The following is a 57,069-nucleotide window of genomic DNA, read 5'->3' as shown; positions in this document are numbered from 1 at the left end:
GATGAAGCCTTGCATAAGCTGACCTATGCCAGCGATTTTGCGTCCACTCTGCCCCCCGTGCGGATGGGCACGGGCTATGATGTCCATCGCCTTGAAGATGGCGAGGAATTGTGGCTCTGCGGGGTCAAGATCGACCATCATCAGGGCCTTAGCGGACATAGCGACGCCGATGTAGCGATCCATGCGCTGGTCGATGCGATCCTTGGCGCCTGCGCGCGCGGCGATATTGGCCAACATTTTCCGCCCAGCGATCCCCAGTGGAAGGGCGCGGCCTCGGACCGCTTCCTTGCCCATGCGGTCAAGCTGGCTGGCGAAGTGGGCTATGTCATCGGCCATGTCGATGTGACCATCATCTGCGAAGCGCCCAAGATCGGCCCTCACCGCGAGGCGATGCGCGCGCGTCTGGCCGCGATCATGGGCGTCGATGTGGGATTGGTCAGCGTCAAGGCCACGACCACGGAAAAGCTGGGTTTTACCGGGCGCGGCGAAGGCATTGCGGCGCAGGCGGCGGCAACGCTGTTGCTGGCCTGATGGCGCGGATTTTCGCCCTTGCGGCTTCGGCCCTTTTGGTGATCGCGCCGGGCATGGCGCGCGCGGCTGAGCCCTGTCTGTCGCCCGCCGAATTTTCCTCGCTGGTGGGCTTCGCCCTGCCCGGCACGATTGCGGGCGTGGCCCAGCGTTGCGGCCCCACCCTGCCCGATGGCGCGTTTTTGCGCGGCCCGGCGCGGGGCATGATTGATCGCTATGCCAGCGTCAAACCCACACTCTGGCCCGGCGCCAAGGCCGCCATCGGCAAGATGAGCGCAGGCGCCCCTACCGATATTTCCGCCCTTTTGGGCCAATTGCCCGATCCGCAGCAACAGCAGATCGTGGAAACCATGGTGACCGGCATGGTCGCCGAAAAGCTCCCCATCGCCCGCTGTCCGGAATTGGACCGGCTGCTGGCGATCCTCTCCCCCCTGCCGCCTGAAAGCACGGCTGAGGCCATCGGCCTTGCCATCGGCCTCGGGTCGCGCGCCGGACAGGCGCGGTTTGGCAAAATCGTGATTTGCACACAATGACTCAAGCTTCCTTCTTCGCTCCCGACATTATGGAAATGGCCGCACAGGTGATCGCGGAAAACCGCGCGCTGGGCCGCAAGGTCGTGCTGGCCGAAAGCTGCACCGGGGGCCTCGTCTCGGCGGCGCTGACCGAAATCGCCGGTTCCTCGGCGGTGGTGGAAAGCGGTTTCGTTACCTATTCCAATGCGGCCAAGCAAAAGTTGCTTTGCGTTTCGCCCGATATTATCGACACGTTCGGGGCAGTTTCCTGCGCCTGTGCGTGGGCGATGGCCCAGGGCGCGCTGAAAAATTCGGACGCCGATGTGGCCGTGGCGATCAGCGGCATTGCCGGGCCCGATGGCGGCACCGCGCAAAAGCCGGTCGGTCTGGTGGTCTTTGCCAAGGCCGAGCGCAACAGCGAGGAAGTACTGGCCGAGGAGCGTTTCTTTGCCCCCACCAGCCGCAGCGAAATCCGCGCAGAGGCGGTCAAGGTCGCGCTTGAACTGCTTTTGCCGAAAATGGAGGTCCCGGCCGAGGAGGAGTGATCCTCAGGCCGGTTCACCACCATAGAGTTTGGCCGCGCGCTCTTCAAAAGCGGCCACCATCTTGCGGAACGCCTTGTCGAAATATTGCCCCGCCAGGCTTTCGAACAAGGGGTTGCGGAAGGTGAAGCTGACGTCGAATTCCAGCTCGCAGCCGCCATCGACGTCCCGGAATTGCCAGTGATTGTCCAGATCGCGCATCGGCCCGTCGAGGTAATGCACGGTCAATTCGCGCGGGGCGTCGAACACCACGCGGCTGGTGAATTTTTCGCGCAGCATTTTGAAGCCCACCAGCATGTCAGCCACCATTTCGCGCCCGTCATTGCTTTTCACGCGGGTGGCCACGACCCAAGGCAGGAATTCGCCATACCGGCCCACATCGGCCACCAGATCGAACATCTGCTTGGCCGAATAGGGCAGGCGGCGCGTCTCATGAATACTCGGCATTGACGTATCAGCCCTTGGCCGCCGCCTTGGCGAGCTTGGCCTCGCGGGCCGCGCGCATTTCGGCAAAATCCTTGCCCGCGTGATAGGACGAGCGGGTCAACGGGCTGGCCGCGACCTGAAGGAAGCCCTTGGCTCGCGCAATCGCGCCATAGGCGTTGAAGGCGGCGGGCGTAACGAATTCCTTGACCTCGGCATGCTTGGGCGTCGGGCGCAGATATTGGCCCATGGTCAGGAAGTCGATCTGCGCGCTGCGCATGTCATCCATCACCTGATGAACCTCCAGCCGCTGCTCGCCAAGGCCCAGCATGATGCCGCTCTTGGTAAAGATCAGCGGGTTGTGGGCCTTCACCTCTTCCAGCAAACGCAACGAAGAATAATAACGCGCGCCGGGACGGATGGTGGGATAGTTGCGGGGCACGGTTTCCAGATTGTGGTTATACACGTCCGGCCCCGCCGCCACGATGGCCTCGATCGCCGGGCGCATCTTGTTGCGGAAGTCGGGCGTCAGGATCTCGATCGTCGTATGGGGCGTGGTACGGCGCAATTCGTTGATGACCTTTACGAACTGGCTGGCGCCGCCGTCGGGCAGATCGTCGCGGTCAACCGAGGTGATCACGATATGCTCCAGCCCCAGCTTGGCGGCGGCCTCGGCCACATGGGCGGGCTCGTTCAGGTCCACCTTGCGGGGCATGCCGGTCTTGACGTTGCAAAACGCACAGGCGCGGGTGCAGACATCGCCAAGGATCATCACCGTGGCGTGCTTCTTGGTCCAGCATTCACCGATATTGGGGCAAGCCGCCTCTTCACACACCGTATTGAGGCCCAGCCCGCGCATCAGGTCGCGCGTGGCGCCATATTCGCGGCTGACCGGCGCCTTGACGCGGATCCAGTCGGGCTTGCGCTGTGTGACGGGTACGGAATCGGGCGAAGGAGGCGTGGAGAGGTCGTTCATGGCCTGCCAGATAGGCGCATGAGGCGGCTCTTTCCAGAGTTAAGTTTGAGTTTATGCTGGCCTTCGGACCGGCTTCGGGGCAATCGGCAGCCACGGGCATGGCAGGCCGAATCCCGCCCTGCCCTCCATCGTCAGGAGAACGAGATGTCAGATACGGGTAACGCCCCCGCCACCCCGCCCCTTGACCGTCTTATCGCAGGCTATCACCGCTTTCGCGAAACCGGCTGGAATCCGCACCGTGAACGCTGGAGCCAGTTGGGCGAGCGCCAGCAGCCCGAGGTGATGGTAATCGCCTGTTCCGACAGCCGGGTCGATCCTTCGCAGATCTTTGATGTCGATCCGGGCGAGATCTTTGTCGTGCGCAATGTGGCCGCGCTGGTTCCGCCGTTTGAAACCACGCCGGGCCATCATGGCGTTTCGGCAGCGCTGGAATTTGCGGTCCAGGTTTTGAAGGTTCGCGAGATCATCGTGATGGGCCATGGCATGTGCGGTGGCTGCAAGGCAGCGCTAACACAGGAACTGCATGGCGCCGAACCGGGCCAGGGCGGCTTTGTCGCCAACTGGATCTCGCTGCTGGACGAAGCGCGCGATTCGGTGGCCCATCAGCATGGCACCACTGGCCGCCCCGCCGAACGCGCGATGGAACAGGCAGGCGTCAAGGTCAGCCTTGAAAACCTGCGCAGCTTCCCTTGCGTTCAGCAGAAGGAAGCCAAGGGCAGCCTCAAGCTGCGCGGCGCCTTCTTCGCCATTTCGGACGGGGTGCTGCATCTGCTGGATGAAGCCAGCGGCGAATTTGCCCCGGTCGAATAAAGGCGGCCAAATACGAAAAGGGGGCGGCGGTTTCCCGTCGCCCCCTTCCCTTTTTTCGTAAAGGCTCAGGCCTTACTTGCCCGCGGCCTTCTGCGCCGCATAGAGCGACCAGAGTTCAGCCATTGGCTTACGCGGCCCTTCGACCTGCGCGAAAGTGGCCTGCGCACCGGCATAATCGCCCGCATCCACCTGTGCGATGCCCAGACGGGTCAGCACGACCGGCTTGTCCACGCCCGGCTTGCCCAGAGCGATCTTGTACAGCTCAGCGGCCTTGGCCGATTCGTGATAGGACAGCAGCGCATCAGCCGCGCCCGACACGGTGCCCACGGTCGCATTGGCGGCGCGCGCATCCTTTTCAAAACCGGGCAGCGAGGCCTTGTCCGGGCCGATACGGCCATTCGCGGTCTTGAGCGCTTCGGCATAGAAGGTCTTGGACGCGTCGAGCTTGCCGGCGGCAACACCGGCCTCGATCACGGCCTTCACTTCGCCCGGATTACGGCGAGCGTCAGCGGCCTGAACGAATTCGCCATAGTCGCGTTCTTCGGCCCAGCTGTTGGTGCGCGCCATAAGGCGCATCAGGTCAATCGTGTCCTGCGATGGAAGCTGACCCAGATCGCGCAGCACGGCAATCGCGGCCGACCAGCTCTTGGTCACGGGATAGGCCTTGACCAGCCCGGTCGAGAAATTCACTGCCTGAGCATAATCACGGTTTTCATAGGCAAAGCCCAGACCGCGACGATACCAGTTTTCCGGCGCCGCCGTCCCGGCAATCGCAATCGCCTTGTTCAATTCGTCAAAGCCGGCCTTGGGCTGCTTTTCCTCGAAATTGATTTCGGCCAGCCACACATGCGGCTCGGCTTCCTTGTTGCCTGCGGCGATCGAGGCATCAAGGTTCTTGCGGGCGCCCGCATTGTCCTTGGCCTGAAGCGCCATCTGGGCCAGTGCAAAATGCAGCTTGGGCAGCAGGTCGGGCGGGGTCTTTCCGCTGTCGACCATCAGCTGAATGCCCTTGCCCTGAAGCGCATCGTCCTTGGCCAGGCTGCCAAGCTGAATGCCCCAGTTGCCCGCAGTGAACTTGTCGTCGGGCTTGGTCGCGGCGGCCAGAACCTTTTCATACTGTGCGCGCAGATCGGCGATGCCTTCGGGGCTGGGCGCCTTCTTCACCTTTTCCAGAGCGGTCTGGAAAGGCACGCCGACAGCCAGAAACGGCTTGGAAAGATCGGGACCAGCAGGCGCCGCCATGGCGGGGGCCGCCACCATCACGCCAGCGCCCGCCACGGGCAAAGCCAGCGCCACGGCCAAAGCAAAGCGCGAAAGGGAAAGCTTCATTGCAATCTATCTCCTCTTTGGCATGGCAACCGATGTGCCGCCCCAAACTGAACGTTGCGCTTGTTAAGGCAAATCCGCGTCAATGCAACTATCGCCTTACTGCCCTGTCGCGTGTGAACCACGATTGAACTACGACTTTGTGCGCATGGCAGCGATTGCGCGCCGGAAGATATGCCCCGGTTGTGGAAAACGCATTCGATCCGGCCCACTAGGCGATGCAATCGCTGGCCATAGGCGACGCCATGGCCTAGAGACATGCAATCCGGGCCAGTCCCACAACAATCGAAGAATGAAAACACGCGCGTGAGCGACGAAACCACCCTGACCGCCAGCCCCATGGGCGAATTCACCCGCGTCGATATCGTCGACGAGATGAAGACCAGCTACCTCGATTATGCGATGAGCGTGATCGTGGCGCGTGCGCTGCCCGATGTGCGCGACGGGTTGAAGCCGGTGCATCGCCGCATCCTGTGGACCTGTCACGAGAACGGCTTCAATCATTCGAAGGCCTATCGCAAATCGGCGCGTATCGTCGGCGACGCGATGGGCAAGTATCACCCGCATGGCGACGCGGCGATCTATGACGCGCTGGCGCGCATGACGCAGGACTGGTCGATGCGCCTGCCGCTGATCGATGGTCAGGGCAACTTCGGCTCTATGGACCCCGATCCGCCGGCCTCGATGCGCTATACCGAAGCGCGTCTGGCCAAGGTGGCCGACAGCCTGCTGGCCGATATCGACAAGAACACCGTCGATTTCGTCGACAACTATGACGGGTCGGAGAGCGAGCCGCAGGCCCTGCCCGCGCGCTTCCCCAATCTGCTGGTCAATGGCGCGGGCGGCATCGCGGTCGGCATGGCCACCAACATTCCGCCGCACAACCTTGGCGAAGTGATCGATGGCGCCTTGGCCACCATCGACAATCCCGCGATCACCACCGACGAATTGATGAAGATCATTCCGGGGCCGGACTTTCCGACCGCCCCGCTGATCCTTGGTCAAGGCGGCGCGCGCAATGCCTATAACACCGGGCGCGGCAGCATCATCATGCGCGCGCGCCATGTCATCGAGACGGGCCGCAATGACCGCCGCTCGATCGTCCTCACCTCGATCCCTTATCAGGTGGGCAAATCGGGCCTTGTCGAAAAGATCGCTGAGGCGGCCAAGGACAAGCGCATCGAGGGCATTTCCGACATCCGCGACGAATCGAACCGCGAAGGCGTGCGCGTCGTCGTGGACCTCAAGCGCGATGCGACGCCCGAAGTGGTGCTCAACCAGATCTGGCGCAACACGCCTGCGCAGTCCTCTTTCCCGGCGAACATGCTGGCCATCCGTGGCGGCCGCCCGGAAGTGCTGGGGCTGAAGGATATTCTCACCTCCTTCATCGCCTTCCGCGAAGAGGTCATCACCCGCCGCACCAAGTTCGAGCTGAACAAGGCGCGCGACCGGGCGCATATCTTGCTGGGTCTGGTGATCGCCGTCACCAATCTGGACGAGGTGGTGCGCATCATCCGTGGTTCGCCCAATCCGGGCGCGGCGCGTGCGGCCTTGTCGGCGCGTGAATGGCCGATGGGTGAAATCGCCTCCTATATCCGTCTGGTCGAGGCCATCGAGGAAGGCAGCGACGAGCTTTCGGCGCCCACCTATCGCCTGTCCGAAACGCAGGTGAAGGCCATCCTCGATCTGCGCCTGCACCGCCTGACGGCGCTGGGCCGCGACGAAATCGGCGATGAGCTGGAAGGCCTGGCCAAGGCGATTGCCGAATATCTCTCGATTCTGGGCGACCGGGCCAAGCTGTATGGCGTGATCCGTCAGGAGCTGATCGAGGTGCGCGCCGCTTTCGCCACGCCGCGCGTGTCGGAAATCACGGCTGCTGCCGATGGCATTGATGACGAAGACCTGATCGAGCGCGACGACATGGTCGTGACCGTGACGATGGACGGCTATATCAAGCGCACGCCTTTGAGCACCTTCCGCGCGCAGGCGCGTGGCGGCAAGGGCCGTGCGGGCATGGCCACCAAGGAAGAGGATGCCGTGGGGACGATGTTCGTCACCACCACCCATAATCCGGTGCTGTTCTTCTCGACCGCGGGCAAGGTCTATCGCCTCAAGGTCTATAAGCTGCCCGAAGGCGGCCCGGCCACGCGCGGTCGTCCGATCGTCAACATGCTGCCCGCGCTGGACAAGGATGAGACGATCGCCACCGTGCTGCCGCTGCCTGAGGATGAGGCCGATTGGGGCGCATTGTCGGTGGTGTTCGCCACTGCCAAGGGCAACATCCGCCGCAACAGCATGGATGCTTTTGCCAACATCCCGTCCAACGGCAAATTCGCCATGCGCTTTGACGAAGGCGACGATGATCGCCTGATCGGCGTGGCGCTTTTGTCGGAAGATGACGACGTGTTGCTGGCATCCAAGCAGGGCAAGGCGATCCGCTTTGCCGGTGACGATGTGCGCGAATTCACCAGCCGCACCTCGACCGGCGTGCGGGGCATGCTGCTTAAGGGCGATGATGAAGTGATCTCGCTCTCGATCCTGCACCGCGTGGGCACCAGCAGCGAGGAACGCGAGGATTACCTGAAATTCGCGCCGTGGAAGGGCGAGAAGGAAGGCGAACCTTCGATCTCGGCCGAACGCATGGCCGAACTGGCTGCGCGTGAAGAGTTCATCCTCACCGTCTGCACCAATGGCTATGGCAAGCTGTCCTCGGCCTATGAATATCGCCGGACGGGTCGCGGTGGTCAGGGCATCACCAACATCGACAACATCGCCCGCAATGGCGAAGTCGTGGCCAGCTTTCCCGCTGTTCAGGCCGACCAGTTGATGCTGGTGACCGATCAGGCCAAGATGATCCGCCTGCCGCTCTCGTCGCTGCGCGTGATCGGGCGCGGGTCGGCGGGTGTGCGCCTGTTCAACGTGGCCGACAATGAGCATGTCGTCTCGGCTGTGCGTCTGGCCGATGAAGGCGGCGAGGATGAAGGTGGAGAAGAATCAGCGCCGGAAGGAACTGCGGGCGAATGAACGTCGCGCATAAAGTGCTGACTGCGCCGCAAATGGCGCAGTTCCTTGCCGATGGCGTGTTCAAGGGCGCGCCGGTGGATCTGGCCGATGGCTATATCCACCTTTCGGCCGAGCCGCAGTTGGCCGAGACCATCGACAAGCATTTCGCCGGAATGGGCGATCTGTTTATCGCCACGGTCGATCTGGCGGCGCTGGGTGATGGGGTGAAGTGGGAAGTCTCACGCGGCGGGGCGCTGTTTCCGCATGTTTATGGGGATTTGCCTTTGACCGCTGTGGTGGCGCATGGGGCTTTGGTGCGCGGGCCGGATGGTTCGGTGATTTTGCCTGCGGCATGAGGGTTTAGATGCGAGGGTCTAGACCCTCGCGCTCCCGTTACTGTCTGCGTTGCGCCATGGGTTCGGCGTTATGTGTCGGACGTGAAATTGGAAAGCCTGCGGCGCGGATAAGCCAGCGCCGCAGGCTTTCATCATTCCACCCACAACATAGCAAACCATCATCCACCCCAAAATGGGATTGCAAAGGGACGAGTCCCTTTGCCCGCCGGAGGGGGTATAGTCATATGTGCCCGGAAATATATTTCTGACTACACCCTCGGAGTGAGGGCGCCCAACGCGAGCGGCCTCACATTTGATCCTGTTAGGCAGCGGCCTGCAAACGGCTATCCAGCGCTTCAAGTTCGGCGTGGTGGAGCAATTGCACCCGCAGGCCAGTCGCTTCTCTCTTTGCTTGGGCGGTGAAACCAGCAGGAGCAACAACGCAGGCGATGGAGCCATCATACAGGTGCAAGGCAGAATATGCCTCTTGCACACCCTTGTTTCCAACGGGTTGAGCATACCGCTTGCATTGCAGCACGAGTCGATGCCCATATTTCTCTGCAATCACGTCGGCACCGTGATCCCGGCTGGCTTGCGTAACGCGCACGCTCCAGCCAAGATAGCTCAAAATATCAGCGCAGTGTTGCTCATATTGGGCTGGGGTCAGGTCGCGTGGATCAGCCACAAGTGAGGGCCTGTCGTTACGTTGTTCACGGTCCTGTTTGACGGTGAACTCGTCGACCAATTGCGCAGCCTTTTTTCCCCGCTCGCTGACCCTCCATTGTTCATAGTTCCGGACTTCGGGGACTACCCGTGTTCGCAGAAAATTATCGATGTGAGCGACCCACTTGTCTCTATATGGATTACCAAATGGATCATGGTGAATTGATGTTCTGTAGAGAGAAACAAGGGTAGATTTATTCTCGTTCATCTCGGATTGAATTTTATTATCAAAATCATCTGAAATATTTGATTGATATATATGGAATACGATTCCTAGCGATACAATAATCAAGGTAAAAACTATAGGATGATCCAAAAATTGCCTGATAATTAACGCAAAAATGAAGGCAATGCCCATGACTATTATGATTACTAAACTGAGCGCGCCGGACAAAAATCCGCTTTTCCTGCGACGCACGGGGAAAACCGTATCCCATATAAAATTGCGTGCCCACTGAAAGCCGTCGCTGCGCCGCCGTACCATCGCCATCCCTTTGCCGTATCGGTCAGGATACCATCATCCCAATTATGATGGATATAGACCGTGGTTTAATCTACGGTAAAAGTCACTTGTGCCGCCATGCACGGGCGAAAACTTATTGCGATAAATGTTCGCCGAATTCGGGTAGCGCTCGGCGTATCGCAGGAGCGGCTTGCATTTGATGCAGGCGTGGATCGCTCTTATCTTGGCGGCATGGAGAGGGGGGAAGCGAACCCCACCGTTGATGTGCTGGACAAAATCGCCAGTACCCTCGGTGTTCCGTTGGCTGAACTTTTTGCAGAAATGGAAGATGGAGCGCAGCCACCTCAAGGCCTGCCACGGGGGCGCAAACCTGCTTGAACGTCATCGCACAATCACGAGTGAAATTTACCGTTCCGGAGACAGCCTTAAAGCTCCTACCTGTTTGGCCTCTGCCTACCAGCTTGAGCATACTGCACACCATTGGGAATGCCAAACCTCACCGCAATCAATCATTCAAACGCTCCGCAACGACTAAGCAGTTACGCGCCCTTAACGATCAAAGATACTTCGAGCGGATTGTCGGAACGAGAGAAAGTCAAGAAATCAGCGCATCGAAGCGCCCTTGAAGCAGCGGTAGCTTACGATATGTGTTTTCGTCCTCAACCTTGCGCGCCTCAACAAGTACGGCCAGATCATCGTCGTCCAGAGCGATCACATATCCGCGACCGTCCAATGCCGTATCGCGGCAGCGCTGCTGAAAAAGAGCTTTATTTTTGAACTTGCGGCAAATGATAATTCCAAACTCACCGCGACTGCGGCCAAACCGACTAGAAATTTGATCCAGTTCCGGGTTCGCTATCTCGTTTCCATAGTTTTTGCATTCGATGAAAACGTGCGGCGCAGTATAGTGCTTAGCGAGCCATGCAAAGAATCCTGCGCCCGCCATGTTGGTGTATCGAATGTCGATCCGCTTACGGCCTTGGTGAAGTTCGGACTGGTAAACAGGGCTGACGAGATCGGGGTATAAAAGCGCGGTCAAAAGAGCTTCGATAGCTTTTTCGTATTTCGAAGCGTCGTCCTTGCCCGTGGGCAGAGATGTAACGTCCTTTAATAATTTATCCCAATCAACCGGCGGCATGCCTTCGACATTGTCGAAATCTTCGTGACTAAGAGGAAGAAAGGGTCTCTTGCCGACATCCCTCCTGTACTCGTCCAAAATTTGAGGATATTTTACCGTCTGCTCTATAGCCGCCTTCTTGTCTCCGCCATATTTTTCTATCAAATCAGTCTTGTATACCTTTGGTTGTTTTTTTACAATTTTAATGAGGGCAGATCCAGCCTTCAATTCTTCCCGTTGCATATGCTCTAAAAGGTAATGCCGATAATATTCCTGCATGTTGAACAGTGGCGTTCGACGAACGATCGCCTTTGGAACGAGCAAAAGCTTGCCCACCTTCGTCACTGGCAGTTCGACAAACTGCGTGATCCATTCGCGACGGCCAGCGTGCCACATCGGACCCGACGGTACCCCCTCCTCCAGTGGGATACTAAGCTGCCTGCATTGTTCCTGTGTATATTCGATCAAAGGGCCGCGAATGATATTCGTCGATATGTCCGAGACAATATCCACGCCAATGCCGGGAATAAGTAGCACGGTATCTTCAAGATCTTGCACGAGGCCAGATTTGGCGGCAGCGCTTTGACTTAGTGCACCCCAAACATCGTGTGCAGAGCCTTCACCAAGCGCTCGCCCTCGCGACTTACCGCGCGACATACCCAGATGCGTTTCATTAGGTTCGCGGAGTTCTCTCAAAAGTGCTTCGGCGGCACCGTGATTCCCTGCCTTGATATGTTGAAGCACCGTTTCGAAAAAATTTTGAACGAGCGATACACAGCCATCGCCCCAATCTGTTTGCATCAACGACAATGCGCGCGGACTGATGAAAACCTTTGTGTCTAGTTCAACATCAACGTCGACGAAGTCCAGCGTCGCTTGCGACCGCTTCAATTTGAAGATGGTAGATACTCGCTGATCCGGCTTACGTCTGGCCAAAGGCTTTCCCCCTCAAATCGTCGGCTGGCGGATCAAGTCCAATTTGCCGTTCATTGCGGCGGTCGGTTGCCAGCATCCCACGGCAGAAATATTCACTGAACCGGTGGTTTGCAACACGATGCGGTAATTATTTAGAATCGCGACTAATCGAGGGCAAAATTCGCCATGCCGTTTCTGCCACTGTCTATAATGTCTTGATCGCTTCCCCCGGACTTGCCGAATGGGCGATTGGCAAGTGTAAAGGCGTTACATGACTGGAACTCGCTGAACGCACAAAAAGAAGGGATGATGTAGCAGCCGGTGATGTGGGAGACGCGCAGCGCACCGACTATCTTCCGCCATCATGGAAAGGGTTGTGGCAACTGCTGACGTTCACCCTTGACAGATAACAGTCGCCACAATGCGAGCCAATTGCGGCGACAAGCGGCAAGCGCCGTCTTTACGGATGATAAAATCTGCTCCGGAGAATGACCGATTGCGGGCAAAGGTCAGAATCCCATTATCGACCTTGGGGCGTTCCGGTTCGATCAGGTCATAGACGTAAGCGGGGAAATCATCGCGATAGTGGTGCATGATCCCGGCGTTAGGATCGAAGCCGTCAGCCACCGCCTGAATTTGAAGCTGCGCCGCCCGCACCGCATAGGCGTAATTCAACATGGCGTTTATGGGGTGCGAGGCCTTCCGGTTCTTGCTTTTGTGCCCCGTCAGGATTGAACTGCGCGAGCGGTAGCTAAGCCATTCGGCAGGCACTGGATACCGAGTTTGGGCCGTCCAGTGTAATTCAATCCCAGCCCATGCCGCCCAATAAGCGTTCGCCGCCACGCCTTCGATGGCGCGGATCATGTTCATATCCGTTATATCGTCTGCTTTGAGGCGGTCGATGGTGGCTCGCGCCTTGGTGATTGCCGAAGTCCCGGCGCTGGTGCCGGGAAACTGCGCTTGTAGCGTGGCGATGCTGTTGACCAATTTCCGAGTAATTAAATCACGAGCGAATTCAATACGCTTGGCGTTGTCGCGTTGCATATCAAATTGCCAGCGCAGATTTTGGGAATTGGCCGCAAAGCCCGCGCCCGATGCCATCACGGCAAGCCCGCCATCAGCCGTAATTCGGGCCAAGGCGATGCTCTGCTCGCCAAGCCAGTTCAGCACGTCAAAGGACAGGGAGCCGGAACCGTCTAACAGGATGATAATCGGCGGCAGGGAAAGTTCGCCCCGGAAAAAGCGGTATACCTCTTGCGCTTGCGGATAATGGGTAAAGCCCTGCCGGATTACCAGCGACCCGGCTTCAATCCGCAAACTGGTGCCATGCCCTGTCAGGATCAGCGGGGTTGTGTTCCGATCCCTGATGCGTCGTTTTCGCTGCAATTTCCCGCATTCGGCCAGCCAAAATTCAGAGCGGCTGGCCCATTCATCGGTGGTTGCGTCGGGGCTGAAATTGGTGTTTTCAAGCATATCGAAGCATAGCAAAAATGGCCGATTTCTGCCAGTGCTTTGGCAGTTAATTGCCTGATTTTCAGAATTTAATGCGAAGGCTACATGATGTCACGCGAAGAGAAATCGATCCTTTTCGACAACTCTGTGCCCATGGTCGATGCATGGGAGGCTTTTGCATCACCCGAAAACCGCAAAGCCCTTGCTAACGCAAAAGGAGGCCTCGCCGCATTTTCGGAATTCGTAAAAAATGCCGATTATACGGAGGTGACTTCCGCAATCACTGGCGTATTCAATGTCACAATTTCTGAACTTCAGAAGCGTAATAGCATTATACGTCAAATGAAAGAAGATATTTTAGACCAATTATATAATGAAGATTTGATCGCGTTAGCGATTAGGGTGCGACCTTCAAAAAGTTATTACCCCGTAAAAATTGATGCTGATTTTTTTGAAGATGCACAAGCTGATTGGGTTCGATCAACCCTAGAAGGATTGGGCCGATTGTATGCGAATGTTCGCATTTATGACCCACGCGCCGCCGCCGCCATGATACCCGCCAAACCGCGCAAAGGGTCCGTGGACCTAATTGAGGGCGCCATCGCAGACTTAAAATCGAGCGTGCCTGATTTTTGCAATTTGCCGCGCAAATCGGCTTGCCAAATGATCCGCGAAAAATTGGGTAACTCTGAAATTTCGGGAAATGGTTTAAGCGATAAAAATCTTTCCAAACGAATTATCGCAATTTGTGGACCGCGCGGAATAACCAAATAGCGCAAATGATAAGTGCGCGGGTGGTGAGCATAAGAGGATTCGCCCAATCGTTCTAATTTTCAGACCTTTGAACCGTTCCCGGCATGGAGTCGGGTAGGTTCGAAGGTAACGCCATGTCTCGGCAACGCGATTACAAAGCAGAGTATCAGCGGCGGATAGCCAGCGCCGCGAAGCGGGGATTGAGCAAATCCCAAGGGCGTGGCCATGCCCGCGCGGGTGAAGCATCGGCTCGCCCTAAGCCGGTCAAGAGCGATGACCGACTGGAAGCGGCCCTGAAACTCTTGCGCCAATCCGGCAATCAAAGTCGCGCGGCCAAAGAGGCGGGTGTTTCAGCCGAACGCTTTCGCCGCTTTCTGAAAGATAATGCGCTGGCCGAATGGCGTGGGCGCTTCTGGCAAATCACCGATCAGCGGCATCGCGAAATGCTGGTGGTGTCGCGCGGCGAAGTGCAGCGGCGCGATTTGCGCGACTTCGATCAGTCGTCCCTCAACGGCGAGCATCTGAACGCGGTCAAGCGGTTCCTGAACTCGAACGACGCCGGGTTACTCGCCCCCTTCGAAGGAAAGTCGGTCATCGACGCCAAGGGCGAGGCGCACCCGCTCGAAACCGATCCCAATACGCTGCACCGCCTCGCCAATGCCGGGAGCGAAGTGTTCGAACAAGTTTACCGCCTCAAGAATTGAAAGGAAATTCCAATGCACGACGATCCCTACAAGCGGGAGCGCCGCAAACAGGCGCGTCTCGACAAGCTGGGCACCAACGATCCCCATTGCGGGATGTGCGGGGAAAGCGATTGGCGCACCATCGAACAGCACCATGTTGCCGATCATGGTCGCGATGAAACTGTGGTATTGCTGTGCCGCAATTGTCACCGCAAGGTAAGCGACGATCAGAAGGATCATCCGGCCCCCTTTGCCAGCAGCGAACCGATGCTGGAAACCATTGGGCATTTCCTTTTGGGCCTTGCCGATATGCTGCGAACCCTTGCGCCCCGGCTCTATGAATTTGGGCGCTGGCTGATTGACTATGCCCGCAAGGTGGAGGTGATGCCATGAACACCGCCCCTCCGATCAGCGACGAACTGGCGATTGCCATCCGCGCTTACAGTGAGCGTAAATCTAACGGCACCGATGAACCCAAGCCATTCCGCAAGCCCAATGACAGCGCAACACCTGCCTCCCCATGGGTACTGGTGTTCGACACCGAAACCACCACCGATGCAGGGCAAGCCTTGCGCTTTGGCACGTATCAGCTTCGCCGTGCTGACAAATTGGTGGAGGCGGGTCTGTTCTATGATCCAGATGGCGTAACCCCCGATGAATTACGGGTGCTTACCGATTATGCCCGCGCCCATGACCTTATGCTTTGCGACCGCGACGCCTTCGTGGATGGCGTGTTTTTTGCTAAGGCCTATCGTTTCCGGGCCACCATTGTCGGTTTTAACCTGCCCTTCGACATATCCCGATTGGCCATCGCCCACGGCACCGCACGGGCGCCGCTAGGAGATGAGGCTAACGCCATGCGCGATGGTTTCACCTTCAGATTGTCGCGGCAGAAGTTCAACCCGAATATCCGCGTCAAACATATGTCTGCCAAGGCGGCGCTGATTTCCTTCGCCAAGCCGATGGGGCAGGATGCCACACGCGGGCAGCGCAAACGCGGGTTTACCGGCAAGGCGCGACGCGGGCATTTCATTGACCTGAAAACGCTGGCCAGTGCCCTGTTTGCCCGTAGTTTTGGCTTGGGTAGTCTTAGTCGCTTTTTGGAGGTGAAAAACCCCAAAGCGGATTTCGATGATTTCGAGGGGCCAATCACATCGGATATGGCGGCCTATGCCGTGCGCGACGTTCAGGCCACATGGGAATGCTATCAGGAGTTGATGGCGCGGTTCGGGGCGCTGGAACTGCACCGTAGCATCCCGGAAAAAATCTACAGCGAGGCCGGTATCGGCAAAGCCTATATCAAGGAAATGGGCATTGCCCCATGGCGCAAAATGCAGCCTGATTTCCCGCCAGACCTGACGGCCAAAATCATGGCCAGCTATTTCGGCGGACGTTCCGAAGTGAGGATACGCCGCGAGGTGCGGCAGGTGATGCTGTGCGATTTCCTCTCCATGTATCCCACCGTCTGCACGCTGATGGGCTTGTGGGACTTCGTGATTGCGCAGGGGATGGCATGGTGCGACAGCAGCACCGCAACGCGGGCGTTATTGGCGACGGTGGATTTGCCCGCCTTGCAATCTCAAACGCTATGGCGCGATTTGACGACGCTTGTTTGCGTACGGCCCGATGGCGATATTTTCCCGGTTCGCGCCGCCTATGATGGCGAGGCGCAATCGACCATCGGCCTGAACTATCTCACCTCGGACCAAGGCGTATGGTTCACGCTGGCCGATTGCTTGGCGTCTCGTTTGCTAACCGGCAACGCGCCAGAAGTCTTGGAGGCCATCACCTTTACGCCGGGGCCGAAGCAGGAAGGTTTGCGTCCCGTGGCTCTGGCCGGAAATCAAAGCTATATTGTCGATCCGCGTGAAACAGATTGCTTTCGCCGCATGATCGAAATGCGGCAGGAGGTGAAGGGGAAGGCGAAGGCAGCACGCGGCGCGGAAAAAGATCGCTTCGACACTGAACAGCAAGCGCTCAAGATTTGCGCCAATTCCACCAGCTATGGGATTTGGGTGGAGATGAATGTCGCCCGCACACCTGCCCCCGTTGCTGTCACAGTTTACAGCACCGCCCGTGATGCTTTTGACCGCACCATCAACAAGCGCGAGATACCGGGCGCATTCTTTCATCCGCTGCTGGCGACACTGATAACGGGTGCGGCGCGGCTGATGCTTGCGATTGCCGAAAGACAGGCGACCGACCGGGGCTTGGATTGGTCGTTTTGCGACACCGACAGCATGGCCTTTGCCAAGCCCGACGCGATGGCCAGTGATGATTTTATCCAAGCCGTGCAAGGCATTGTCGATTGGTTCACGCCGTTGAACCCGTATGAATTTGGCGGTCCTATCCTCAAAGTGGAGGACGTGAATTTCGCGTGCGGGGGTGACGCCCCGGTGCAGCTCTATTGCTTTGCCATATCGTCAAAGCGCTATGCCCTGTTCAATCTTGCCGCCGATGGCACGCCCATCATGCGCAAGGTATCGGCGCATGGTTTGGGCCATTTGCTTCCACCCTATCGGGGTAATGAGGCGCCATCGGACTTTCCGAACCCGGATCAGTCTGTTTTGAAGGATGGCACCGACCGATGGCATTGCGACCTGTGGTTTCAAATCGTCAGCGCAGCGCTGGCAGGCAAGCCGGATATTGTAAGCCGCGATTATCACCCCGCCTTGAGCTTTCCCGCGATCAGCCGGTATGGCGCAACGTCGCCCGACCTGTTGCGATGGTTCAAAACCTATAATCGCCACCGCTCCTATCGCGAGCAGGTGAAACCGTTCAATTTTTTACTCGCTCTTTCAATGGGTTTTCTGTCCGGTGAGCGGGAAGCCATTGTTGGCCCGCGCAGGCGAGGACGCCCGGTGCGGAAGAAACCGCCCAAGCCGGTTGCCCCCTACAGCCGCGATCATTCCGTGGCCGCGAAAACAGCCTTCGACCGCGAGACTGGAAAACCAGTGGCGGCAGACAGCCTCAAAACCTATGCCGAGGCCTTGAGGGCTTATCACATCTCGCCTGAATCCAAGTTTTTGAACGGCGATTATTCAGATCGGGGCAAGACCCGCCGCCGTCACATTCGTGCCATTGGCGTGCGGCTGATTGGCAAGGAGGCGAATGATTGGGAGCGGCAGGCCGCGCTTGGCCTCGATCCCGATGCCTTACCGGATTACGGGGTTGTCGGGCAGGCCAAGCAGCTAGAGCCGACCGTTCGCGAAAAGCGGATGCAGGAACGGCAACAGGAGATTGATCGCCTAAAGACGATGGCTTCTAAGTTCGGTTTACGTACTGCCGCGCGAATGCTTAGGGTGGATGCCTCGAACTTGCGGCGAAAAATTAGCCCACGATCAGCGCAATAGAAGGCGAAACGTCGGCAAGCTTACTGCCCTCCATATTTTGAGGGCGGCAGAGTCGAAATTGCGGTCATAACCTACAGTTGATAGCCCTCAATCAGCCCTTTGGCGCGGAATTTAGCGCGAAGCTGGTGCAGAAGAATGGCGCGAAGTGGGCACGGGAAGACCTTGCGACTCGTCAACGCCGTGCTATCAATCAGATATGAAGCAGGCGGTTCGCATATTTTACGGCTTCTTAGCCGTCCTCTCCACTGTGGCAGTGTGTGTGATTGCGTTTTCCGAAATTAGAGGGCTTCTGCAAGGCGCACCGTCAAAGAGTGTAGTTGCCGTTGACTACAACGCAATTCTCACAGTTTTGCTTACCACTGTGACTGTAATATTTACAGTATGCGCCATTATTTTGACAGTATTAGGTATTTTTGGATTTCGTAATCTAAAGCGAGACGCAGGGCGTTACGCAGAGGCGCAAGCTTTGGCAGAAATTGGGAAGGCATTCGGTCCCAAGGGAAGCGGAACAATTCGCATTGAGCAAGAGATGCAAAGTGAAAATGGGCACCACCGTCAGTTTGTCGAACGGAGAGTTCGCTTGGAAGTGATTTCTTTGCTTCCGTTGGTGGCGGATAGGATTAATGCTGACGCACTACAGTTAGCCATGAACGAACCTACTGATGAGGGGGACGTAGACTGATGGTCGTCAATATCCCACCCGATGATCCGGCCAAACAACTCTGGCTCCGTGCGGATAAAGCTGATTTGGCGAAATTCTGGGACATCTTTGATGCCATTCCAGTGAAAGTTGGCGCTATCGCGGAGCGACTTGGACTGGAAGTGTTGAGCGTGACACTCTCTACTGATGTTTCGGGTTTAATCAGAAAGAGAGAAGATGGCATTTATGAAATACAAGTCAACAATACTGACGCAGCAGTCAGGCAAAGATTTACCGTCTGCCATGAAATATCTCACTATCTTCTTCACAGAAATTTAATCGATGCAGAAGGTATAACGGACAATATATTGTATAGATCAAAGCTGACCAGTCGTCAGGAAGTGGAGGCCAATAAATTGGGCGCCGCAATGCTGATGCCGTGGCTTAAAATTTCCGAGTGGCATTACGAAAATTATAGAACGCCGCCGCACAAGGAAAACATTGAGCAGATTGCGTCCGCTTTTCGCGCCTCAAGCCTCGCTGTTGGCTTTCGACTGGGCATCTGAAATGACAAAATTTACAAAGCGATACTATCCGACAATCTGTATTAGACGTGCCGAAATGAAGGCAATGGAGAAGCTTCCAGGAGAAGAAAAATCCAAAATGCTGCCTATCGTATTGCTGGCGCCTTGGCTGAACTCCATCGAATTCGAAAATACCTATAAAGTTATTGAAAAAAGTGTTGGCAATATACCTATCATTGTTGACCTTGATCGATATTTTTCAAGCACATCGGACTTGCCGTCACGCCAGTATTTTCGTTCACTACTTGATGAAAAGTCGGGTCCTCTGGAATGGATGGACCTGATAAAGAATCATGAAAATTACGTGCCGTGTATACAGTTGCTTGGGGTAACGCCCGATTTAGTCTCTAAGCAAATAGAAATTGCAACTGAGCTGAATCGAGGGTTTGCCTTTAGGATAGAGCTGGAGCGCCAGTATGATTCTGATCAAATCATCAATATTGTTTCAAAAAATTTGGAAAAAGACTTTTTGATCATAATTGATTATGGCTACAGTAAACAAAATGAAATATCAGAATTGCTTATATCCAGTTGGATGGAAAAATTTCTTGTCCTATCGAATAAGTTAAATTTTGTAATTACGGGATCAAGCTTCCCAAATTCATTTTCTGAGTATGATGATTTTTCTGAAAGCAAGATTATTAGCTCAAGAATAATATACAGTAATCTCTCTGAAAAGTATGGCAACTATAACTTTTTCTACGGAGATTGGGCCAGCACAAAGCCTAGGCGATATGACGGCGGAGGGAGTAAGCCGCTACCAAGAATTGATTTTCCGACTAATAACAAGTGGATTATTGCTCGCTCCAAAGAAAATGGATGGGGCTTTCAGCAAGCGGCTGAGATGGTGACGAGACTACCGGAGTGGCTAAATCGGCCTATGGTCTGGGGTACGGGTATGATCGAAAAGGCGGCGAAAGGGCTGCCCGGTGGGATTTCGACAGGGCCGCAAGCTATTGCCGCACGAGTGAATATCCATCTCTACCTTCAGAATAATTTTGGAAACCCAATATCATCGACTGGACCACAAGGTAAATGGATTGATCCAATTTAGATTAATGCGCGTCTATTTAAAGGCCTTTATTATTGATATTGATAAATAATATTTGCAAGGAATTGCATTGCTCTTGTTTTTTAAAAATTCATGAGAAATTTTTTCATTTGAAAAAGATGATAATCGAATAAATGACTTGGATTGTAACAATAGTTATTTTTTAAGGATATGCGAGGGCGCACGAGACAAACGCCCTCACTCCAAGGGTGTAGTCAGAAATGTATTTCCGGGCAGGTATGACTATACCCCCTTTGCCCGCCGGAGGCATCCCCTCCACCCAACCTTGCCCCCCTCTCCCACAATAGCTAAAGCCCCCCCATGACATATGACGTACACATCATCGGCGGCGGCCTCGCGGGAACCGAGGCGGCATGGCAATTGGGCAAGCGCGGTTTCAAGGTACGCCTTTCGGAAATGCGCGGAACCGGAGAGCGCAGCCCGGCGCATCAGGGCGATGGGCTGGCCGAACTGGTCTGCTCGAACTCCTTGCGCAGCGATGATGACACCGCCAATGCTGTGGGCCTGCTCCATTATGAAATGCGTGCGCTCGACAGCCTCATCATGCGCGCGGCGGACAAGGCACGGGTTCCGGCAGGGTCTGCTCTGGCCGTGGACCGCGATGTGTTCAGCGACACGATTGAGGCCGAGCTGACCGCCCTGCCCAATCTGACGCTGACGCGCGAGCGGATCGATACACTGCCCGATGCGGGCCTAACGATTGTGGCCACGGGGCCTTTGACCGCCGCGTCCCTGGCCGAAAAGATCGGCGCGGCAACGGGAGCGGACAGCCTCGCCTTTTTCGACGCCATTGCCCCCATCGTTTATGCCGAAACGGTGAATATGGACATCGCCTGGCGCGCCGCGCGTTGGGACAAGGGCGCCGAAGCCTCCTTCGCTCTGGGGTCAGACGGCAAGGATTACATCAATTGCCCGATGAACAAGGCCGAATATCTGGCCTTTCGCGAGGAATTGCTGAGCGGCGAAAAGACGGTGTTCAAGGAATGGGAGGCCAACACCCCCTATTTCGACGGCTGCATGCCCATCGAGGTCATGGCCGAACGCGGCGAGGACACGTTGCGCTTTGGCCCGATGAAACCGGTGGGGCTGGATGATCCGCGCAGTGTTTCAGAAAAGTTTCCCAAGGGGCGCTGGCCCTATGCAGTCGTGCAATTGCGGCAGGATAATAAGCTGGGCACGCTGTTCAACATGGTCGGTTTTCAGACCAAGCTGAAATATGCCGAGCAGACCCGCGTGTTCCGCATGATTCCGGGGCTGGAGAATGCCGAATTTGCGCGGCTGGGCGGCTTGCATCGCAACACTTTCCTCAATTCGCCCACTTTGCTGGACCGCCAACTCAGGCTGAAATCCTCGCCTCATATCCGCTTTGCCGGGCAGATCACGGGCTGCGAAGGCTATGTTGAAAGCGCCAGCGTGGGCATGCTGGCGGGCATCATGACCGCCTGCGAACTGGCGGGCCGCGATTGGGCAGAGCCGCCGCGCACCACGGCGCTGGGCGCGCTGTTGGCCCATATTACAGGCGATGCAGAGGCCGACACCTATCAGCCGATGAACATCAATTTCGGCCTTTTCCCGCCCATCGTCACAGAAAAGAAGATCAAGAAACCCGCGCGCAAGCTGGTCTATACCGAGCGGGCCAAGGCCGATCTGGCGCCTTGGCTGGCGGGTATCGCTTAATCCGGGTCATCATCGTCTGACGCAGGGCGGCCCTTGGGCGCCGCCTTGCCACAGGCGCAATCGGCCTTTGCCCTGTCACGCCCAGCGTCGCGCTCGGCTTTTTTGGCATCCTGCGCGGCGTAATAGGCGTTCAATTCCGCATGGCTCAGGATACCATCACCATTGCGATCGATCTCTTTGAAACGATTGGAGGTCTTAACCGCCCATTCTTCAAAGCTGAGCAAATTGTCGTGGTTCATGTCCAGCTTTTGAAACGCATTCACCCGGGTTGAAAGCATCTCGTTACGGTTGATCGAACCATCGCGGTTGCGGTCATAGCGGTTGAAGCGCTTCTCCTCCTTGGACATCACCTTCTTGACCGCATTGGGCAAGGCCGGCCCACGCCCATGCGGATCGGCATCGGGCAGCGCAATCGCGCTGTCGGCAGGCGGCCCGGATACGGCAGGCAAAGGTGCGGCATGGTCGAGGCTGGCCCGCCCCTGCCACCAGAAAAACCCCGCGCTCACCAAAACCAGCGCCGAGATTGCGCCGATGACCAACCGCCCCATTTTGCCCCTCCCAATTTATAGGGAGAGTACCCTAGATCCCCAGCATGCCAAGCCGCAAAAGCGTAAAAAGCGAAATGTTTTCCGCGCCCTGACGCCCCTTGGTCCGCGCGGCCAGCCCATGCAGAACCACCAGCGGGCGCATCGCGCGCGGCAATCGAACCCCGCGCCAGCCATGCGCCTCGATCATATCGGCAACCGCGGCCTGCTCCTGTGCATCGCCCAGATGAGCGGCCAAATCGCCCAGCGCCCAACCACGCGCCATGCCTTGCGCCCCCTCGCCCAGTGCGGCGCAGGCGGCCACCCGCCCCTCGATCCACGCCTCAAACGATTCGACCGGCAAAGGCGCCTCGCCCAGCAAAGCCTCCCAGCCGTCGACCAGCCCCACCAGCGCGCCATGCCCGCCATCCCAGCACGAAAGCGCCGCCAGCAAAGGTTCGCCACGCGGCCATTTATCCGCCGAATCGCGCAGCCGGTCACGCCACCATGCCAGCCGCATCTGGGCCAGAATCGGTTCACGCGCCCCGCGCACGACGCCCGCCAAGCGCACATCCAGCGCCAGCATGGTCAGCCACCGGTCGCGCGTGGCCACCGGCGCATAGGCAACCGCAAGGCGCCATGGCGCGGGCAAACTATCGAGAAGATCCTGAGACATGGGCGGGCCTTTAGCCCAAGGCGCGCATGATTACAGCCCCAGATCGGCCAATTCCTGCGTCTCGGGCCAGAGCATATCAACCATCGCGTCCAGTTCGGTAAAATCGACATGCCGCTGCATCGGGTCATAACGGCTGAGCACCATCGGCTTGGCCTGCGGGCGCAGCAACCGGCGGCGCAGCGCCTTTTGCAGCAGGGTCAGGCGCTGAACCGCCTCGACCATCGCCACCTCGGGCGCCTTGCCGCGAATGCCGGACCAGCGCGCCTCGACCTGCCCCACCCGCTCCATCACCAGCGCGCTGTAATCGCGATGCGGCCCGCGATGCATAGGCAAAGCCAGCTTCATCGCCGCCTTATCATGCGCGGGCAGCAGCAGGCCATTGCTGCGAAAATCATCGAACCCCACCCGGTCTCGCCCGATCACATCGAACATCGGGCCAAAGCAGCGCTGCGACAGCAATTGTTTGGGCAGGATATGGTGGCGCTGCAATCCCGGGTCATAATCGGGACTGCCCGACTGGTTAACGGCGCGAAAGGGAAGAGCAGGTCGAACCCGATGACGAAAATGAGTCAACGCCGCCCGCACAGAAGGAATGGTGGCGACCCCCGCAACTGGCGACACTGTGGCGAGAATGTTCGTCAGCGTGCTGGACATACCCTAAGAATTTTTCCATTTTCCTCGGGAATTACCCCAAGAATTTCCCCTTCCGGCCCTTCAACTTCGGTCGGCTCTTTCACCGTCCAGCCCTCCACCAAACTGTGGATAAGTCTTACGGCAATCTTGCCAGCCAAGCCGGGCTGTTTGGCAAGAAGTGGCTCGATTCGCAGTTCGAGTCCAGTAAAAAAACTTAATCCCTCGCTAACCACACCCCCCGCTGCATCGCGCGACAGGGCCGTCAGTCCCAGTGCGGGAAAGGCGCCCCCTTTCAGCCAGCCCGGAATGATGCGTCGGAAATGCTCGGTGCTCATGACTGTGCGTGCCGGGCCCCATGCCACCCCCATCGCATCGGGCAGATCAAGCAGCGCCAGCACCACGCCGGCCATCACCCGGACCACGGGCAACTGGCTGCGCCCGCCCGAAAGATGCGCGCCGGGCGCCAAGCGGAGCCATGCCGAATGATCCAGATCGGTGTCCGCCGCCACGCCGTAGCGCACAGCCACCTGAGGTGCGGCCACACCGCCGGACAGACCACAAAGATCAAAAGTCAGCCCACTCGACAAAAGCTCAAGCCAGTCGTCATCATCCTGCGGTTGATGCGTTACTGTCAAAATCCTTGCTGCGTCAGTAGCTTGCCTCAAAAGATCAAGCACGGCCTGCACGCGGGGGGCGCGTCCTTGCGGAAACTGGACATAAAAGGCGGAAGAGGTGGGGGTCGGAACTGTCATCAATTCAACCGCGCTATGGCCTCCAAACAAATGGCATCACACATGACGTATGGCATTTTTAGTTTCACGGCGTCGAGTCCCGGCCATTCTAACCATAGCGGCACAAGCCCTGCGCGGCATTTCCATTATCTTATTGGCACTCCATGTTTAACAAATTCCCTACCCTTTCTGTCGGGCCAAAGATGGTCTAATCCCCTCCATTATGCATGCAGAATTGACACAATGGATCCGTCCCGAATCTTCCCTTTCGGGCAAGGCCTGGCGCTGGCGCGGGGGCAATATGGACATGGCGCAGACCGCTTCGGGCGGGCTGAGCGATGATATTATCACCCAACTGCTTCTGGCGCGCGGCGTTGCGCGTGAGGATCTGCCCCGCCACCGCGCGCCGACCTTGCGCGCATTCCTCCCCGATCCGTCCGAATTCCGCGATATGGAACTGGCCGCCCGGCGTCTGGCCGATGCCATCGAGCGGAAAGAGGCAATAACCATATACGGCGATTATGACGTGGATGGGGCAACCAGTGCAGCTCTGCTGATCCGGCTGATCCGCATGTTGGGCCATGATGCGCGCCATTACATCCCCGACCGCTTGCTCGAAGGCTATGGCCCCACCGGCGAGGCGCTGGTGCGGCTGGGGGCCGAGGGCGCGCAATTGATCGTCACGGTCGATTGCGGGGCCATGGCGCATGAGGCGCTGGCCATGGCGGCCGATGCCGGGGTCGAGGTGATCGTGGTCGATCATCACAAATGCAGCGCGGAATTGCCGCAGGCGCTGGCGCTGGTGAACCCCAACCGATTGGATGAAAGCGACATTGGCGCGGCCCATGGCCATCTGGCGGCGGTGGGCGTGGCGTTTCTGCTGGGCGTGGCGCTGGTGCGGGTGCTGCGCGGGCGAGGATGGTTTGCCGGGCGGGCCGAGCCGGACCTGTTCGCGCTGCTCGATCTGGTGGCTCTGGGCACGGTGGCCGATGTGGCGGCGCTCCATGGGCTGAACCGGGCGCTGGTGGCGCAGGGTTTGAAGGTGATGGCGCGGCGCGAGAATATCGGCATGGCGGCGCTGATCGACGCAAGCCGGTTGAACCGCGCGCCCACGGCCACGGATCTGGGCTTTGCGCTGGGGCCGCGGGTGAATGCGGGCGGGCGCGTGGGTGAGGCGACGCTGGGCGTACGCCTGCTGACCACGCAGGACGCCGAGGAGGCGCGCGAGATCGCCGATCAGCTCTCACGGCTGAACGAGGAGCGCCGGGCCATCGAAATGGCCGTGCAGGAAGCCGCAGAGGCGCAAATCGAGCGGCAGGGCAACCGCAGCGTGGTAGTAGTGTCGGGCAAGGGATGGCATCCCGGCGTGATCGGCATCGTGGCGGGGCGGATCAAGGAAAAGACCGGCAAGCCCTCGCTGGTGATCGCGCTGGATGATGATGGCGTTGGCAAGGGTTCGGGGCGCTCGATTTCAGGCGTCGATCTGGGCGCGGCGATCATTGGTGCGCGCGAGCTGGGCTTTCTGGTGGCAGGCGGCGGCCATGCTATGGCGGCGGGCCTGACCGTGGCGCAGGATCGGCTGGAGGCCTTTGCCGACTGGCTGGACGACCGGCTGGCTGGCGATGTCGGGCGGGCGCAAGGGGCGCAGTCGCTGCTGCTTGATCTGGCCGTGGCGCCGCGCGGGTTGCAGCCCGAACTGGTCGAATTGCTGGAGAGCGCAGGCCCCTATGGTATGGGCTGGCCGGGGCCGCGTGTGGCGGTGGGGCCGGTGCGCGTGGTCAAGGCCGATGTGGTGGGCGCGGACCATCTGCGCATGATCGTGCGCGGCGAAGATGGGGCCAGTTTCAAGGCTATGGCTTTTCGCGCGGCCCAGACCGAGATGGGCCAGACGCTGATCCATGGCGATCACGGGCGCAAGCTGTGGCTGGCCGGGCGGGCACGAATCGATGATTGGGGATCGCGCCGGGCCGCCGAATTGCATGTCGATGATGCGGCATGGGCGTGATCCCAGACAAAATACTGATATAAAAGGATTTATGATAATTTTTGCGTTTTTTCCGATAGTAACGCGATTTGAGACTTGACCAACCGGCCCCCTCTCCATAAATGCGCGGCCTCACCAAGGCGCAAGCCAAGGTTGGCCCCTTCGTCTAGCGGTTAGGACGCGGCCCTTTCACGGCTGAAACACGAGTTCGATTCTCGTAGGGGTCACCACTAAATAGCCCGCCTTGGTTTCAAGGATGGCCCCTTCGTCTAGCGGTTAGGACGCGGCCCTTTCACGGCTGAAACACGAGTTCGATTCTCGTAGGGGTCACCATTAAATAGCCTGCCTTGGCTTCAAGGATGGCCCCTTCGTCTAGCGGTTAGGACGCGGCCCTTTCACGGCTGAAACACGAGTTCGATTCTCGTAGGGGTCACCACTTGCAAAATCAGAGCCATTTAGGCCCCTTCGTCTAGCGGTCAGGACGCGGCCCTCTCACGGCTGAAACACGAGTTCGATTCTCGTAGGGGTCACCATCTCTTCAAATTATATCGATTGCCCGGATGACCGGGTGCCGCCGCCGATGACGGCGCGCGCATTTCGGCCTGTTTCGTCCCGGCCATTGCCTTGATCCATCACCTATTCTTGCGCACATCTTACGCACAATGCTTGGTGGTTTCATAAAACTGTCATACCCCTTCCCCATGCGCTGAATTGAGCGCCTGGCCTGATGCAGGCGCCAAGGAATGGACGATCCGAGCAATGCGCGACAGCAAGCTACCCTGGCCTGCCATCATCCTCGAATTCCTGACGCTTTTGCTGCTCTATCTGGATGGGGCGGGCTTGCTGATGGTGGCTTTGACCGGGGCGTTCTGGACCTTTTCGCTGCTGGCCGTGTGGTGGTGGTGCAGCGATCAGGCCGAACCCGACGCCCCGCGAGAAATCGAGGGCAATGCGCGCCAGCAGCAGCTCGAACAGGGCCATATGGTGCGCCGCGCGCTGATCTCTGCGCTGGAGGGCACGGGCGCGCCGATGATGCTGGTGGACCGGGCGCGAATCATCGACGCCAATGCGGCCGCCCGCTCGGCTCTGGGCGAACATATTCTGGGGCAGGACCCGCGCATCGCGCTGCGCCACCCCGATGCGATCCGCCTGCTGGACAGCGCCGATGATGAAACCGCCACCGCCAGCATCCGCGGCCTGACCCGCAGCGGAAGCCTGTGGCAATTGACGCGCCGCCCGGTCTATCCGGGCCTGTGGGTGATCGAGGCGCGCGATCGCACCGCCGAGGCAGACATCAGCCGCGCCCACACCGATTTCGTCGCCAATGCCAGCCATGAATTGCGCACCCCCCTCTCCTCGGTCATCGGCTATGTCGAAACGATCAGCGAGAGTGTGGGCAAGATGGATGGCGCGGTGATGCAGCGCTTCCTCGGCACGGTGTTGCGCGAGGCGCGGCGGATGCAGGCGCTGCTCAACGATCTGATGTCTCTGTCGCAGCTTGAGGCGGAAAAGCATGACGCCCCCACCTCGCAGATCGACCTTGCGCCGCTGGCCGCGCGGGTGGTGGGCGAATTTGCGCCGCCGCCGGGTAATCCGGCCCGCGTCGAATTCGCCAAGCCCGAGGGCTCCTTTGAGGTGGCGGGCGATGTGAAGCAGATCGAGCAGGTGCTGCGCAATCTGATCGACAATGCGCTGAAATATGGCGACGCGGATCAACCCGTGACAGTCGCGCTGACCCATGCGCCGCGCGGCATGGCCGAATTTCTGGTCACAGACCGGGGCGCAGGCATTTCGGCCGACCATCTGCCCCATCTGACCCGGCGTTTCTATCGCACCGATCCAGGCCGCAGCCGCGCGGCGGGCGGCACCGGGCTTGGTCTTGCAATTGTCAAACACGTGGTCGAACGCCATCGCGGCAAGCTGGACATTACCAGCAAGGTGGGCGTGGGCACCAAGGTTTCGGTGCGTTTGCCGCTGATCCCGGCCAAAGAGCAAAAAGTCACAAGTCCGTCATAGTCCTGTCATGAAAACGATGCATGGCGCTTTCAAGGCTGGTTGGAACGGACATGGATGTTGCCTTTTGTGACATGTATGTGACGATCATTCCATCACAGCTTGAACAGGGAATTGCGTCCAGTGGCAGAACATACGGTCAAGGCCTTTGACGAGGAAATCACCACGCTGCGCGGGCTGATCGCCGAAATGGGCGGTCTGGCTGAACTGGCGATTGGCGAGGCCGTGGAGGCGCTGACGAAACGCTCGCAGGAACTGGCCGCGCAGGTGATCGAGCGCGACAAGAAGATCGACCGGCTTGAGGCCGAGGTCGATCGGCTTGCGGTCAAGATCATCGCCCTGCGCGCGCCCATGGCCGACGATCTGCGCGAGGTGCTGGCCGCCTTGAAGATCGCGGGCATTCTGGAACGCATCGGCGATTATGCCAAGAACATCGCCAAGCGCGTGTCGCGGATCGAGGGGCGGCTGAATTCCGAGCCTCAGACGCTGATCCCGGCGATGGCCGAAATCGCGGGCGAGATGGTGCATGACGTGCTGACCGCCTTTGCCGCGCGCGATCCCGCGCTGGCGGTGGACGTGATCGAGCGCGATGCCCGGGTCGATGCCTTTTATGACAGCATTTTCCGCAACATGGTCTCGTTCATGATGGAGAATCCCTCCACCATCACCTCGGCCGCGCATCTGCTGTTCATCGCGCGCAACATCGAACGGATTGGCGATCACGCCACCAATATTGCCGAACAGGTCTATTACGCGGCCACGGCCGAATATGTTGTGGACCGGCTGGAACGGCCGGAAAACTGAACGTTAACAGGGGGCACCCATGAAACAACCCCGGCTCTTGCTGGTAGAAGATGATCCGGCGCTGGCGGAACTGCTGGAATTTCGGTTTCAGGCTGAGGGCTATACGGTCCTCTCGACGCCCGATGGTGACGAAGCGCTGTTGCTGGCCGCCGAAGAGGCGCCCGATCTGGTCCTGCTCGACTGGATGATCGAGGGCACCAGCGGGATCGAGGTCTGCCGCCGCCTGCGCCGCGACAAGGCCACCGCCCATGTGCCCATCATCATGCTGACCGCGCGCGGGGCCGAGGACGATATGATCCGCGGCCTTGAAACCGGGGCCGACGATTACATCACCAAGCCCTTCAGCCCCCGCGAACTGATCGCGCGCGTATCGGCCATCATGCGCCGCATCCGCCCGGCGCTGGCGGGCGAGCAGATCACCGTGGGCGATCTGACGCTGGACGCCACCGCGCATAAGGTGACGCGCAAGGGCCAGATCCTCGCGCTGGGGCCGACCGAGTTTCGTCTGCTCAAGTTCTTCATGGAGCATCCGGGCCGGGTCTTCTCGCGCGGGCAATTGCTGGACGCGGTGTGGGGCACGGACAGCGATATCGAATTGCGCACCGTGGACGTCCATATCCGCCGTCTGCGCAAGGGGATCGAGCTGGAAGGCACACTGGACCCGGTGCGCACCGTGCGTTCGGCAGGCTATGCTCTCGAAGCGGTTTAAGTCCGCAGCATCCTGAAACAAAAAGGGCGGCTCCCGGTGGGGGCCGCCCATTTTTGTATCATGCCTGCGCGATCATACGCCCGGCAGAGGCGGCACCGGCAGATCCGGCGTATCGTCATCATCCTCATGGACTTCGACCAGCCCGCGACCGACATGGCTGCGGCTGCGGCTGTAGAAGTAATAGACGAAAAGCCCAACCAAGCCCCAGCCAAGGAACAGGCTGATCGTCGCCTTCGACAGGCTGATGAAGAGATAGATGCAGCCCGCGATCGAGATCGGCGCGACAATGTTCACGCCCGGCGTGCGGAACGGACGATGACGATTGGGGTCGGTCCGGCGCAGCACCATCACCGCCACGGACACCGCGCCAAAGGCAAACAGCGTGCCCGAGTTCGACACGTCGGCCAGCAGGCCCACCGGGAAGAAAGCTGCAAACAGCGCCACGAACACACCCGTCATGATGGTGATGACGTGGGGCGTGTGAAACTTGGGGTGAACCTTGGAGAAGAATTCGGGCAGCAAACCGTCGCGGCTCATCACGAAGAAGACGCGGGTCTGGCCGAACATCATCATCAGAATGACCGAAGGCAGCGCCAGAATGGCCGCAGCGCCCACCAGCCAGCCGACGAAGGGATGGCCCACCTGACGCAGAGTCCAGGCCAAAGCTTCCTTCGAGCAGACAACAGCGTTTTCATTGACCGCCTTGCAAGCGTCCGACAAAGCGCTCGTACCGGGCGAAAGCACTTCGCCATGCGCGCCGTAAACCGGCTGCGCGCCCACGGTGCCGATCACGCCGCCCGCCACCAGCATGTAGAAGATGGTGCAGATGGCAAGGCTGCCGATCAGGCCGATCGGCATGTTGCGCTGGGGATCCTTGGTTTCCTCAGCCGCCGTCGAAACCGCGTCAAAGCCCACATAGGCAAAGAAGATCGAGGCCGCCGCGCCCGAAATGCCCGTAAAGCCGAGCGGAGCGAAAGGCGTGAAATTGCCCGACTTGATAACCGGCAAGGTCAGCGCGATGAACATGGAAAGAGCAACGATCTTGATCGCCACCAGCACGGCATTCACCGTCGCGCTTTCCTTGGTGCCCAGCACCAGCAGGCCGGTGATGATCGCCGCAATCAGCATCGCAGGAAGATTGATGACACCCCCGTCGAATGGTCCCCGCACCAATTCGAGGGGGACCGTAATATGGAAGGTGTTTTGCACAAAGCCGATCATATAGCCTGACCAGCCGACCGACACGGCGCCCGCCGCAATGGCATATTCCAGAATGAGCGCCCAGCCCACCATCCATGCCACCAATTCGCCCATCACCGCATAGGAATAGGTGTAGGCCGAGCCCGAAACCGGCACCATGCTGGACATTTCAGCATAGCACAAAGCGGCCACGGCGCAGACGAAACCGGCAATGATGAAGCTGAGCATCATGCCCGGCCCCGCCTTTTGCGCGGCCTCGGCGGTCAGAACGAAGATACCCGTCCCGATCACCGCGCCCACGCCCAGCATAGTCAATTGAAAGGCGCCCAGAGAGCGATGAAGTGATTTTTTCTCAGCCGTGGCCAATATGGCATCCAACGGCTTGACGCGACCGAACATGCAGTTCCCCTGAACGCAATAAGCAATGGGTAAGAAAATTAACGGATCGCGCAACATTCGCAAGGGCGGATTATGCGTAGTCCACCGGTGGATTATCCATCTTGCCTTGGCGCAGGGCCCTTGTCACGCATTGATGTTACGCGCCGATCGCGCTTTACCCCATGCGCCATCGCGGGCTAGAAGCCTTGTATGTCTACGACCTTTCAGATCGATACGGCCACCAGCCGCGCCAACCCCACCCCCACGCCGATGCGCCGGCTGACCATTCCGGCCATCCGTCAGCGCAAGAAGGATGGCGTGACTGCAGAGCCTGTGGTGATGCTGACCGCCTATACCGCGCGGCAGGCGCAATTGCTGGATGCGCATTGCGACCTGCTGCTGGTTGGCGATTCGCTGGGACAGGTGATCTATGGCCTGCCCTCCTCGCTGCCCGTCACGCTGGACATGATGGTGGCGCATGGCGCGGCGGTGGTGCGCGGCAGCTGGCATTCCGCCGTCATCGTCGATCTGCCCTTTGGCACCTATGAAGCCTCGCCCCAGCAGGCGTTTGAGACGGCCGCTAGGGTTTTGCGCGAAACCGGATGCGCGGGGGTAAAGCTGGAAGGCGGCGCGGCCATGGCCGAAACCGTGGCCTTTCTCTCTCAGCGCGGCATTCCCGTCATGGGCCATATCGGCCTGACGCCCCAGGCGGTGAACCAGCTTGGCGGCTATGGCGCGCGGGGCCGCAGCGAGGCGGAGGCGGAAAAGATCCTGGGCGATGCGCGCGCGCTCGATAAGGCCGGGGCCTTTGGCATCGTCATTGAGGGCGTGGTCGAACCGCTGGCCGTGGCGATCACGCAGGCGGTGGCTTGCCCCACCATCGGCATCGGCGGTTCGGCGCAATGCGACGGGCAAGTGCTGGTGACCGAGGACATGCTGGGCATGTTTGAGCGCGTGCCGCGTTTCGTCAAACGCTATGCCGATGTGGCGGGCCTGATCTCTGAGGCGGCCGCCCATTATGCTGCCGAGGTGCGCGACCGCAGCTTCCCCGGCATCGAACAGACCTATCAGCCCAAAGCCTGATTCCCCGGAGTATTTTTCAAGTGACGCAATTTTTGAGGCATTTCGGCGGCTCGCTGATTTTTTCCGCCGTCTGTCTGGCGCTGGCCGCCGCCTATGGCTGGCACGATACCGGCTCGATCTCGGCTGTGGGCGGGATGATCTGGATCGTGCTGGTGCTGGCAGTGCTGGAAGTGTCGCTGTCTTTTGACAATGCGGTGGTCAATGCCGCTGTGCTGAAAGATATGGATGCGGTCTGGCGCAAGCGGTTCCTGACATGGGGCATGCTGTTTGCGGTGTTTGGCACGCGCGTGGCTTTTCCGCTGCTGATCGTGGGCTTTACCGCCGGGCTGGGGCCGGTCGAGGCGGTGCATCTCTCGCTGGATGATCCGGCGCAATATGAGGTGATCATGCGCCATGCGCATATCCCGATTGCGGGCTTTGGCGGCGCGTTTCTGGCGATGGTAGGCCTCGGCTTCTTCATCGACCCGGACAAGGAAACCCATTGGCTGCGCTGGGTCGAGGTGCGGCTGAAGCTGGTCGGTTCGATCAAGGCGGGCGAGGTTGCGCTGCTGTTGCTGGCGCTGGTGCTGATCGGGCGCTGGCTGCCGGGGGATGAGGCTTATACGCTGCTGGTGTCGGGCGTGTTCGGCATTGTGACGTTCATCGCGGTTGAGGCGCTGGGCCATTTCCTGGAAAGCCGCGAGGCGGCGCGCGCGCTGGCGGGCACAGCGGTGCGTTCGGGGCTTGGCGGGTTTCTCTATCTCAACGTGCTCGACTCTTCGTTCAGCCTTGATGGCGTGATCGGCGCCTTTGCCCTGTCGAACAACATGGTCATCATTGCTCTGGGCCTGTCGATCGGCGCGATCTTTGTGCGTTCGTTGACCGTGCTGCTTGTCGAACAGGGCACGCTGTCGGAATATGCCTTCCTTGAGCATGGCGCCTTCTGGGCGATCATCGCGCTGGCGGGGATCATGCTGGGTTCGGCGCTGATGGAAATTCCCGAGACGGTAACGGGTCTGATCGGCGCGGTGCTGATCGGGGCGGCGCTGTGGGCCTCCGTGCGCGAAAATCGGCGCGAGGCGGAGTGATCGTGCCAGTGTGGTTCGTTTGCCACAATGAACAGCTATTCATAAAAATGCCATATACGCCCCATTGAAGCCCCGGCCTTTCTGTGCAAATCGGGCGTTGGAAGAAAAAAAGGGAGGGGAAGGGCGGCTTTCGAGCCGCCCTTTCTTCGTTTCAGGCCCCACACCTTATCGGGTCAGAATTGTACTTATTGGTACGTCAAATCTGACAACGCTATCAGTGCTGCAGGTCATATTGCTTGAGCAAATCGTAGAGCGTGGGTCGACTGATCCCCAACAGCTTGGCGGTCGAGGAAATATTGCCCTCGCTACGCGCCAAGGCCTGACGGATCACGCGCCGGTCGGTGATTTCCCGCGCGGATTTCAGGTTGAGCGGCAATTCCTCCTCGCTCCCCGGCGCATCCAGATCAAGGTCGCCCGCATGGACCAGCTTGCCATCGGCCATGATGACCGCGCGCTTCACACGGTTTTCCAGCTCGCGCACATTGCCCGGCCATCCCCACGCATCCATCGCGGCCAGCGCATCGGGGGCAAAGCCCTTGACCGCCGGGTTCATCTCCTTGGCAAAACGGGCGAGGAAAGCCCGCGCCAACAGCGCCGTATCGCCGGGACGTTCGGCCAGCGAGGGGATCTTGACCACGATTTCGGCCAGCCGATACCACAGATCCTCGCGGAAACGCCCATCGGCGATCATCGCCTCAAGGTTTTGATGGGTGGCGCAGACGATGCGCGTATCGACCGCAATCGAACGCCGCCCGCCGATCCGCTCGATCACCCGCTCCTGCAAAAAGCGCAGCAATTTGACCTGTAGCGCGAAGGGAATATCGCCCACCTCGTCAAGGAACAGCGTGCCGTTATGGGCCTGCTCGATCTTGCCCTCGGTGGTTTTGACCGCGCCGGTAAAGGCGCCCTTTTCATGGCCAAACAGTTCCGATTCCAGCAGGTTTTCCGGGATAGCCGCGCAATTGATGGCGACAAAGGCCCCTGCCCGTCCGCTGGCCTCATGCAATCCGCGCGCCAGCAATTCCTTACCCGTCCCGCTGGCGCCCAGCAGCATGACCGAGACATTGGTGCCCGCCACCCGCTCTATGGTGCGCGCCACGCGCAGCATTTCGGGCGCGGCGGTAATCATCGTGCCCAGCACGCGATTGTCCTTGCCCGCCCGCACGGCCAACGCGCGGTTCTCCGCCTCGAGCCGGTGGAGCCGATAGGCGCGGGCCACGATCAGCGCCATTTCGTCAAAATCCATCGGCTTCTGATAAAAATCATAGGCCCCGCGCCCGATGGCCTGAAGCGCACTTTCGCGCGCGCCATGCCCGCTGGCCACGATCACCTTGGTGTCGGGCTTCAAGGCCATGATCTCGTCCAGCACGGCAAAGCCCTCGCTGGTGCCGTCCGGGTCGGGCGGCAGGCCAAGGTCGAGCGTGACCACCGCAGGCTCTTCGCTGCGCAGCGCCGCCATAGCACCGGCCCGGTCGCCCACCACGATGACCTCGAAATCCTCATAGGCCCATTTGAGCTGAGCCTGAAGGCCCGGATCATCCTCGATCACGAGCAATTTTGGACGGGCATCGCTCATGTCAGGCAACCTTTTGATCATTATCCATGGTTTTCAAAATTTCCGCCGCGCTGGCCAACGGCAGGCGGACGATAAAGCGGGTGCCGATCCCCTCGCGGCTTTCCACATCCAGCCGCCCATGCATCGCGCGCACCAATTCGCGCGCTTCATAGGCGCCAATGCCAAAGCCGCCCGGTTTGGAGGAATCGAAAGGCTTGAACAGGCGGTTGCGCACAAATTCGGGGGCCATGCCATGCCCTGAATCGACGATCTCGATCCGCCCATACAGGCCATCGCCCGAAATCGAGACGAAGACCGGCATGTCCGGCCCGCTGGCATCGACGGCATTCTGGACCAGATGGGTCAGCACCTGTTCGATACTGTGGCCCTGACCCGCCACGGTGCAGGCGTCGCGCTCGATCACCTGAACATTGTGGCGCACGCGGAAATTCTCGGCCAATTGCCGCGCCAAAGCGCCCACCTCGACCGGCTCGGCCTTGTCACCGGCACTGGTGCCATAGCGCGAAAGGCGAGCCACCAAATGGTTCAACTTGTCCGCCGAATTGCGCAAAGTCACCAGCATGTCAGCCCGGAAATCGGGGTTTTCGGCGTGCCGCTCGGCATTGCGGGCAAGCAGGGATAGCTGGCTCGACAGGTTCTTGATGTCGTGCATGACAAAGGCGATGCGGCGATGGAATTCGTCGAAACGCGCCGCCTCGGCCAGCGCCTGCTGCCCCTGATGCTCGGCCAGATAGGTGCCGATCTGTTGCGCCACCACGCGCAGCAGGTCAAAGTCCTCCCAATCCAGCTTGCGGTCCTGCGGTGGGCGGGCAAGGATCACAGCCCCCACCAATCGCCCGTTATGCTGCAAAGGCACCACCGCCCATGCCCGGCTTTCCTCGCGCAGCCATTCGGGGATGGCAATGTCCCTGCCCCCGTTTGCGCGAACCGTGTCCAGATCGACGATATGATCGCTGGCAGCCAGAAAATGCGCGGCAGCCAGCCCCAGCGCCTGGGCCGGAACATCGGCGGTCGGCCATTGCCAGCGCGCGGCCAGCACCATTTCGCCGGTGTCATCAGGCGTCAGCAGCAGGCCCGCCGGGCTGTCGGTAATGTCGGCCATCGCCTGCACGGCGCGCTGGTGCAGCGGGGCGGCGTCCCTGCCCTGCCCGCCGATGGTGCGGGCAAAACGCAGCCATTCCTCGCGATATTCATAACGGTGCTTGAAGAAATGCTTGGTGAACATCACCCGCATCCACCCGCGCATCCGCCGCGAGGGCAGCAGCAATGCGGCCCCCGAAATCGCTGCGATCAGGAAACTGAACTGCCACCACCGGCCCAGTTCGCCACCGGCGCTGGCCAGCCAGCGGGCAATCGCGATCATCCCCACGAAATAGAGGCCGATCACGATCAGCGACATCGACTGAAACGTCACCATCCGCGAAGGCTTCAAACGCAGAGGCTCACGCCCCCTCGTGGCGCCCATCGCCAGAATGCCCGCAAAACCCACATCAAGCAGGCCATGCAGCGACGCCAGCTCGACCGGCCAGTGTTTGGCCAGATAGGCCACCGTATAGAGGTTGAGTTCGAACACCCACACCACCGCCAGCGCCAGCGCGGGCCAGCGCAGCATATGGCGCCCGGTGCTGGACGCACTGGCATAGAGATTATGCACCAGCACCAGCGAGCCCACCACGCCGAGCATCGCCAGCAGGATGTTCATCTGGTAAAGCTCGACCTCGTTCAGCAGCGCGGGATTGACGCGATGCTCGACTAACTGAACCGCAGGCACCAGAATATCGACAAGGCAAAGCGCAGCCACCACCGGCCCGACCTCGGCCAGACTGGTATGGCGCCCATCGCCCGCGAACATCGCATAAATGGCCCACAGATAAGACAGGTTGCGCAGGCCCAGCAGCCCTTGGGCCACAAGGCTAAGCTCGCCCTCGACCACCACGGCAAGGCACCACAGCGCCGTCATGGCCAGCGCGGCGACAATCGCCTTGCCCGCCCCGCTATAGCGCTCGCGCTGGCCCCAGAGGCTGACCGCAACGGTGATGGCGGCGCAGGCGCCCGCCACATGGGCCGCGCTGGCTACCCAGTCCCACAGGCCGGGCCAGTCCCCCAGGCTGGGACCAGCCGCCATCCTAGCGCGCCCCTTCGTGCCAGAGCACCACGCGCAGCGTTTGCAGGATGATCAGGATGTCGAGGAAAGGCGTGTAATTTTTCACGTAATAAAGGTCATATTCCAGCTTGTTGCGCGAATCCTCAAGGCTGGCGCCATAGGGATAATTGACCTGCGCCCAGCCGGTGATGCCCGGTTTGACCATATGGCGTTCGGCATAATAGGACAGCTTGTCCTCAAGGTCGGAAACGAATTCCGGGCGTTCCGGGCGCGGGCCGACAAAGCTCATCTCGCCTTTCAGCACGCTCCACGTCTGGGGCAATTCGTCGATGCGCACCTTGCGGATGAAATTGCCGATGCGGGTGACGCGCGGGTCGTTCTTGGTGGCGAATTGCGCGCCATTGACCTCGGCGTCCAGCCGCATCGAGCGCAATTTGATAACGTCGAAATTCTGGCCATACAGGCCCACGCGGCGCTGGCGGAAAAAGGCCGGACCCTTGCTGTCCAGTTTTACAAGGATGGCGAAAAGCGCAATCACCGGCGCAGTCATGGTCAGCAACAGCAGGCTGACGATGACATCGAAGACCCGCTTGGCGGCGCTGGAAAAGGCGCGGCCCGACGAGAAACCGTCCGAGAAGATGAACCAACTGGGGTTGACCGTATCCAGATCGACGCGACCCGTCTCACGCTCCATAAAGCTGGAGAAATCGTTGACGTGGACGCCAGCCGTCTTGATGCGCAGCAGATCCTTCAAAGGCAGTGCATTGCGGCGTTCTTCCAGCGCCAGCACCACCTCGGACACGCCAAGGTTTTCGACATGCCGCTTCAGATTATGGATCGCGGTGCGCGGGATCGCTTCTTCAACCACCGGGGTGGCCTCGATCATGCCTACATAGCCGACGATGACAAAACCGCTCTCGGCCCGCTCGCCCAGTTCGCGCAGGCGCTGCGCCCGGTGGCCCGCGCCCAGCACCAGCACCCGGCGCCGAAAGGCCGATGTGCCCAGAATGCCGCCCACGATCAGCCGGTTCATCACCAGCATCGCAATCGCCCCCAGCATCGCGTAGAACAGGGTGGAGCGCCAGAAAATCTGGCTGGTGAACAAGGAGTTGAACAGCGCCAGCGCGATCACCCCCAGCGACACCGCCACCAGCAGCCGCGCCGAGGCAAAGCGCACCGAGCGCAAGGCATCGGCCCCGTAAACTCCCACCGCGATCATCGCCATCTGCATCACCATGGCAAAGGCGAAGAGCGGTTGCAGGCGCGTTTCAAAACTTTCCGACGGCATCCCCAACTGATCGGCGCGCAACCGCCAAGCAAAGTCGCCCGAAATCATCAGCAGGACCAGATCGATCAATCCCAGCAGGATCACCGAATGGGGAATGTAATGTTTGAAAAGACGAATCATCGGCCTGCTCAGGTTTGGCGCCGGCCATCAGGCGGGCTTTGGGCAAGACTTAGAGATGAGACGTAAAATGTCGGTAAATTTGACAAAGCACTGGGTAATACATTGCAACGCTTTGCCGCGACGGCATTAGAATTCGCTCCAATCATCGCCCGATGGCGCGGGGGCCAGCGCCAGATTGCCCGCGATGGACATGATATTGCGCTGGGGCGCAGCGCTTAACCGCCGCGCGGCCGCCTTGTCGCGCGACGCTTCGCGTGTCTCGATATCGCGGGTGCGGAATGTGCGCACCATGGCCGAAAGCTGCTCGGCCTCATGCGCCAGATCGCGGGTGGCCGCTGTCGTCTGTTCGACCATGGCGGCGTTTTTCTGGGTCACGCGGTCCAGTTCGTTGACCGCATTATTGACCTGATGGATGTTTTGCGCCTGCAATTCGGCGCTGGTGGCAATGTCGGTGATAACCTCGTTGATCTCGCCCACGCGGCCCATGATAAGGCGCAGCAGATCGCCCGTCTCGCGCACCAGCACGACACCGCCCGACACCTGATCGGCCGACTCATGGATCAATCCGCCAATGTTGCGCGCTGCATCCGCGCTGCGCTGGGCCAAGGCGCGCACCTCATTGGCGACCACGGCAAAGCCTTTGCCCGCCTCGCCCGCGCGCGCCGCCTCAACGCCCGCATTCAAGGCCAGCAGGTTGGTCTGAAACGCAATCCCGTCGATCACGCCCACGATCTTGCCGATTTCCGTGGCCGAACCTTCCAGCGCAGCCATCGCGTCGATCGCCCGCGTCACCACGCCCGCGCCTTCGTCGGCCTGGGTGCAGGTTTCGGCAATCGCGCGCTGGACATCGGCGGCGCGGGTGGCGGTTTCCTGCACGCCATCGGTCACTTGGCTCATCGCGGCGGCGGTTTCCTCCAGCGTGGCGGCTTGCTGGGTGTTGCGCTGGGCCATGTCGTCGCTGGCGCTGCGGATATCCTGAATGGAGGCCATCACGCTGGCCGCGCCCACGCGCACCGATCCGATCGCCTTGGCCAGCGAGATCACCGCCTGATTGAAATTGACGCGGAGTTGCTCGTAATCGGCGGGAAAGGCCGCCTCGATGCGAAATTCCAGATCTTGCGCGGCCAGCCGGTCCAAACCTTCGGTCAGCGCGCGCACCACCTTGTGCTGCTGTTCATCCGCCTCGATCTTGCCCAATGCGGTTTCGCGGAACACGGCGGCGGCGGCATACATTTGCGCCACCTCGTCGCCATGGCTGTCGCCCTCCAGCGCCGGCCCGTAATCGCCCGCCGCCATCGCGTTCAACCGCTGGGCCAGATGCGAAACCGGATCGACCACCGCGCGCGACACAAACATCCCGGCCCACAGCAAAGTGCCCGCCCCCACCACGATGGTGATCAGCGTGGTCATCACCGCCGCCATGATCAGCCCGTCCACACCGCCCTGAGCGCCCGCCGCCGCGCTCAACGCCTGATTGGCGGCATAGAGACGGTAATGGAGAAAGGTGGCGGCCGACACCTGCACCACGCTGACCGCCGCCAGCGCGCCGAGGCAAAACACCAGTTTCTGTCGAATGCCTGCGGTTGATGTGTTCCCGGAAAGCACGCGCGCGACCTCTCATCCTGTTACGATCCAAATCCGCTTTTATCGCCCCGCCGCCAAATCGGACCTTATGCTCTCCCCGGCAAAACTACCTATCCACGCGCGCGCCCGTGCATCTGTGCTCTTGCATCCGCGAAAGGATTGGCCAAAGGAAGGCGCGTGTTAGCCAGACTTCCCCGCCCCGCCGCGATCCTGTTCGCTTTGCTGATGCTTGCCGTGACGGCATGGTGTTTTTCGGTCACGCCACCGCCGATCAAAACGGCGAAAAAGGGCGGCTATACCGATGCGCGCCTGTATCACGACATCTCGGCGCAGGTGGCTCAGGGCAAGCCCTACCATCAGGCGGCGGCGGAATTGCACCGTGCGCATCACTATCCATTGAAACCCTTTTTCACCATGCGTCCGCCCACGGAAATCGAAATCACCGCCATCATCGGCTGGAAGGGTTTTCAGAAACTGTGCATCGTGATGCTGGTGGCGGGCATTTTCACATGGGCCATCGCGCATGAAGGCCGCCTGACGGGCATCGAGCGTTTTCTGGCCGGGGCGGCCATTGCGGCGGGGGGCACGGCGGTGTCCTCGGACTGGCTGATGGCGTTGCAGGAATATCCGGCGGGATTGTGCATTGCGGTGGCATTCGCAGGCGTGATCGGTTGGCCCCGGCAATGGTGGTATGTGGTGCCGGCGCTGGGCGCGGCGCTGTTCATCCGCGAACTGGCGCTGCCTTTTGCCTTGCTGGCGCTGGCCTATGCGGGGTGGAATAGGCGCTGGGTAGAGGTGGGCGTCTGGGCGACGCTCATCGCGGCATGGGGCGTGTTCATGGCGATCCATGCGCAATTGGCCATGGCACAAACGCTGCCCGGCGATATCAAGTCGCAGGGCTGGCATGCGATGCAGGGCTTTTCCGGCTTTTTGAAAGCGGTGATCTATACCACGCCGCTGCAACGCCTGCCGCTGCACTGGGCACTGTTTGGCGCGACGCTGCCATTGGCGGGCTGGCTGGCGCTGGGCGGGCGTGAGGGGGTCTTTGCCAATGTGCTGGTCTGGGGCTATGCGATCATGATCGCCATGTTCTCGCGCCCCGACACGTTCTATTGGGGCGCGATCATGAACCCTTGGTATCTGGTGGGCTATGCCCTGCTGCCGCGCGCGATGGTTCAACTCTATTGGGCGATGCAGGGGCAAAGGCGGGCCGAGGTTGCTCCCCTGCCCGCCGTTTAATCAACCTGCCGGATTGATCGTGCCGGTATAGGAACCCAGAATTTTCAGCACCGCCGCCCATGCATCGACATTCTGCTGCAATTGCGCCGGATCGATCTTGTCCAACGTATCATCGGGCGTGTGGTGCCAGTCGAAATAGCGGATCATGTCCTGATTGAGGTCGATCACCGCCAGTTTCTGCTTTTCGGCAATATAGCCCACATCCTCGCCGCCCTCTGGCGCGCCATCGCCGGTATAGATGCCCATCTTGGCCAATTCCGCCCCTATCCGCTCGGCCAGAGGTTTGTCCTGCGGGGCCATGCGGAACAGGAAGCGGAACACGCGGTCGGCCCCGGTGTCCGATTCCATCACCACCGCATGGGGCTCGGCTCCATGGGCCTTGGCATAGGCCTGTCCGCCAAAACCGCCCATTTCCTCGGTCCCGGCCCACAGCACGCGGATCGTTCGGGCCAACTGGCCCGATTTGCTGGCCTCCAGCGCGGCGGCGGTGATGATGCCGCAGCCCGAGGCGTCATCAATCGCCCCCTGCCCCAGATCCCAACTGTCGAGATGGCAAGCGACAAGGATCGGCGCCAGTTTCGGATCCCGCCCCGGCAATTCGGCGATCACATTGCCCGACATCACCTGCCCGGTGAAACGCGGGGTCAAGGTGACGCTGGCGGTCAGCGGCTTGTCCTTGGCCGCCAGCCGCGCGATCAGATCGGCATCAGGGCTGGACACCGCGCCCGAGGGCAAAGGCTCGCCCTGCGGCGGGATGCGGGTCACGCCGGTATGCGGGCTGCGCGTATGGTCGGTGCCGATGGAGCGGATCAGCAGCGCCGAGGCGCCCTTGGCCGCCGCGATGGTCGGCCCCTGCCGCCGCGCCTCGCCAAAGGGGCCATAGCCGCCGCCGTCCTGAGCCGCTTTCATTGCATGGTCGACAAAGGCGATCTTGCCCCGCAGCGACCCGTCCGGCGCCAGTTTGAGCGCATCGAGCGTGGGGAAATAGACCAGTTCACCATTCACGCCCTGCGGCGGGGTCGCGCCGGAATAGCCCAGCGCCGTCACCGCCAGTTTCTGCGGCACGGGCGCGGTGATCGCGGCCTTTTCCTCGCCGCGCACCCAACCGGTGATCGGGAAAGGCTCGGAGCGCACATTGGCAAAGCCCAGCTCCTTTAACCGCGCCACCGCCCAATCACGCGCGGCGGCCTCGCGCTCGGTGCCGCCAAGGCGCTGGCCCACATCGGTGGTCAGGTCGGTGATGATGGAAAGAGCATCGGATGAACGGGCATCTCCCCCCGCCGCACAGGCAGGAGAAGCCATCAATCCGACTGATAAGGCCAACAGGCTATAGAATTTTCGCATAGGCCAAGGCTATCGCCCAAGCGCCCGCTTGGCAACCGCGCGCCCAAGCTGTAGAGCGGCGCGCAATTCCTCATCCGTTTATCTGGAGACCGCCACGTGGCCGCCCAATATGCCTTCGTCATGAAGAACATGACGAAAACTTTCCCCGGCGCGCAAAAGCCGGTGCTGAACAACATCAGCCTGCAATTCTATCAGGGCGCCAAGATCGGCATCGTGGGCCCCAACGGTGCGGGTAAGTCGACGCTGATCAAGGTCATGGCCGGGATCGACACCGATTTCACCGGCGAGGCATGGGCGGGTGAAAACATCACCGTGGGCTATCTGGAACAGGAGCCCCAGCTCGACAACACCAAGACGGTGCTGGAAAACGTCAAGGATGGCGCGCGCGCCACGGCCGACATGGTCGATCGGTTCAACCAGATCGGCATGGAAATGGCCGAGGAAGACGCCGATTTCGACGCGCTGGGCGCCGAAATGGCCGAGCTTCAGGACAAGATCGACGCGGTGGACGGCTGGACGCTGGACAACCAGCTCGAAATCGCCATGGAAGCGCTGCGCTGCCCCCCCGGCGACTGGCCGGTGGAAAGCCTGTCGGGCGGTGAACGCCGCCGTATCGCGCTGACCCGCCTGCTCATTCAAAAGCCCGACATTCTGCTGCTCGACGAACCGACCAACCACTTGGACGCGGAAAGCGTGGAATGGCTTGAAAACCATCTCAAGGAATATCACGGTGCGGTGCTGATGATCACCCACGACCGCTACTTCCTTGACAATGTGGTGGGCTGGATCCTCGAACTCGACCGCGGAAAGTATTTCCCCTACGAGGGCAATTACTCGACCTATCTGGAAAAGAAGTCGCAGCGCCTGCAGCAGGAAGACCGCGAGGCCACCGGCCGCCAGAAGGCGATCAACGACGAATTGGAATGGATCCGCGCCGGCACCAAGGGCCGCCAGACCAAGTCCAAGGCTCGTATCAAGAAGTTCGAGGAACTGGTCGCCAGCCAGGAAAGCCGTGGCCCCGGCAAGGCCCAGATCGTCATTCAGGTGCCCGAGCGCCTTGGCGGCAAGGTCATCGAGGCCAAGGGCATTTCCAAGAGCTTTGGCGACAAGGTTCTGTTCAAAGACCTTTCGTTCCTGTTGCCGCCGGGCGGCATCGTGGGCGTGATCGGGCCGAACGGCGCGGGTAAGTCCACGCTGTTCAAGATGATCACCGGTCAGGAACAGCCCGATACCGGCACCATCGAAATCGGCAGCACCGTGCGTCTGGGCTATGTTGACCAGAGCCGCGACCATCTGGACCCGACCAAGAACGTCTGGGAAGAAATTTCCGACGGGCTGGATTACATGAAGGTCAACGGCTTCGACACCTCGACGCGCGCCTATGTCGGCGCCTTCAACTTCAAGGGTCAGGATCAGCAGAAGAACGTCGGCAAGCTGTCGGGCGGTGAACGCAACCGCGTCAACATCGCCAAGATGCTGAAGCGCGGCGGCAACGTGCTGCTGCTCGACGAACCGACCAACGACCTTGACGTGGAAACGCTGGCCGCTCTGGAAGAAGCCATCGAAAACTTCGCAGGCTGCGCCGTGGTCATCAGCCACGATCGCTTCTTCCTTGACCGTCTGGCCACGCATATTCTTGCTTTCGAAGGCAACAGCCATGTCGAATGGTTCGAGGGCAACTTCGAGGCCTATGAAGAAGACAAGCGCCGCCGCCTTGGCGATGCGGCCGACCGTGCAAGCGCGGGCGCCTACAAAAAGCTGACGCGCTGATCGCGGTTTGAGCGTATAAAGGGGGCGGCAGGCGTAAGGCTTGCCGCCCCTTTTTGTATGAACAAAGGCCAACGGCCCGGTTCAGAATGTGGACAGCGCCCCAAGCCTATACAGAAGATCACAGGAAGTGAACCGGCCGTGCGAAGGGAAGCATGGCGCCCGGCCAACGCTTCGACTGGGAGGTGGCTTATGAAGACGATCACACTGGCCAATCTGGCGATGGGCCTCGCGCTGCTTTCGATCCCGGTGCAGGCGATGGCGCAGGAAAATCACGACCACGGCAATCGCGGCGGCGGGCGGGGCCCGGAAGTGTCGGGCGGCGAACGCCGTGGCGGCGGCGCGCCCATGCCGAACGGCGGCGGTAATATGGGTGGCGGGCGCGGCGGGCCTCAGGGCCAGGCGCAACCTCAGCCGCAGGGCCAGCCGATGGGCAGCGGTTTTAACGGCGGACGCGGCGGCGGGCAGCCTTCGTGGGGCGGTGGTGGAAATCCTGCTCCGGCGGCGCGGCCTGCTCCGGCGGCACCTCCGGCACCGGCCGCACCGGGCGGCGGCGGATGGAATGGCGGCAATCGCGGCCCCGACCGTGGCGGCTGGGGCGGCCAAGGCAATGTTCAGCCCCCGCGCAATGATAGCCCCCGTGGCGATATGCGCAGTGATGGCCCGCGCGGGGACATGCAGCGCAATGACCGCCCGCGCGGCGGTAATGAGAGCTGGCGCGGCACGCCGGGCTGGCCTCAGGGCGGCGTCAATCGCGGGCCGCAAGGCTGGGACCGTGGACCTCAGGGCGCCTATAATCGCGGCCCCAACAACGGCTGGAACGGCAATCGCGGCCCGGGCGGCAATCCCGGCATGAACGCCCCGCGCGGCGACTATCGCCGCTGGACGCAGGACTGGCGCCGTGACAACCGCTACGACTGGCAGCGCTATCGCACCAGCAACCGGATGGCTTTCCACATCGGGCGCTATAACCCGCCCTATCGCGGCTATGCCTATCGCCGGCTCAGCGTGGGTCTGTTCCTGCAACCGCTGTTCTACAGCCAGAGCTATGTGATCTACGACCCCTATAACTATCGCCTGCCCGAGGTTTACGGGCCGTATCAGTGGGTGCGCTATTATGACGATGCGCTACTGGTTGATACGTATACCGGCGAGGTCGTGGACGTGCTTTACGATTTCTTCTGGTAAACAAAAGCCCAAAAGGGTCGCAAAGGACAGGGCGGGGTTGATCCTCCGCCCTGTTCTGTTTCATATCGGAAACCCATGACCAACCCTGATCCCGCACCCGACCGTGACGCCCTGATTGCCCAGGGCGATGCCGTGCGCGCCCGGCTCGATGCCGACCCCTATGCCTATCGCGTGCCGCTCGACACGATGGATATGTATGCGATCACCGATTTTCTCTCGGCGGCCGAATGCCATCGCTTTATGACGCTGGTGGACGAGGTCGCACGCCCATCGGCCACATTCGAGCCGGGCAACCAGCAGGACTATCGCACCAGCTTTTCCGGCGATGTCGACCGGGCCAATCCCTTCGTCGCCATGATCGAGCGGCGGATCGACGATCTGATGGGCATCGACCCGGTCTGCGGCGAGGCGATACAGGGACAGCGCTATGCCGTGGGTCAGGAATATCGCGGCCATTGCGACTGGTTCCCCCCGCTCTCGGCCTATTTCCAGAAAGAAGTGCCATGCGGGGGGCAGCGCAGTTGGACCGCGATGATCTACCTCAACGAACCCGATGAGGGCGGCGAGACCGACTTCATGCATGTCGGCGTCTGCGTTCAGCCGCGTCTGGGCATGTTGCTGGTGTGGAACAATGCCAACCGCAACGGTGAGGTCAACACATACACCCAGCATGCAGCCAAGCCCGTCACCAAGGGGCAGAAATATGTGATCACCAAATGGTATCGCACGCGGGAATGGTCGGCGCGGATGGCGGATGCGGAGTAGGGTTTGCAGGGGTTTGAAGGTTTGCCTCCGGCGGGCAAAGGGACTTGTCCCTTTGCAATCCCGTTAATGGGGGGGCTGGAAGGCGGGTCTGGGTGCTGATAAAATTAAAGCCTGCGGCGCGATTATTGGGCGCCGCAGGCTTTAATTTTTGAAACGCTGGGTCCGACACTCTTGGCCGAACTCATGGCGCAACGAAGACATTAATGGGAGCGCGAGGGACAAGTCCCTCGCATCAATCACCCTTCCAACGCCTCAGCAATCAGCTTGCGCGTATTCTCCACGCCATAGAGCGCGATGAACGACCCCATACGCGGCCCCTGCGAGCTGCCCAGCAGCGTCTCGTACAGCGCCTTGAACCAGTCACGCAGGCTCTCGAAGCCGAAATGCGGGTCCTTGCCGATTTCATAGACGATGTTCTGCAGCAATTCGGCCGTGGCGTCGTCGCTGGTCGCGGCCAGTTCTTCGTCCAGCGCGGCCAGAGCTGCGGCTTCACCTTCCTCGGGCTTGCGGCGGTTCAGCGTGGGCGCGATGAAGTCGCGGTTATAGGCCAGTGCCCGCGTCACCAGCGCATCGAGCGCGGGATGGGCTTCGGGGCGGGCATCCTCGACATAATTGGCAAGGTAGGACCAGACCTGATCGCGCGTGGCATGAGCGCCCAGCACGCCGACCAGATTGAGCAGCAGGCCAAAGCTGACCGGCAGTTTTTCGCCCTCACCGCCCTGATAACCATTGGTGCGCAGCAAATGCCACACCGGATTGCCTAATTGCTGCTCGATCGGCTGCGTAGCCAGCTTTTCGCGGAACTGCCAATATTCGTCCACCGCGCGGCCGATGATGCCGGGGTGCAGGCTCTTGGCGCTCTTGGGATCACGGAAGAGGTAGAAGCCCAGCGACTCCTCGCTGCCATAGGTCAGCCATTGCTCGATGGTCAGGCCGTTGCCCTTGGACTTGCTGATCTTCTCGCCCTTCTCGTCGAGGAAGAGTTCATAGATCAGCCCCTCCGGCTTCTGCCCGCCCAGCACGCGGGCGATCTTGCCGCTCTGCGTCACCGAGTCGGTCAGATCCTTGCCGCACATTTCATAATCGACGCCCAGCGCCACCCAGCGCATGGCCCAATCAACCTTCCATTGCAGCTTGGACCGGCCACCGAACACACTCTGTTCGATCACTTCGCCCTCATCCTCGAACCGGATCATGCCCGTTTCGACATCGACCACCTCGATGGGAACCTGCAGCACCACCCCGCTCTTGGGGCTGACCGGCAGGATCGGCGAATAGGTCTTGCGGCGTTCCTCGCGCAGGGTCGGCAGCATGATGCCCATGATCTTGTCATAGGCGCGCAGCACGCCGCGCAAGGCATCATCGAAAGCGCCCGAATTATAGCGGTCGCTGGCCGAAACGAACTCGTAGTCAAAACCGAACTGATCGAGGAAATCGCGCAGCATCGCATTGTTATGATGCGCAAAGCTCTCATGCGTGCCGAAAGGATCGGGAATGCGGCTCAAAGGCTTGCCCAGATTGTCGGCCAGAACCTGCCCATTGGGCACATTGTCGGGCACCTTGCGCAGCCCGTCCATATCATCCGAAAACGCCACCAGACGCGTGGGCGCGCCAGTCAGCACCTCGTAGGCGCGGCGCACCAGCGTCGTGCGCAACACTTCCTGAAACGTGCCGATATGCGGCAGGCCCGATGGGCCATAGCCCGTCTCGAACAGCACCGGCTCTCCGCCCGGTTTCCCGTTCGGATAGCGTTTCACGATCTTGCGGGCCTCCTCGAAAGGCCATGCTTTGGAAACCTGTGCGGCGGCAAGAAGTGCTTCGTCTGTCATAATGCCACGCCTTTTGCCCAAGGGGCCCAAAATGGCAAGCAGGGAAACGCCGCCGGCAACTTCGAACACATTTTGTTCTCCCGACAGGGTAAAACCGGGCGCTCCTCCATTGCCAAGCCGCCCGCGCCCCGGCATCAGTCGGGGCGATGGATGACGCCCCCGCCCCTTATGCGCCGCCCGCCGCGCTGGACCTGCCCGCTCTGCATGCCAATCACAGCGGCTGCTGGCTGCGTATGCGCGGCTGCGCCACCAATGCGGTGGGCAAGGGCGAGGCGATTGTCACCGCCGCCGATACGCCGCTGCTGATCCTCAACGCGCCGCTGGTGGCCAGTCGGCTGGGCTATCCCGATCTGTCGGGGCTGGATCTGCTTGAACTCTATGCCTTTGTGCATCCTGCGTGCTTTGTCGTGCCCACACCCAAGGGGCTGGCCCAAGCGCTGGGTTTGGCACAGCCGACGGGCGATGCCGATGTGCCGCTGCTGCTGCAACAAGCCGCCGCCGCGCTGCTGGCCCATTGCGGCGCGCCCGACTGGGCCGAGCGCGAAGGGGCATGGACCGCGTTGCAGGGGCTGGCCAAATTGCGCTGGTCATGGGCGCCGGTGTTGGCCACTGCGATTGAGAAACCGGCGCGGGCCGAACGCTGGCTGTTTTCGCGCCTGCCCGAATGGGAGGAAACCGCCGAGCGCCCCCAGCCCGCACAGGTCGATCTGCTGCAGGCCGATGTGCTGGGCCAATTGGACCATATCACCGGCCATGGCAGCGAGGCGCGTCAGGGCCAGCAGGATTATGCCGCCCGCGCCGCCCATATCTTCGCCCCCCGCACCGCGCGCGGCGCGCCCCACATGCTGCTGGCCGAAGCGGGCACGGGCACGGGCAAGACTTTGGGCTATCTGGCCCCCGCCTCGCTCTGGGCCCATGCCAGCGGCGGGACGGTCTGGGTCTCGACCTATACCAAGGCGCTGCAACGCCAATTGCGGCGAGAGGCGCGGCGCGTGTGGGGCGATTCCAACCGCGTGGTGGTGCGTAAAGGGCGTGAGAACTACCTGTGCCTGCTCAACCTTGAGGATGCGCTGCAAGGCGGATTTGGCGGGCGGGCGGCGATCCTGGCGCAACTGGTCGCACGCTGGGCCGCCTATACGCAGGATGGGGATATGATCGGGGGCGATCTGCCGGGCTGGCTGGGGACTTTGTTCCGCCAACGGGGGATCACCTCGCTGACCGACCGGCGCGGCGAATGCGTTTATGCTGGCTGCCCGCATTACCGCAAATGTTTCATCGAACGCTCCGCACGCGCCAGCGCCGAGGCCGATCTGGTGATCGCCAACCATGCGCTGGTGATGGTCAATGCCGCGCGGGGCAAGGATGTCGCCCTGCGCCCCACCCGCATCGTCTTTGACGAAGGCCACCATGTATTCGAGGCCGCCGACAGCACCTTTTCCGCCGACCTGACCGGCGCGGAGGCCATCGAATTGCGCCGCTGGGTGATCGGGCCCGAAAAGGGATCGAAAGGCCGCCGCAGGGGCCTGTCCGCCCGCCTTGCTGATGTGGCCAGCTATGATGAAGCAGGCGCCCGCGCCATCGCCGCCGCGCGTGAGGCGGCCGAGGCGCTGCCCGGCGATGGCTGGCTGCAACGCGTGGTAGAGGGCGAGCCGAGCGGCGAAATCGAGCAATTGCTGGCCGCCGTGCGCGCCACGACCTTTGCCCGCGACGAGAGCGGCGGGCAGGAGGCGGGCTATGGCGTGGAGACCGAAGCGGCCTCCTTGGATGGCCCGTTTATCGAGGCGGCGCTGGCGGCCGGCGAGGCTTTGGCTCGGCTGCGCAAACCGTTGATCCAGTTGGGGTTGCGACTGGAGGCGATCATGGACGAGCCGCCCGACTGGCTGGATGGCCAAGGCCGCGCGCGGATCGAGGGTGCGCGCTCATCCCTGACATGGCGGGTCGATCTGATCGCCGCTTGGGAGGCTTTGCTGGCGCGACTGTCGGGGCCGGTCGATCCGGGCTTTGTTGACTGGCTGGCGGTGGACCGGGCCGATGGGCGCGAATATGACATGGGGCTCCATCGCCGCTGGGTCGATCCGATGCAGCCCTTTGCCGCCACGGTGCTGAACGGCGCGCATGGGGTGATGATGACCAGCGCGACGCTGCGCGACCGGGCCGGGGACGCAGATTGGGATCAAAGCTGGGAGGGCGCCGTGGCGCGTTCGGGCGCGCCGCATATCGAGGTGGCGCCCGAAGTGGCCGCCTTTGAAAGCCCCTTTGACTATGCCAATCAGGCCGAGGTGCTGATCGTCACCGACATTCCGCGCGGTGATATTCCGGCGCTGGCCGGGGCTTATGGGCAGTTGATTGAGGCGAGCGGCGGCGGCGCGCTGGGCCTGTTCACCGCGATCCGGCGGCTGCGCGCGGTGCATGGGCGGATTGCCGACCGCATGGCGCGCAATGGCCTACCGCTCTATGCCCAACATGTCGATCCGATTGATACCGGCACGCTGGTCGATATTTTCCGCGATGATCCCCATGCGTCTTTGCTGGGCACCGATGCCTTGCGCGACGGGGTCGATGTGCCGGGAGATTCTTTGCGGCTGGTCATCATGGAGCAGGTGCCTTGGCCCAAGCCCTCGATCCTGCACCGCGCGCGGCGTCTCGCCCATCCGCAGGGCGGTCAGGCGCATGATGACCGCATCATCCGCGCCCGCCTGGCGCAGGCCTTTGGCCGGTTGATCCGAGGGCGCGGCGACCGGGGGCATTTCGTGGTTCTGTCCGCCGCCTTCCCCTCGCGCCTGCTGACCGCCTTTCCCGCCGGAACGCCGGTTGTGCGCTGCACGCTATCTGAGGCTTTACAAAGGCTGCGCGCCCATGCTTCAGGCGATGCTTCTTCTCCGCAGTCCGAGTCTCCGGCCCAAAGCCCGGATGGCCGTCAATTTGGTTGAACACATATGAAAACGCTGGGCCTGTTGCGTCACGCCAAATCCGATTGGGGCGATGCGCGCGCGCGCGATTTCGACCGCCCATTGAACGAACGCGGGCGCAAGGGCGCGCCGTTGATGGGCAAGCATATTGACGAATATTGCGCGCAGCGAGGCCTGCGCTGGGATCGCATTCTGGCCTCACCCGCAGTGCGCGCGGCCGAAACCATTGAGCTTGGCGCGCAGGGGGCCGGTTATGGCCATGCGCTGCCGGTGAATTGGGACCGGCGGATTTATCTGGCCTCCTCGGCCTCGCTGCTTGATGTGCTGCGCGATCAGGATGACAGCGTGGAATCGGTGCTGTTGGTCGGCCATAATCCGGGGTTGGAGGATCTGATCTTCGACCTCGTGCCCGATGATGGTTCGTCTCCTCTGCGCGACGTGGTCGAGCAAAAATTCCCCACCGCCGCCTTTGCAGTGATGGAGGTGGATGCAGCAAGCTGGAAAGACATTGAGGAAGGACAGGCGCGGCTGGTTCACCTGATGCGGCCGCGCGATCTCGATCCGGCGTTGGGGCCGGAGAGGCTTTAAGCTTTTACGCCAGCGCGCGGGCCAGTTGCGCGCGCAGGGCGATCAGATCATCCAGCAATTGCGGATCACCGGAGCGTTGCGAATCGGGTTCCGGCGTCAGTTCAACCTTATCGCGCGATTGCAGCCACTTCTTGGCTCCGCGCAGAGTAAACCCCTCGCGGTGGACCAGACGGTCGATGGTGCGCAGCAATTCGACATCTTCGGGCCGGTACAGGCGGCGCCCCCCGGCACGCTTCACCGGGCGCAACATCGGGAATTGCTCTTCCCAATAGCGCAGCACGTGGGGCTGGATAGACAGTTCCTTGGACACTTCGCCAATGGTGCGGAATGCCTCAGGTGCTTTTTCCGTCATGCCAGCCACACTTGCCTGTTACAGATCGCGCGCGGATTAACCCGCGACGCGGTCCTTCAGCATCTGGCTGGCGCGGAAGGTCAGCACGCGGCGAGGCGTGATCGGCACTTCGACACCGGTTTTGGGATTGCGGCCCACGCGCTCGCTCTTGTCGCGCAGCAGGAAGGTGCCAAAGCCCGAGATCTTGACGTTCTCGCCCTCGGCAAGGGAGTCTGAGACCAGATCGAGAATCGATTCCACCATGTTGAGGGAATCGGCCCGCGACAGGCCCAGTTTGCGGTTGATGGCTTCGGCCAGATCAGCTCTTGTCAGCGTAGACATAGATCGCACTATTATCCCCTCCAAAGGCCTCTTGTGGGCACCCCTCGCCCCACAAGATAGCAAATATCGCGGGCAATACAATGCTATCCCGCGTCGATTTCGACGCAATATAAGCAAATCCGAAAGAAAGGGTTTAGATGCGGATCAGGCTTGCGCCCCATGTAAATCCGCCGCCCATAGCCTCAAGCATGACCAGCTGGCCCGGCTTGATCCGGCCATCGCGGATCGCGCAATCCAGCGCCAAAGGCACCGATGCAGCCGAAGTATTGGCATGATCCTGCACCGTCACCACGACCTTTTCCGAAGGCATGTGGAGCTTCTTGGCGGTGGCCTCAAGGATGCGGGCATTGGCCTGATGCGGCACCAGCCAGTCGATATCTTCCGACTTAAACCCTGCTTCTTCAAGCACTTCGCCAAGCACAGTGGCCAGATTGACCACGGCATGACGGAACACTTCGCGCCCCTTCATCCGCAGCTTGCCCACGTCCCCGGTGGTCGAAACGCCGCCATCGACAAAGAGCAACTGGTTGTGCGCGCCATCGGCATGAAGCTTGGTCGCCAGAATGCCCGGAGCATTGGCGTCCTCGCTTTCGCGCGCCTCCAACACCACCGCGCCCGCGCCGTCGCCGAACAGAACGCAGGTCGTGCGGTCCTCCCAATCGAGGATGCGGCTGAAAGTTTCCGCACCGATCACCAGCGCGCGACGCGCCTGACCACAGCGCAGCATCGAATCGGCCACGCCCATCGCATAAAGGAAGCCCGAGCAGACCGCCGCCACGTCAAAGGCGATTCCGCCATTGGCGCCAATCGCATGCTGCACGATCGTGGCCGTCGCCGGAAAGGTCTGGTCCGGGGTCGCCGTGGCCAGAATGATGAGGTCAACGTCCTTGCCATCGACGCCCGCAGCCTCAAGTGCCTGCCGGGCCGCGGCCGTGGCCAGCGAAGAGGTCGTTTCCCCCTCGCCCGCCAGATAGCGTTGACGGATACCGGTGCGCTCGACGATCCATTCGTCGCTGGTATCAACCTTTTCGGCCAGTTCCGCATTGGGAACAACCCGCGTGGGCAGCGCGCTGCCCGTACCGATCAGAACCGAACGCCGCGTCATCCCTGCCCAGCCTCGGCCGTAACCTTGTGAGGAGCGCGCAGCGTTTCGGTGCCGAGCCTTGCCAGGTCAGCCTTGATCCGTTCGGTCAGATTTTCCTCCAGCAGCCGTTGGGTTACCCCAACCGCATTCGCCACCCCCAGCGCATTCGCGCTGCCATGGCTTTTGACAACGACCCCGTTCAGGCCGAGAAACACGGCGCCATTATGATTATTGGGGTCGAGATGATGTTTGAGCAGGTCGGTCGCAGGGCGTGAGATCAGAAAGCCGATCTTCGAACGCAGCGAGGACGAGAAAGAGCGGCGCAGCAGATCACCCACAAAACGGGCGGTGCCTTCAATCGCCTTAAGCGCGATATTACCGGAAAAGCCATCGGTTACAACGACATCGACCTCGCCGCGACAGATCTTGTCCGCCTCGGTAAAGCCATCAAAGACCATCGAGAGATCACCGGCCCGCTCCTTGAGCAAAGCGGCGGCATCGCGCAATTCCTCGGTGCCCTTATTGTCTTCGGTGCCGATGTTCAGCAGGCGCACACGCGGCTCGGGCTGGCTGTTCACGATCCGCGCATAGGCAGCGCCCATGATCGCGAATTGCACCAGATTGCGCGCGTCGCATTCCGTGTTGGCGCCCAGATCGAGCATCACAACGTCGCTGGGCTGAAGCGTGGGCATGATCGCGGCCAGAGCCGGACGGTCAATGCCGGGTATCGTGCGCAGGGCCAGCTTGGAGATGGCCATGAGCGCGCCGGTATTGCCGGCGCTCAGGGCCGCGCCTGCCGAACCATTCTTAACGGCATGGATAGCCATGCCCATCGATGTGGTTCGCGCGCGGCGCAGAGCCTGACTTGGCTTTTCCTCCCCACTGATGACATCATCAGCGTGGAGGATCTCTACCAGCGGACGCAGGGCCGAATGTCGATCCAGCGTCCGCTCAATCCTCGATTGGTCACCCACGAGGAGGAAGCGCACCTGCGGATAACGGTCCGCCGCCAAGGCCGCACCAGCGACCATGACCTGCACACCTTCATCCCCGCCCATCGCGTCGATTGCGATACGCGGAAAATTCATGATGCAACTACCCCTTCACAGGCCCCCAACCGGGGGCCGGACATCAAAGACCGACTGCGATGATCTCACGACCATTGTAATGGCCGCAAGACGGGCAGAGGTTGTGCGGGCGCTTCAGTTCGCCGCAGTTCGAGCACTCGTGGAAAGCTTCGACCTTCAGCGCATCATGGCTGCGACGCATGCCGCGACGGCTGGGGGAAGTTTTTCTCTTAGGGACAGCCATTTCGGCACCTATTCCTGAAAAATACGAATTAGACGACAAAAGCCGCCAGACATGCGTTGCCGCATAGGCGGATGCGAAGCGGCGCCTATACCGGATTTCTCGTGCGTTGCAAGTCGCTGATGGCTATGGCGCCCATGAAAGATCGCAAGGGAGTTACAAATATGAACCTGCTGGGCCTTACACCCGTGCTTTTGCCCACAACTCTGTGCCTTTGCGCGGCGGCGGCCGTTATCAATTTCTGGCTTGGCGTGCGCATCGGGCGGCTGCGCATCGCGCGAAAGGTGGAAATGGGTGATGGTAATGACCCGCTGATCTATGCCCGGATGCGGGCCCAATCGAACTTTATCGAGAATACGCCCATCACCCTGATTCTCGTCGCGGTGGTCGAACTGGCGGGCAAGGGCGGCTGGTGGCTGCCGGTGGCGGGCGCAGTGTTCATGGGCGGGCGCGTGATGCACGCCTTTGGCATGGACGGAAATTTCAAGCCCGGCCGCCCCTTCGGCACGGCCAGCGCCTATCTGGTGCAACTGGCCCTTGCCGTGGTGGCGGTGCTGACGGCGGTTCGCGTGATCTGAACCGCCGCCCGCCCACAATTAAACGATGTTATCCATAGATGCTGCCCACAAACGGGTTGGTCAGCATCTCATGGCCAAATGTGCTGCATGGCCCATGGCCGGGGACGAATGTGATGTCCTTGCCCAGGGGCCACAGCTTTTTGGTAATCGAATCGATCAGTTGCTGATGATTGCCCTTGGGGAAATCAGTGCGCCCGATGCTGCCCTGAAACAAGACATCGCCCACGATCGCCAGACGCGACGGTTCATGGAAGAACACCACATGGCCCGGCGTATGGCCCGGACAGTGGATCACCTGAAACACCAGTTCGCCCACGCTCACCGTATCGCCATCGACCAGCCAGCGGTCCGGCTCGAAACTCTGGCCAGCAATCCCCATGCGCATATTGGGATTGTCCAGCCCCTCGATCCAGAAGCGGTCATCCTCATGCGGCCCTTCGATGGGCAGGCCCAGATCCTGCGCCAACACGCCCGCCAGCCCGCAGTGATCCATATGCCCATGCGTCACCAGCAGCTTTTCCAGCGTCACGCCGCGCGCCGCGACTTCGGCCTTCAATTTGTCCAGATCGCCGCCCGGATCGATCAGCGCACCGCGCATGGTTTTCGTACACCACACCAGCGAGCAATTCTGCTGGAACGCAGTGACAGGGATGAGATGGATGCGCAGCGGCGGTTCCCCGCTTGCACGCGTGTCAGTAGGTTTGCTTTCAGCCATGACGGAAATCCTAGTGCCAGCCTCGCGCGATGGCCAGTAGAGATAGCAGCAGGGATCGCTATATATACTCTATCTACTTAGTAAGGATTACCCGATGCGTTTCTTCCTCGCCGCCGCCGCTGCCGCGCTTGTTGCCGCCCCGGCCATGGCCGCCCCCGCCCCGCGCCTGCCCGAGGCCAGCTTTGCCGCCCTGCCCCAGCCGCTGCCTCTCCCCTATGACGAGGCGGCCGATGCGCATAAGGACGTGACCGCCGCCATCGCCCGCGCGAAAAAGGAGCACAAACTGGTGATCGTCGATCTGGGCGGCAACTGGTGCCCCGATTGCCGCATTCTGGCCGCGACGATGGCGCTGCCCAGCCTGAACCCTTGGCTGAAGAAGCATTATGAATTGGTGACGGTCGATGTGGGCCGCTACACCAAGAACCTCGACATTGGCGCCACCTATGGCGTGACGCGGCCCAAGGGCGTGCCCGCGCTGTTCATTGTCGATCCGCGCACGAACAAGCTGCTCAACCCCACCACCTCGGTGACGGCCCTGTCGGATGCGCGCTCGATGACACCTCAGGCGCTGGCCGACTGGCTGGCCCAGTGGACTAAGTAAAAGAGGCTGGCGGGCGGTTTTAGAGCCGCCCGCCCTTCCACACCACGCGGCCGATCACGGCCACTTCCTCGGGCGCCAGATCAATCGGATCATAGGCCGGATTGTCGCTTTTCAGGCGCA

General features: G+C 60.6%; 53 protein-coding genes and 4 tRNA genes (2 of these 57 running past the window's edge). 33 read left to right on the top strand and 24 right to left on the bottom strand.

Translation table 11 applies throughout. The features are described 5' to 3' along the window. The 3 genes in view from GGR38_RS16005 to GGR38_RS15995 are tightly spaced (each overlapping or abutting the next) and all read left to right on the top strand, a layout consistent with a single transcriptional unit that may run on beyond the window. Positions 1-531, top strand: the end of a protein-coding gene (locus tag GGR38_RS16005) for a bifunctional 2-C-methyl-D-erythritol 4-phosphate cytidylyltransferase/2-C-methyl-D-erythritol 2,4-cyclodiphosphate synthase (RefSeq protein WP_183627176.1). It extends 621 nt beyond the left edge of the window; the window shows 531 of its 1,152 coding nt (coding positions 622-1,152); the start codon falls outside the window, past its left edge; the stop codon is at positions 529-531. Then, positions 531-1,061, top strand: coding sequence for a hypothetical protein (locus GGR38_RS16000; protein ID WP_183627175.1), 531 nt, complete (start codon positions 531-533; stop codon positions 1,059-1,061). The genes GGR38_RS16005 and GGR38_RS16000 overlap by 1 nt, the downstream gene beginning before the upstream one ends. Next, positions 1,058-1,585, top strand: coding sequence for a CinA family protein (locus tag GGR38_RS15995; protein WP_183627174.1), 528 nt, complete (start codon positions 1,058-1,060; stop codon positions 1,583-1,585). The genes GGR38_RS16000 and GGR38_RS15995 overlap by 4 nt, the downstream gene beginning before the upstream one ends. A 3-nt stretch (positions 1,586-1,588) precedes the next feature. Here GGR38_RS15995 and GGR38_RS15990 read toward each other — a convergent pair whose 3' ends face one another. Together GGR38_RS15990 and lipA are read right to left on the bottom strand one after the other, a co-directional pair. Further along, positions 1,589-2,029 (bottom strand): type II toxin-antitoxin system RatA family toxin, encoded by a 441-nt coding sequence (locus tag GGR38_RS15990; RefSeq protein WP_183627173.1) that lies wholly within the window; start codon positions 2,027-2,029, stop codon positions 1,589-1,591. Positions 2,030-2,036: 7 nt separating this feature from the next. Then, on the bottom strand, positions 2,037-2,981 hold the full coding sequence (gene lipA, locus GGR38_RS15985) for a lipoyl synthase (protein WP_183627172.1): 945 nt from the start codon (positions 2,979-2,981) through the stop codon (positions 2,037-2,039). Positions 2,982-3,125: 144 nt separating this feature from the next. On the opposite strand from lipA, the gene GGR38_RS15980 reads away from it, so the two are divergent. Next, on the top strand, positions 3,126-3,791 hold the full coding sequence (locus GGR38_RS15980; RefSeq protein ID WP_183627171.1) for a carbonic anhydrase: 666 nt from the start codon (positions 3,126-3,128) through the stop codon (positions 3,789-3,791). A gap of 72 nt (positions 3,792-3,863) precedes the next feature. Here the strand turns inward: GGR38_RS15980 and GGR38_RS15975 are convergent, their stop codons facing one another. After that, entirely contained in the window at positions 3,864-5,120 is a 1,257-nt protein-coding gene (locus GGR38_RS15975; protein WP_172338549.1) for a tetratricopeptide repeat protein, read from the bottom strand. Positions 5,121-5,423: 303 nt separating this feature from the next. Between GGR38_RS15975 and gyrA the strand changes: the two genes are divergently transcribed. Both gyrA and GGR38_RS15965 read left to right on the top strand, forming a co-directional pair. Next, a complete protein-coding gene (gyrA, locus tag GGR38_RS15970) occupies positions 5,424-8,141 on the top strand; it encodes a DNA gyrase subunit A (RefSeq protein ID WP_183627170.1) in 2,718 nt (905 codons plus the stop codon). Beyond that, positions 8,138-8,476 (top strand): DUF952 domain-containing protein, encoded by a 339-nt coding sequence (locus tag GGR38_RS15965; protein WP_183627169.1) that lies wholly within the window; start codon positions 8,138-8,140, stop codon positions 8,474-8,476. Before gyrA ends, GGR38_RS15965 begins: the two co-directional genes overlap by 4 nt. Before the next feature lie 301 nt (positions 8,477-8,777). Here GGR38_RS15965 and GGR38_RS15960 read toward each other — a convergent pair whose 3' ends face one another. Further along, complete coding sequence (locus GGR38_RS15960; RefSeq protein WP_183627168.1) at positions 8,778-9,662, bottom strand: restriction endonuclease; 885 nt, start codon at positions 9,660-9,662, stop codon at positions 8,778-8,780. A 96-nt stretch (positions 9,663-9,758) separates the two neighbouring features. Here GGR38_RS15960 and GGR38_RS15955 point away from each other — a divergent pair, with 96 nt between their 5' ends. Further along, positions 9,759-10,019 carry a helix-turn-helix domain-containing protein gene (locus GGR38_RS15955; RefSeq protein ID WP_183627167.1) on the top strand — a complete coding sequence of 87 codons (261 nt, stop codon included), beginning with the start codon at positions 9,759-9,761 and terminating at the stop codon, positions 10,017-10,019. Between the two features lie 217 nt (positions 10,020-10,236). Here GGR38_RS15955 and GGR38_RS15950 read toward each other — a convergent pair whose 3' ends face one another. Both GGR38_RS15950 and cas1 read right to left on the bottom strand, forming a co-directional pair. Beyond that, positions 10,237-11,694, bottom strand: a complete 1,458-nt coding sequence (locus GGR38_RS15950) for a hypothetical protein (protein WP_183627166.1) — start codon at positions 11,692-11,694, stop codon at positions 10,237-10,239. A gap of 372 nt (positions 11,695-12,066) precedes the next feature. Next, complete coding sequence (cas1, locus tag GGR38_RS15945) at positions 12,067-13,146, bottom strand: CRISPR-associated endonuclease Cas1 (protein ID WP_183627165.1); 1,080 nt, start codon at positions 13,144-13,146, stop codon at positions 12,067-12,069. A gap of 84 nt (positions 13,147-13,230) precedes the next feature. On the opposite strand from cas1, the gene GGR38_RS15940 reads away from it, so the two are divergent. The 8 genes from GGR38_RS15940 to trmFO all read left to right on the top strand — a co-directional run bounded on the left by GGR38_RS15940 (position 13,231) and on the right by trmFO (position 21,887). Next, positions 13,231-13,899 (top strand): hypothetical protein, encoded by a 669-nt coding sequence (locus GGR38_RS15940; protein ID WP_183627164.1) that lies wholly within the window; start codon positions 13,231-13,233, stop codon positions 13,897-13,899. Positions 13,900-13,982: 83 nt separating this feature from the next. After that, positions 13,983-14,582, top strand: a complete 600-nt coding sequence (locus tag GGR38_RS15935; RefSeq protein WP_183627163.1) for a hypothetical protein — start codon at positions 13,983-13,985, stop codon at positions 14,580-14,582. 12 nt (positions 14,583-14,594) lie between these two features. Next, complete coding sequence (locus GGR38_RS15930) at positions 14,595-14,954, top strand: hypothetical protein (protein ID WP_183627162.1); 360 nt, start codon at positions 14,595-14,597, stop codon at positions 14,952-14,954. Then, positions 14,951-17,914, top strand: coding sequence for a DNA polymerase domain-containing protein (locus tag GGR38_RS15925; protein WP_183627161.1), 2,964 nt, complete (start codon positions 14,951-14,953; stop codon positions 17,912-17,914). The genes GGR38_RS15930 and GGR38_RS15925 overlap by 4 nt, the downstream gene beginning before the upstream one ends. A 196-nt stretch (positions 17,915-18,110) precedes the next feature. After that, on the top strand, positions 18,111-18,596 hold the full coding sequence (locus GGR38_RS15920) for a hypothetical protein (RefSeq protein WP_183627160.1): 486 nt from the start codon (positions 18,111-18,113) through the stop codon (positions 18,594-18,596). Beyond that, positions 18,596-19,120, top strand: a complete 525-nt coding sequence (locus GGR38_RS15915) for an ImmA/IrrE family metallo-endopeptidase (protein WP_183627159.1) — start codon at positions 18,596-18,598, stop codon at positions 19,118-19,120. Before GGR38_RS15920 ends, GGR38_RS15915 begins: the two co-directional genes overlap by 1 nt. After that, a complete protein-coding gene (locus GGR38_RS15910) occupies positions 19,056-20,192 on the top strand; it encodes a beta family protein (protein ID WP_183627158.1) in 1,137 nt (378 codons plus the stop codon). The genes GGR38_RS15915 and GGR38_RS15910 overlap by 65 nt, the downstream gene beginning before the upstream one ends. 318 nt (positions 20,193-20,510) lie before the next feature. Continuing rightward, positions 20,511-21,887 carry a methylenetetrahydrofolate--tRNA-(uracil(54)-C(5))-methyltransferase (FADH(2)-oxidizing) TrmFO gene (gene trmFO / locus GGR38_RS15905; RefSeq protein ID WP_183627157.1) on the top strand — a complete coding sequence of 459 codons (1,377 nt, stop codon included), beginning with the start codon at positions 20,511-20,513 and terminating at the stop codon, positions 21,885-21,887. Here the strand turns inward: trmFO and GGR38_RS15900 are convergent. From GGR38_RS15900 to GGR38_RS15885, 4 genes are read right to left on the bottom strand one after another with little or no spacing between them, the layout of a single operon-like run. Further along, positions 21,884-22,435, bottom strand: a complete 552-nt coding sequence (locus tag GGR38_RS15900) for a CREC-EF hand family protein (protein WP_183627156.1) — start codon at positions 22,433-22,435, stop codon at positions 21,884-21,886. The two genes, trmFO and GGR38_RS15900, sit on opposite strands and share 4 nt — an antisense overlap. A gap of 31 nt (positions 22,436-22,466) precedes the next feature. Continuing rightward, positions 22,467-23,087, bottom strand: a complete 621-nt coding sequence (locus GGR38_RS15895) for a hypothetical protein (RefSeq protein ID WP_183627155.1) — start codon at positions 23,085-23,087, stop codon at positions 22,467-22,469. A gap of 30 nt (positions 23,088-23,117) precedes the next feature. Continuing rightward, on the bottom strand, positions 23,118-23,741 hold the full coding sequence (locus GGR38_RS15890) for an AHH domain-containing protein (protein ID WP_183627154.1): 624 nt from the start codon (positions 23,739-23,741) through the stop codon (positions 23,118-23,120). After that, positions 23,726-24,472: a hypothetical protein gene (locus tag GGR38_RS15885; protein WP_183627153.1), complete on the bottom strand. Its 747-nt coding sequence runs from the start codon at positions 24,470-24,472 to the stop codon at positions 23,726-23,728. The genes GGR38_RS15890 and GGR38_RS15885 overlap by 16 nt, the downstream gene beginning before the upstream one ends. Before the next feature lie 280 nt (positions 24,473-24,752). On the opposite strand from GGR38_RS15885, the gene recJ reads away from it, so the two are divergent. The 8 genes from recJ (at position 24,753) to phoB (ending at position 29,961) form a co-directional block, all read left to right on the top strand. Then, the gene (gene recJ, locus GGR38_RS15880) at positions 24,753-26,456 is read left to right on the top strand and encodes a single-stranded-DNA-specific exonuclease RecJ (protein WP_246404772.1); all 1,704 of its coding nucleotides are present in this window, start codon (positions 24,753-24,755) and stop codon (positions 26,454-26,456) included. A 134-nt stretch (positions 26,457-26,590) separates the two neighbouring features. Further along, a tRNA-Glu gene (locus tag GGR38_RS15875) sits at positions 26,591-26,665 on the top strand. Between the two features lie 28 nt (positions 26,666-26,693). Further along, a tRNA-Glu gene (locus GGR38_RS15870) sits at positions 26,694-26,768 on the top strand. 28 nt (positions 26,769-26,796) lie between these two features. Next, a tRNA-Glu gene (locus tag GGR38_RS15865) sits at positions 26,797-26,871 on the top strand. A gap of 22 nt (positions 26,872-26,893) precedes the next feature. Further along, positions 26,894-26,968 (top strand) — tRNA-Glu (locus GGR38_RS15860). A gap of 226 nt (positions 26,969-27,194) precedes the next feature. Continuing rightward, on the top strand, positions 27,195-28,451 hold the full coding sequence (locus tag GGR38_RS15855) for a sensor histidine kinase (protein WP_246404763.1): 1,257 nt from the start codon (positions 27,195-27,197) through the stop codon (positions 28,449-28,451). Between the two features lie 120 nt (positions 28,452-28,571). Then, entirely contained in the window at positions 28,572-29,252 is a 681-nt protein-coding gene (phoU, locus tag GGR38_RS15850) for a phosphate signaling complex protein PhoU (RefSeq protein WP_168605258.1), read from the top strand. Positions 29,253-29,271: 19 nt separating this feature from the next. Continuing rightward, positions 29,272-29,961 (top strand): phosphate regulon transcriptional regulator PhoB, encoded by a 690-nt coding sequence (gene phoB / locus GGR38_RS15845; protein WP_172338558.1) that lies wholly within the window; start codon positions 29,272-29,274, stop codon positions 29,959-29,961. A gap of 72 nt (positions 29,962-30,033) precedes the next feature. Here phoB and GGR38_RS15840 read toward each other — a convergent pair whose 3' ends face one another. Continuing rightward, complete coding sequence (locus GGR38_RS15840) at positions 30,034-31,560, bottom strand: amino acid permease (RefSeq protein WP_183627151.1); 1,527 nt, start codon at positions 31,558-31,560, stop codon at positions 30,034-30,036. A 189-nt stretch (positions 31,561-31,749) separates the two neighbouring features. On the opposite strand from GGR38_RS15840, the gene panB reads away from it, so the two are divergent. Both panB and GGR38_RS15830 read left to right on the top strand, forming a co-directional pair. Further along, a complete protein-coding gene (gene panB / locus GGR38_RS15835; protein ID WP_183627150.1) occupies positions 31,750-32,622 on the top strand; it encodes a 3-methyl-2-oxobutanoate hydroxymethyltransferase in 873 nt (290 codons plus the stop codon). 20 nt (positions 32,623-32,642) lie between these two features. Next, positions 32,643-33,689 (top strand): DUF475 domain-containing protein, encoded by a 1,047-nt coding sequence (locus GGR38_RS15830; RefSeq protein ID WP_183627149.1) that lies wholly within the window; start codon positions 32,643-32,645, stop codon positions 33,687-33,689. A 214-nt stretch (positions 33,690-33,903) separates the two neighbouring features. On the opposite strand, the gene prsR is transcribed toward GGR38_RS15830, so the two are convergent. The 4 genes from prsR to GGR38_RS24560 all read right to left on the bottom strand — a co-directional run bounded on the left by prsR (position 33,904) and on the right by GGR38_RS24560 (position 40,382). After that, on the bottom strand, positions 33,904-35,265 hold the full coding sequence (gene prsR, locus GGR38_RS15825; RefSeq protein WP_183627148.1) for a PEP-CTERM-box response regulator transcription factor: 1,362 nt from the start codon (positions 35,263-35,265) through the stop codon (positions 33,904-33,906). 1 nt (position 35,266) lies between these two features. Further along, positions 35,267-37,390: an XrtA/PEP-CTERM system histidine kinase PrsK gene (prsK, locus tag GGR38_RS15820; RefSeq protein ID WP_183627147.1), complete on the bottom strand. Its 2,124-nt coding sequence runs from the start codon at positions 37,388-37,390 to the stop codon at positions 35,267-35,269. Position 37,391: 1 nt separating this feature from the next. Further along, a complete protein-coding gene (locus tag GGR38_RS15815; RefSeq protein WP_183627146.1) occupies positions 37,392-38,777 on the bottom strand; it encodes a TIGR03013 family XrtA/PEP-CTERM system glycosyltransferase in 1,386 nt (461 codons plus the stop codon). A gap of 126 nt (positions 38,778-38,903) precedes the next feature. Continuing rightward, on the bottom strand, positions 38,904-40,382 hold the full coding sequence (locus GGR38_RS24560; RefSeq protein ID WP_183627145.1) for a methyl-accepting chemotaxis protein: 1,479 nt from the start codon (positions 40,380-40,382) through the stop codon (positions 38,904-38,906). Positions 40,383-40,538: 156 nt separating this feature from the next. Here GGR38_RS24560 and GGR38_RS15805 point away from each other — a divergent pair, with 156 nt between their 5' ends. Further along, positions 40,539-41,600: a hypothetical protein gene (locus GGR38_RS15805; protein WP_183627144.1), complete on the top strand. Its 1,062-nt coding sequence runs from the start codon at positions 40,539-40,541 to the stop codon at positions 41,598-41,600. Here the strand turns inward: GGR38_RS15805 and GGR38_RS15800 are convergent, their stop codons facing one another. Next, positions 41,601-42,902, bottom strand: a complete 1,302-nt coding sequence (locus GGR38_RS15800; protein ID WP_246404761.1) for a M28 family peptidase — start codon at positions 42,900-42,902, stop codon at positions 41,601-41,603. A 138-nt stretch (positions 42,903-43,040) separates the two neighbouring features. On the opposite strand from GGR38_RS15800, the gene ettA reads away from it, so the two are divergent. The 3 genes from ettA to GGR38_RS15785 all read left to right on the top strand — a co-directional run bounded on the left by ettA (position 43,041) and on the right by GGR38_RS15785 (position 46,664). Beyond that, positions 43,041-44,714: an energy-dependent translational throttle protein EttA gene (gene ettA / locus GGR38_RS15795; RefSeq protein ID WP_183627142.1), complete on the top strand. Its 1,674-nt coding sequence runs from the start codon at positions 43,041-43,043 to the stop codon at positions 44,712-44,714. Between the two features lie 189 nt (positions 44,715-44,903). Continuing rightward, entirely contained in the window at positions 44,904-45,899 is a 996-nt protein-coding gene (locus tag GGR38_RS15790) for an RcnB family protein (RefSeq protein ID WP_246404758.1), read from the top strand. 75 nt (positions 45,900-45,974) lie between these two features. Continuing rightward, a complete protein-coding gene (locus GGR38_RS15785; RefSeq protein WP_183627141.1) occupies positions 45,975-46,664 on the top strand; it encodes a prolyl hydroxylase family protein in 690 nt (229 codons plus the stop codon). A 236-nt stretch (positions 46,665-46,900) separates the two neighbouring features. Here GGR38_RS15785 and GGR38_RS15780 read toward each other — a convergent pair whose 3' ends face one another. After that, positions 46,901-48,493, bottom strand: a complete 1,593-nt coding sequence (locus tag GGR38_RS15780; protein WP_183627140.1) for a lysine--tRNA ligase — start codon at positions 48,491-48,493, stop codon at positions 46,901-46,903. Positions 48,494-48,639: 146 nt separating this feature from the next. Here GGR38_RS15780 and GGR38_RS15775 point away from each other — a divergent pair, with 146 nt between their 5' ends. Together GGR38_RS15775 and GGR38_RS15770 are read left to right on the top strand one after the other, a co-directional pair. Further along, entirely contained in the window at positions 48,640-51,423 is a 2,784-nt protein-coding gene (locus GGR38_RS15775; protein ID WP_183627139.1) for an ATP-dependent DNA helicase, read from the top strand. Positions 51,424-51,429: 6 nt separating this feature from the next. Next, a complete protein-coding gene (locus GGR38_RS15770) occupies positions 51,430-51,990 on the top strand; it encodes a SixA phosphatase family protein (protein ID WP_183627138.1) in 561 nt (186 codons plus the stop codon). 4 nt (positions 51,991-51,994) lie between these two features. Here the strand turns inward: GGR38_RS15770 and GGR38_RS15765 are convergent, their stop codons facing one another. From GGR38_RS15765 to rpmF, 5 genes are all read right to left on the bottom strand, one after another. Continuing rightward, complete coding sequence (locus GGR38_RS15765; protein ID WP_183627137.1) at positions 51,995-52,342, bottom strand: MerR family transcriptional regulator; 348 nt, start codon at positions 52,340-52,342, stop codon at positions 51,995-51,997. Between the two features lie 36 nt (positions 52,343-52,378). Then, the gene (locus GGR38_RS15760) at positions 52,379-52,672 is read right to left on the bottom strand and encodes an integration host factor subunit alpha (RefSeq protein WP_484549395.1); all 294 of its coding nucleotides are present in this window, start codon (positions 52,670-52,672) and stop codon (positions 52,379-52,381) included. 124 nt (positions 52,673-52,796) lie between these two features. After that, positions 52,797-53,768, bottom strand: a complete 972-nt coding sequence (locus GGR38_RS15755) for a beta-ketoacyl-ACP synthase III (RefSeq protein WP_183627136.1) — start codon at positions 53,766-53,768, stop codon at positions 52,797-52,799. Continuing rightward, complete coding sequence (plsX, locus tag GGR38_RS15750) at positions 53,765-54,835, bottom strand: phosphate acyltransferase PlsX (RefSeq protein WP_183627135.1); 1,071 nt, start codon at positions 54,833-54,835, stop codon at positions 53,765-53,767. The genes GGR38_RS15755 and plsX overlap by 4 nt, the downstream gene beginning before the upstream one ends. 43 nt (positions 54,836-54,878) lie before the next feature. After that, a complete protein-coding gene (rpmF, locus tag GGR38_RS15745) occupies positions 54,879-55,058 on the bottom strand; it encodes a 50S ribosomal protein L32 (RefSeq protein WP_127707171.1) in 180 nt (59 codons plus the stop codon). 161 nt (positions 55,059-55,219) lie between these two features. Here rpmF and GGR38_RS15740 point away from each other — a divergent pair, with 161 nt between their 5' ends. Then, a complete protein-coding gene (locus GGR38_RS15740; RefSeq protein WP_221227123.1) occupies positions 55,220-55,633 on the top strand; it encodes an MAPEG family protein in 414 nt (137 codons plus the stop codon). Positions 55,634-55,661: 28 nt separating this feature from the next. On the opposite strand, the gene GGR38_RS15735 is transcribed toward GGR38_RS15740, so the two are convergent. After that, entirely contained in the window at positions 55,662-56,348 is a 687-nt protein-coding gene (locus GGR38_RS15735; RefSeq protein ID WP_281379431.1) for an MBL fold metallo-hydrolase, read from the bottom strand. A gap of 94 nt (positions 56,349-56,442) precedes the next feature. Here GGR38_RS15735 and GGR38_RS15730 point away from each other — a divergent pair, with 94 nt between their 5' ends. Next, positions 56,443-56,949: a thioredoxin family protein gene (locus GGR38_RS15730; protein ID WP_183627134.1), complete on the top strand. Its 507-nt coding sequence runs from the start codon at positions 56,443-56,445 to the stop codon at positions 56,947-56,949. A 19-nt stretch (positions 56,950-56,968) separates the two neighbouring features. Here the strand turns inward: GGR38_RS15730 and GGR38_RS15725 are convergent, their stop codons facing one another. Then, on the bottom strand, positions 56,969-57,069 hold the 3' end of the coding sequence (locus GGR38_RS15725; RefSeq protein WP_183627133.1) for a S24 family peptidase. Its footprint extends 550 nt past the window's final position; the window shows 101 of its 651 coding nt (coding positions 551-651); its start codon lies off the right edge, out of view; it ends in the stop codon at positions 56,969-56,971.

Source organism: Novosphingobium sediminicola (assembly GCF_014196525.1).
Lineage (GTDB): Bacteria > Pseudomonadota > Alphaproteobacteria > Sphingomonadales > Sphingomonadaceae > Novosphingobium > Novosphingobium sediminicola.
This window is presented reverse-complemented; position numbering and strand designations above follow the sequence as displayed.

Coding starts and splice junctions, on each gene's coding strand:
- GGR38_RS15855 (WP_246404763.1), top strand. CDS start 27,195: ATGCGCGACAGCAAGCTACCCTGGCCTGCCATCATCCTCGAATTCCTG.
- GGR38_RS15840 (WP_183627151.1), bottom strand. CDS start 31,560: ATGTTCGGTCGCGTCAAGCCGTTGGATGCCATATTGGCCACGGCTGAG.
- GGR38_RS15935 (WP_183627163.1), top strand. CDS start 13,983: ATGGAGTCGGGTAGGTTCGAAGGTAACGCCATGTCTCGGCAACGCGAT.
- cas1 (WP_183627165.1), bottom strand. CDS start 13,146: ATGCTTGAAAACACCAATTTCAGCCCCGACGCAACCACCGATGAATGG.
- GGR38_RS15925 (WP_183627161.1), top strand. CDS start 14,951: ATGAACACCGCCCCTCCGATCAGCGACGAACTGGCGATTGCCATCCGC.
- GGR38_RS15800 (WP_246404761.1), bottom strand. CDS start 42,902: ATGGCTTCTCCTGCCTGTGCGGCGGGGGGAGATGCCCGTTCATCCGAT.
- GGR38_RS15930 (WP_183627162.1), top strand. CDS start 14,595: ATGCACGACGATCCCTACAAGCGGGAGCGCCGCAAACAGGCGCGTCTC.
- GGR38_RS15740 (WP_221227123.1), top strand. CDS start 55,220: ATGAACCTGCTGGGCCTTACACCCGTGCTTTTGCCCACAACTCTGTGC.
- panB (WP_183627150.1), top strand. CDS start 31,750: ATGTCTACGACCTTTCAGATCGATACGGCCACCAGCCGCGCCAACCCC.
- GGR38_RS15790 (WP_246404758.1), top strand. CDS start 44,904: ATGAAGACGATCACACTGGCCAATCTGGCGATGGGCCTCGCGCTGCTT.
- GGR38_RS15920 (WP_183627160.1), top strand. CDS start 18,111: ATGAAGCAGGCGGTTCGCATATTTTACGGCTTCTTAGCCGTCCTCTCC.
- GGR38_RS15965 (WP_183627169.1), top strand. CDS start 8,138: ATGAACGTCGCGCATAAAGTGCTGACTGCGCCGCAAATGGCGCAGTTC.
- rpmF (WP_127707171.1), bottom strand. CDS start 55,058: ATGGCTGTCCCTAAGAGAAAAACTTCCCCCAGCCGTCGCGGCATGCGT.
- phoB (WP_172338558.1), top strand. CDS start 29,272: ATGAAACAACCCCGGCTCTTGCTGGTAGAAGATGATCCGGCGCTGGCG.
- GGR38_RS15900 (WP_183627156.1), bottom strand. CDS start 22,435: ATGGGGCGGTTGGTCATCGGCGCAATCTCGGCGCTGGTTTTGGTGAGC.
- plsX (WP_183627135.1), bottom strand. CDS start 54,835: ATGAATTTTCCGCGTATCGCAATCGACGCGATGGGCGGGGATGAAGGT.
- GGR38_RS15915 (WP_183627159.1), top strand. CDS start 18,596: ATGGTCGTCAATATCCCACCCGATGATCCGGCCAAACAACTCTGGCTC.
- GGR38_RS15730 (WP_183627134.1), top strand. CDS start 56,443: ATGCGTTTCTTCCTCGCCGCCGCCGCTGCCGCGCTTGTTGCCGCCCCG.
- GGR38_RS15735 (WP_281379431.1), bottom strand. CDS start 56,348: ATGGCTGAAAGCAAACCTACTGACACGCGTGCAAGCGGGGAACCGCCG.
- GGR38_RS15765 (WP_183627137.1), bottom strand. CDS start 52,342: ATGACGGAAAAAGCACCTGAGGCATTCCGCACCATTGGCGAAGTGTCC.
- GGR38_RS15770 (WP_183627138.1), top strand. CDS start 51,430: ATGAAAACGCTGGGCCTGTTGCGTCACGCCAAATCCGATTGGGGCGAT.
- GGR38_RS15885 (WP_183627153.1), bottom strand. CDS start 24,472: ATGACAGTTCCGACCCCCACCTCTTCCGCCTTTTATGTCCAGTTTCCG.
- GGR38_RS15980 (WP_183627171.1), top strand. CDS start 3,126: ATGTCAGATACGGGTAACGCCCCCGCCACCCCGCCCCTTGACCGTCTT.
- GGR38_RS15955 (WP_183627167.1), top strand. CDS start 9,759: ATGCACGGGCGAAAACTTATTGCGATAAATGTTCGCCGAATTCGGGTA.
- recJ (WP_246404772.1), top strand. CDS start 24,753: ATGGACATGGCGCAGACCGCTTCGGGCGGGCTGAGCGATGATATTATC.
- GGR38_RS15785 (WP_183627141.1), top strand. CDS start 45,975: ATGACCAACCCTGATCCCGCACCCGACCGTGACGCCCTGATTGCCCAG.
- GGR38_RS15975 (WP_172338549.1), bottom strand. CDS start 5,120: ATGAAGCTTTCCCTTTCGCGCTTTGCTTTGGCCGTGGCGCTGGCTTTG.
- GGR38_RS15890 (WP_183627154.1), bottom strand. CDS start 23,741: ATGTCCAGCACGCTGACGAACATTCTCGCCACAGTGTCGCCAGTTGCG.
- GGR38_RS15755 (WP_183627136.1), bottom strand. CDS start 53,768: ATGACGCGGCGTTCGGTTCTGATCGGTACGGGCAGCGCGCTGCCCACG.
- GGR38_RS15960 (WP_183627168.1), bottom strand. CDS start 9,662: ATGGTACGGCGGCGCAGCGACGGCTTTCAGTGGGCACGCAATTTTATA.
- GGR38_RS15780 (WP_183627140.1), bottom strand. CDS start 48,493: ATGACAGACGAAGCACTTCTTGCCGCCGCACAGGTTTCCAAAGCATGG.
- prsR (WP_183627148.1), bottom strand. CDS start 35,265: ATGAGCGATGCCCGTCCAAAATTGCTCGTGATCGAGGATGATCCGGGC.
- GGR38_RS15990 (WP_183627173.1), bottom strand. CDS start 2,029: ATGCCGAGTATTCATGAGACGCGCCGCCTGCCCTATTCGGCCAAGCAG.
- trmFO (WP_183627157.1), top strand. CDS start 20,511: ATGACATATGACGTACACATCATCGGCGGCGGCCTCGCGGGAACCGAG.
- GGR38_RS15815 (WP_183627146.1), bottom strand. CDS start 38,777: ATGATTCGTCTTTTCAAACATTACATTCCCCATTCGGTGATCCTGCTG.
- GGR38_RS15940 (WP_183627164.1), top strand. CDS start 13,231: ATGATGTCACGCGAAGAGAAATCGATCCTTTTCGACAACTCTGTGCCC.
- GGR38_RS15775 (WP_183627139.1), top strand. CDS start 48,640: ATGGATGACGCCCCCGCCCCTTATGCGCCGCCCGCCGCGCTGGACCTG.
- prsK (WP_183627147.1), bottom strand. CDS start 37,390: ATGGCGGCTGGTCCCAGCCTGGGGGACTGGCCCGGCCTGTGGGACTGG.
- GGR38_RS15895 (WP_183627155.1), bottom strand. CDS start 23,087: ATGTCTCAGGATCTTCTCGATAGTTTGCCCGCGCCATGGCGCCTTGCG.
- lipA (WP_183627172.1), bottom strand. CDS start 2,981: ATGAACGACCTCTCCACGCCTCCTTCGCCCGATTCCGTACCCGTCACA.
- GGR38_RS15995 (WP_183627174.1), top strand. CDS start 1,058: ATGACTCAAGCTTCCTTCTTCGCTCCCGACATTATGGAAATGGCCGCA.
- GGR38_RS16000 (WP_183627175.1), top strand. CDS start 531: ATGGCGCGGATTTTCGCCCTTGCGGCTTCGGCCCTTTTGGTGATCGCG.